This is a genomic window from Flavobacterium aquicola (assembly GCF_003385115.1).
Classification (GTDB): domain Bacteria; phylum Bacteroidota; class Bacteroidia; order Flavobacteriales; family Flavobacteriaceae; genus Flavobacterium; species Flavobacterium aquicola.
This window is the reverse complement of sequence record NZ_QUNI01000001.1, coordinates 576,715-632,649: the sequence shown is the minus strand read 5'-3', so window position 1 is coordinate 632,649 and position 55,935 is coordinate 576,715. Positions and strand designations below refer to the sequence as shown.

Sequence of the window (55,935 nt, the reverse complement as noted above, 5' to 3'; positions counted from 1 at the left end):
ATGATAATTCAAATTTCATTCTCGAATGAAAAAATGAGGGACTTTCAGTCCCTCGTAAAACAAACCTCTGCACTTTCAGTGCAGAGTGGTTTAGTTTGTAAATTAAAGATTGTTATTTTTGAGGTTCCGCCTTTTTCATTCCGAATTTTTCTGCGCTTGCTTTTCCTTGCTGGACTCCCGAGATAGATGCTACAAGGCTGTCTTTGTTTATTTGTGTATAAATGATTTTTTGCGGATAATCGTGTTTTGGATTTTCAAAAACCAGCTGTTTTTCGGTTTTATTTGTGAGTGTAAAAGTTACTGCTTTGTTTTCGTTTTGTCCTTTTACAATGGCATTATAGAAAAGTTCTTCTCCTTTTTGCTGTAATGTTATGGACTCAAAGTGTAAAGTATCCTTCCCTTTAATGAAAAATGATTCACCTTGAAAAGTGCTGTCATTGACCTGTTTCCAATTCTCCGAAAGATCCCCGTCGTCTATTTTCGATTCCCATTTTCCCAATAACCAATTGGCAGTTTTTATTTGATCTTTTTCAGTGGCTTCAGGGTTTTTACAGGAAATAATGGCTAACAGAAGCAGTATGAGAGTTGTTTTTTGAAACATGATAGGAGTTTTTGTTTTTAGATTACTGCTAAATTAAGAAAAAATTGTTTGCTAACTATAATCAAAGATAACCGCAAGGTTCGCTAAGAATTATGCAAAGTTCGCAAAGCGTTGCGTTCCTTGCTTTTCCTTTGTGGACTTTGCGGTAAATTTTAAGTAAGTTCAATATTATAAGTTATCAGTCAAAATTGCATAAACCAATTCCTTTGTAGGTTTTTGGTCTCCAAGTTTTGCCCTGATTTCATCGAAAGTTACTTTAAAATCACAGCCGGATTTGTATTCACCACAGCCATAAGCAGTTTTGCCTTTCAGAATTGTTCCTTTTTTACATTTCGGGCATATCAATGAATCCGAAGCTGTAGCAGTAGTGGCTTTGGTTTCAGTTTTCTTTGGTTCTAATTTCAGTTTGTAATTTTCTTCAAAGCGGATTAAGCCTTCGACTGTTTCAGAATCCATTTTAAAACCTTTTATATTTACAGTCGATCCTTTTTGAACCAATCGCAGGTATTGGCTTTCAGTAATCTTTTTGCCTGCAAAAACAAACGGCAGTACAAAATCACAGCCTGATTTGTATTCACTGCATCCGTAGGCCGATTTCCCTTTCAGGATATTTCCTTTTTGACATTTTGGGCAGGCTTCCGCCAAAATTCCGTCCACTTTCTTTTTCTCGGCTTTTATAATTGGTATCTGAATCGTTGCTGCGTGCGAAATATTGGCGTGACGGGTTTCGCTCCGCACTTCAAAAACCAAAGCTTCAACCATGCTTTTCATGTTTTTGATAAATGCACCAGCGGTAAATTCTCCTTTTTCGATATCTTTCAGCTGTTTTTCCCAAGAACCTGTAAGTTCTGCCGATTTGACCAATTCATTCTGAATGGTATCAATTAATTGAATTCCAGTTGGTGTTGGCAGAACCTGTTTTTTATTTCGAACAATATATTGCCGTTTGAAAAGCGTTTCGATAATATTCGCCCGCGTTGATGGACGACCAATACCGTTTTCTTTCATCAGTTCGCGCAGATCTTCATCATCAACCTGTTTACCGGCGGTTTCCATTGCGCGTAGCAAAGTCGCTTCGGTAAACTGATTGGGCGGTTTGGTTTCTTTCTGTAAAAAGGAAGGCTGGTGCGGACCTTTTTCGCCTACAACAAAACTCGGCAATATATCGGCTTCTTTTTCTTTAGCGTTTGGGTCTTCAAAGACAATTCTAAATCCTTTTTTTAAGATTTCTTTTCCAGTGGCTTTAAAAGTAACATCAGCCACTTTTCCAATGACTGTCGTATTGGCTACCAAACAATCATCGTAAAACACCGCAATAAATCGCTTTACAATAATATCATACACCTGCTGTTGATTGTACGGCAGATTATTCTGCACTCCCGTTGGAATAATTGCGTGGTGATCGGTTACTTTTTTGTCGTTGAAAACCTTCGGTGATTTTTTGATTTTTTTTTCTAAAACCGGCTGGGTTAATTCGCTGTAATTTGTCAGATTTTTTAAAATTCCAGGCACTTTCGGATAAATGTCATTTGGCAGAAAAGTGGTGTCAACTCTTGGATAGGTGATTACTTTTTGCTCGTATAAAGTCTGTGCAATTTTAAGTGTTTCTTCTGCTGAAAAACCAAATTTCTGATTGCAGTACACCTGTAAACCCGTTAAGTCAAAAAGCTTCGGGGCATATTCATTACCGTTCTTTTTTTCGACCGAAACAATTTCGAAATCACTTTCCTTGACTTTTTCGGCTAAGATTTCACCATCTTCCTTTTTTAGAAAACGGCCTTCCTCGTAACTGAAAAGTGTTTCTCTGTATAATGTCTGAAGTTCCCAGTAGGGCTGAGGTTTAAAGTTTTCAATTTCCTTAAAACGATCAACAACCATTGCTAGAGTAGGGGTTTGTACCCGACCGATGGACAAAACTTGTTTGTAACCACCGTGTTTTACGGTGTACAAGCGGGTTGCATTCATACCTAATAACCAGTCGCCAATGGCTCTGGAAAATCCGGCGTAGTATAAATTATCGTAGTTGGCAGATGGTTTCAGGTTTTCAAAACCTTCTTTGATAGCTTCGGTGGTTAAGGACGAAATCCATAAACGCTGTATCTCGCCTTTGTAATTTGCCTCGTTCATCACCCAGCGCTGAATGAGTTCTCCTTCCTGACCGGCATCCCCGCAGTTGATGACCACATCGGCTTTGTCGAAAAGACTTTTTATAATTTTGAACTGCTTTTGGATTCCCGAATTCTGTACCACTTTGGTTTCGAATTTTTCTGGAAGCATCGGCAGATTGTTTAAATCCCAGCTTTTCCAATGCGGTTTATAATCGTTGGGTTCCTTCAAGGTGCATAAATGCCCAAAAGTGTAGGTCACGGCATAACCGTTGCCTTCATAATAGCCATCGTGCTTGGTATTTGCACCCAAAACGGATGCGATTTCACGTGCTACACTTGGTTTCTCGGCAATACAGACCTTCATTTTTCTCTTTATAATTTGAAAGCGAAATTAGGAATTTAGAAATTGGTATTGAAATAAATCATTTGGAGTTATGTATTGCTGAAAATTTCTAACTAAGAAATTAACAATTAAAAGGACTTTATTTTAAATGAAATAAAAACATAATAGATTTATTTTTAATGTGTTATGATATTGATTAAATTTGATAGCCTAAATATAAAGTTATGCAGAAGATCTTTAAATTAACCGGACTTATTTGTGTTTTATTGTTTTCCTGTAAAAAAGCGCCAGAATTGGAAAAGAAAATACTAGCAGGTAAAAATAATTACAGCTGTGCACCAGAAACTACAGATGCTAAATGGTTTGAATCAGACAACAAAGCACCTTTTTTTGAAGGCATGGACGTTATTGAATATGTAATAACTACAAAAAATGCAGAAGCTCAAAAATATTTTAATCAAGGATTGGTTTTTGCTTTTGGTTTTAATCATGCCGAAGCAGCTCGTTCATTCTATTATGGCACAAAATTAGATCCTACATCTGCTATGTGTTTTTGGGGTTATGCATATGTTTTAGGACCAAATTATAATGCAGGAATGGATAAAGATAATTATCAAAGAGCTTACAGTGCCATTCAGCAGGCAATTAAATTAACTGCAAATTCTACAGAAAAAGAAAAAGCATTGATTTATGCACTATCAAAAAGGTATGTAGCGAAACCAGCTGAAGACAGATATTTATTGGATGTCGCATATTCTAAAGCTATGAAGGATGTCGCTGAAAAATTTCCTGAGGACAATACTATTGCTGTTTTATATGCTGAATCTATAATGAATTTACATCCCTGGGATTTGTATGATAAAAGCGGAATCCCAAAAAAGTGGACGCCTGAAATTGAATCTATCTTGGAAAAAGTGTTAAGAAGAGAGCCGAAACATATTGGAGCCAATCATTTTTATATTCATGCGGTAGAGGCTTCGGGTACTCCACAGAGAGGAAATGCCGCGGCTGATCTTTTTGATAAAGGACTTGTTTCAAATTCGGGTCATTTGGTTCATATGCCTTCCCATATCTATATTAGAACCGGCGAATACCATAAAGGTACTTTGGCTAATATTAATGCGGTTAAAAAAGACAGTATTTATGTAACGCAGTGTCACGCTCAAGGTGCATATCCGCTTGGATATTATCCGCATAACTATCATTTTATGGCTGCTTGTGCCACTTTGGAAGGGAATTATAAATGGACGATGCTGGCTGCTAATGAAACTTCAAAACTTGTGCATCCCAAAACAATGATAACACCTGGCTGGGAAGGTCTTCAGCACTATTATACTATACCTTATTTTGTTGCTGTTAAATTTGGTAAATGGGATGCTGTTTTAAAAATGAAATTGATTTCTGATACCCTAAAATATCCTGCAGCAATAGCTCATTATGGTAAAGGAATGGCTTATTTGCATAAAAAAGACAGCGAGAAAGCAAAGGCAGAATTGGCAGCACTTGAAATAACAGCTAATGATCCCTACATGAAAAAAATAACTATTTGGGAAATCAATTCTTTGGATAACATATTGCACATTGCCAGTAAAATATTAGATGGTGAAATTTTAGCCTCAGAAGGGAAATATGACCAAAGCATTATACTGCTAAAAGAAGCGGCAGCCATTGAAGATAACCTGAATTATAACGAACCGCCAGACTGGTTTTTCTCTGTAAGACATCATTTGGGTATTGTTCAGATTAAAGCAGGCAAATACAATGATGCAATAAAAACCTATCAAGATGACTTGAAAAAATTTCCGAATAACGGCTGGGCACAACACGGACTAAAATTAGCATATGAAAAACTAAACAATCAGGCAAAGGTGAAAGAAATGGATGTTTTAATTGCAAAAAGCTGGGCTTATGCAGATATAAAAATCACCAATCTTTGAGTATCTGACAATTTATTTGAGATAAATCCTAAAAATTGAATTTTATTATGTTTTCAAGATTTTTGGCAGCTCTATATTCAAGAAACTCTCAATCACTTTTTTAGAATGTAAGTAAAAAAAATGCTGGACAATGACTTATTTTGGTTATCCAACATCGGACCACCGAAATAAATCTGCACTGTCCGGCAGTGCATAAGAAACACTTTTTTCTACCACTTCGGCTATTTTTTCATCTAGCTGCTTACAGGAAGTGAAAAGATGTTCCAATAGCTCAGTACTTTCAGCCGAATTGAGATCCATTTCTTTTACGAGATTTAAAATGCCCATCATATTTGCAAGCGGTGCTCTTATTATATGTGAGTAGTTGAATGTAATTTCTTGTAATGTAGAGTTTTGGGTTTCAATTGCCTGGATGTAATTGAGACTTTCAGTTATATCATTTGCCATAACGAGACCATATTTAACCTTGTCAACATGAATAAAATTGCTTACCAGTTCGACATAAATTATAGAGCCGTCTTTTTTTTGATGCCTATAAATTCGATCCGAAAATAGTTTTTTGTGTTTCTTTACAAAATCAACGGCTTTTTCTAGTTTTATAACATCTTCAGGAGGCCGTATATCTTTAAGTGTCATTCTCATATATTCTGCTCTGCTGTAACCATATTTACTAATTGCGGCTTCATTGACTTGAAAAAATTGTAATAACTCTAAGTCATAAATCCACATAGGAAGAGGGTTCATGCGAAAAAGGTCCCGGTAGCTCTTTTGTAAAGTTTTATATTTAATGTGCTGCCTGTTTAGCTCCATTACATATAAGATGCTTTTAAATAATAACAGAGAATTTAATTCGTCTTTTGGCAAATAATCAATTATCTGATTTTTAGTATGTATGGCATTTTTACTTTGAAAATAGGAAAGAGATGTATCATCAGATATCAGGATGACAGGAATTACTTTTTTAGTGTTAGAAACCGTAATCAATGATTCAAGATTACTGTTTAAGCTTTTGGCAATCAATATTAATATATCAAATTTAAGAGTGATTATTTGAGTCTCAGCTTTTTCGGAATTGACCATGCTGATAGCAGGAGAAAGAATTCTTTGATGAATCAGCTCGCTGATTTGTTTCATTTCCTGAACGGTATCGCCAACTATAAGAATTTGATTTGGGAGTGATTCTTTTGACATTTCATTGTGTTTTTATAATTCCAAAAATAAATAAAAGGTAAGAACTGTGATAAAATGCTAAATGAAATAGAGCCGTTTATTTAAACAATAAACCAATTATTTGTTGCAGAATTTAGAATTTCGTCATTTCTATAAATTTCAATAATTTATTGAATTACTTTTTTATAGAATTTTATTTTTTAATTATATAATTTCACTGTCGTTATTTTGCATTTTTGATAAAATGAATTTGAACAAAGCAGTTTTTATGATATGAGAATCAAGGTTCTAAATTCTAAATAGAATAGAAACTCAGAAAAATTTATAGAGTATTAATTACTAACAGAAAATTTTGGGATTATATGTAAATAAAAACGCCTCCGATTGGAGACGTTTTAAATTTTTTATTTCTTTTTTACATTTTCGAGTTTATCATCAAAATCTGGTTTTTCGCCTTTGAATTTGTGGGTATCCTCATCGTAGTTTTCATCATTTGTCAACACCTCGTCATGCTCTTTGTATTGGTGTTTTCGCATATCACTTCTTTTATCGGCACCTTTGTGCTGATTGTTAACTGCTGTTTGATTACTTGCGCCCATAACTTTATATTTTAAATTTATTTAAAGATAGTTATGCAGCTCATTAAGCATGTTATAGAATTAATTTTGAAATTTGCAAAATTTTAGTATCTCGGAAAAATGTTAAACGCATGAGTAATTTTTACCGCAGAGTCGCAGATTTTTATTTCTCAATTTGATTTTTGCGGTTTTTTATAAGAGCATAAATTGAGAAGGCAAAAATTATAAAATATAATGCATCTAACAGCGGTTTTTCAAAACTCATATTTTTAAAATCAAAATGCTTGAATAACACAATTCCTAAAATGATTGCAACTATGGCAAACGTGAATGCTGGTATTTTTTTATTTTCCATGTTTTTAATGTTTTATCAGTAAGTCAATTGTTATTCCTATTGCTAATATAAAAAATAAAAATGTTATCATTCCTAATAAATAACTGATTAATGCCTTGAAATAGTTGGCAATCTTTTTTTCTTCAAAGAAACTGCCTGTTGCCCATACTAAATAAATGATGCCAATAATTCCTGCCAAGCCGAATAATTTAATATGAAAAACGCCTTGTATAATGGCAAAAAAAGCAAAAATAAGCATTGAAACTCCCATTGTAAAACATAACATAATAAGAAGTTCAAAGAAGTTATAACTGTATTTTTTAAAGAATACTTTTAGCCATATCGCTATGAATGTGCTTGTCAAAATATTCATATATCCATAATTTGCCTGCATCCAGCCTAAAATTTTGACAAATGCAGTTGTTTCTAGTCCTTCATATTTAAGATATTGATCTTCAATGTGAAAAAAATGGTTTATAATGGTGTAAATTAATGATGTAAGAATGATAAAAATTACTGGCTTCACAAGCCGGCTTCTGTTTTCGGAAATATAATTCCTAATGTTTTGTCCAGGATTTATAAAAAGCTCTCTGACAGTGAATAAAATACCTCGGTCAAAATGTAAAACGTGTTCTATTTCGTGGGATATATAATGTGCGTCAATCCTTTTTAGTTTTGAAGGCTGCCCGCAGTTTGGGCAAAAGTTATGAGTTACTTCGCTGTTGCAGTTTTTACAGATCATTTTTTTAATAATTTTTTAATTCATTCTTATAGTTAAAAACGATTCGTTTTTTATTATTCGGTATTTATTTCAAAGAGTATCTGATGCGATTTTGATTTCGAAATAAAAAATAAGTGTGCTGTACAAAAAAAGCGAATCGTTTTTATTTTTACTTTACACTTTTGTGTAGTTTTTACTACTTTTATAAAATGGAAAACGAAAAACATTCATTACTTAACAGAAACAAAATAAAAGCAGTAGCTGAAGAGGATAAGCTTCAGTTAAGTAATTATCTGGAGGTGGTAAAATCTTTTGCAAAAATAGCCTATCAGAGTGTTTATGTGATTGATTACGAAAAAATGAAGTTCGAATATGTTTCAGATAATCCTTTGTTTTTATGCGGTTATTCATCTGAAGAAGTGCTCGAAATGGGGTATGAATTCTATTTTAAAAATGTTTCCAAAGAGGATCTGCTGTTACTGAATGTAATTAACAATGCCGGATTTGATTTTTATGATAAGCTGCCGAACAATGAAGAGCGAAAATTATACAGCATTTCGTATGACTTTCATTTAAAAGGGAAATACAATAAGCCTATTCTCAGCAGTCATAAATTGACACCGCTTTTTCTTGACCAAAAAGGAGCTGTTTGGAAATCATTGTGTTTAGTATCGGTTTCACATAATAAAAATGCCGGGAATGTTATCATAAATAAAGAAGGTTCGACATTTTTTTGGGAATTGGATTTAGAAAATGAAGTTTGGGTTATCAAAGAAAAATCGAAACTCAAAGATAAAGAACAGGAGGTACTCCGATTGTATGCTCAAGGTTTGACAATAAATCAGATTGCCGAAAAAATGTTTGTTTCACCCGATACAATAAAATATTACAGAAGAAAAATTTTTCAAATTTTTGATGTTAAAAATTTTGCAGAAGCTCTTTCTTTTGCAATTGATAACAAGATTATCTAAAATTTTGGAATTTAGCTTTTATAATGTTTTATTTGCTGCACTCCGTTTTTGTCAGTGGCATTTTTGATGTAAATTGTATATTGCTAATGTCTTTAAATACTGTACCTTCACTGTTAAGCTCACCATATCCTTCAGTAAGCTTGTCTCCTTCGGCTTTAAAAGCAACTTGTCTGATCGATTCTTTTCCTTCTGACAGAAAAGTATAATCTGCTATCAAGATTCCCTCCTTAAATTTTCCGCTAAATTTTCCTGAATTTTTGTCTTTTTCATACAAAGCGTAACTAATATTTCCTTTGATTTCTTCTCCGTTTTCGGTAATTTCCAAGGACACGTTGTTTTTGCCGTCGTCAAAAACATAGCAGCCTAAATCTAGGGCTGCTATTTTTTCTGCAATAACTTCCTGCGGATCCGTGTTTACTGTTTCAGTTTTTTGTTCTTTATTTTTGCAGTTTAGCATCGTTAATCCTGCGAATGCTGCCACTATTAATTTTTTCATATTTCAGTACTAATTTGATTTTTTAAACCGCATCATTGGCACTTCATCAATATTAAGATTGAGTTTTCCTTCCTTGTCGATGGAGTAATTATTGACTTTTTTCATCATTTGTAAAAAAGCCTGTTCACCGCCGCCTTCACAGAACATCATTGTTGTTGGTCCAGGTTCTCCAAATGAGATTGATTTACCGTCAGCGGTATATTTTGCCATATATCCATTACAGCCATTAGTCCCGCTGACTTCATTTGCTGCTGTATTGAATGTAATTTGTGGTCTTTTGTCTGGATACAAACCCTCAAAAGCAATACGTGTTCCAGAAATATACTCCAATTCCCATTTTGCACCTGAGAGATTATCGGTTGTTTTGGAGCTTGAACATGCACTGATAAATACTGCTAAAAAGAAAATGAGTAATAATGTGTTGTTTTTCATAATTTGAATAACTGAGAGTTAGGATTTATTTGTTATATGTCCTAATAAAATTAAAATACGTTTTATGGTCATCAGTAATAGCCTAAGATAGCCAATTTTAAAACATTAATAAAGGGGTAACGATAAAAATTTATAAAATGACATGTTACAGATGTAAAATATAAAGGACAAAATCGTAGCCCGTTTTAAAATTGATATTATAAATAAATTTAAAAGTATACTACGCCTTACTATTATTAGAGCTTTTTTTTGACGTTATGCCACGCGTTCGAATTCCGTTTACAAAATTTTACAACGAGGTCTATCACGTCTTGGAAGCAGCATCCTTTTTCTTGCTCCTTTAGCAAGAAAAAGATACAGCGGACAGCAGGAATAAGCTCCAAAAAAGTATCCTGATTCCTGTAGAATGTATTGATAATATACAGTTGATAAACTGCAAAATTTTAAACTTGAAACTTTCAAAAAAAATATTGTAATTTTGCAGTCCAATAAAAGGAAATAGAAAATGTTAGATAGACTTCAATATGTAAAGCAGCGTTTTGATGAGATTTCGGATTTGATTATTCAGCCGGATGTTATTGCTGATCAAAAACGCTATGTGCTGCTTAACCAGGAATACAAAAGTATTAAAGCCCTGGTTGAAAAGCGTGAAGAATATATTTTGGTTTTGGCCAATATAGAGGAAGCCAATGAAATTATTGCTGACGGCAGTGATGCTGATATGGTGGAAATGGCCAAAATGCAATTGGACGAAGCTAAGGAAAGACTGCCTCAACTTGAGGAAGAGATTAAGTTCATGCTGATTCCGAAAGATCCTGAAGATGCCAAAAACGTGATGGTAGAGATTCGCGCAGGTACGGGTGGTGATGAAGCCAGTATTTTTGCAGGAGATTTATTCAGAATGTATACTAAATATTGCGAAAGCCAGGGCTGGAGAACTTCGGTTGTGGATATGAACGAAGGAACTTCGGGCGGTTTCAAAGAGGTGATCTTTGAAGTTACTGGAGAGGACGTTTACGGAACTTTGAAGTTTGAAGCAGGCGTACACCGTGTACAGCGTGTACCGCAAACGGAAACTCAGGGGCGCGTGCATACATCTGCAGCGACGGTTATGGTACTTCCGGAAGCTGAGGAATTTGATGTGCAGATTGATATGAATGATGTTCGTGTGGATTTCTTCTGTTCATCTGGGCCTGGAGGACAATCGGTAAATACTACGAAATCGGCGGTACGTTTAACGCATATTCCTACTGGATTGGTGGCGCAGTGTCAGGATCAGAAATCACAGCACAAGAATAAAGATAAAGCTTTGACGGTTTTGCGTTCCCGTTTATACGAACAGGAATTGGCTAAGAAAGAGGCTGAAGATGCTACAAAACGTACTTCTCAGGTGAGTTCTGGTGACCGTTCGGCTAAAATCCGTACTTATAACTATGCACAAGGGCGTGTGACTGATCACCGCGTTGGTTTGACATTGTATGATTTAGGAAATATCATGAATGGTGATATCCAGAAAATTGTTGCGGAACTGCAGTTGGTTAACAATATGGAGAAATTGAAAGAGGCAAGCGAGGTTTTCTAAATAAAACAAAACATTTAAAAAATAATTAGCACTTAACAAAGAATAGATTTGTTAAGTGCTTTTTTTTGTTAATTTTGTCTTAAAAATAAAAACCAATATTTACTAAAATCTAAATCACTGTTTATGAACAAAAGGATACTTCTTTTTATATTTTTAGTTTTAGCTGCAAAAGCAAACGCTCAATCCTACATGGGCTATATTCCAGATAATTACGCTGGAATCCAAGGGGTTCTTTTTAATCCCGCTTCGATTGCTGATTCTCGTTTTAAAACGGATATAAACCTATTTTCTACCAGCAGCTCATTAAACAATGATTATTATGGTGCGAGCTTATTTGATTTGACAAAGAGTTCATATGATTTTGATAAGGATGGAGTTAAAACTCCTACGAAAAATAATGGAGGAATTATCTATTCAGATATTATGGGACCTTCATTTATGTTCAATATAGCTCCAAAACATACTGTTGCTATTTATACAAGAGCGAGAGCTGTGGTAAACTTGGATAATATAAATGGAGAATTAATTACTAGATTTTCAGATGGTTTTAATGGGGCAGAGTCCTTTGCTCCAATTTCTTTAGGAAATCCACAAGCTGTTGGACAAACATGGGGCGAAATAGGTGTTTCATACGCTGCTGTGTTATGGCAGAATAAGCAGCATTTCTTAAAAGGAGGTTTGACTGCCAAATATTTGGTTGGAGGAATTAATTCTTATGTTGATGGAGATAATTTATCAGCCGCGTTTATTCAGACTGGGGATCTCTCAACAAGTCAGTTGGTAACTACAGGGTCAGTAACTATAGGAAGTAATCCAGATTTTATCGTAGGAAATGAGGATGTGAAATTTAATCCTGATTCAAATGGTTTTGGTGCTGATTTGGGTTTAATCTACGAATGGAGACCCGATTATGAGTCTTATGATTTGAGTAAAGCTAAAGCAAGTGATAATAATTTCAGAGATTTAAATAAATACAAATTACGTTTTGGTTTGTCTCTTACAGATATTGGATATATCAATTATAAGAACCTGAGACAAGATGTATATAATATCGCTGGAGCAGTTTCTGCGCAAGATATCGAAGATTCTGATTTTGATAATATAGGAGATTTTTTAGAAGATCATTATGGTGCTCCGGTTACAACATATAAAGATTCAAAATCTAATTTGCCAACAATGCTGCATGTTGATGCTGATTGGAATATGTACAAGAAGTTTTATCTGAACATGACTGGAAATTTAAGTTTAGTAGATAAACAGACTTTGAATCAAACATATACTCAAAACACATGGATGCTAACGCCGCGTTATGAAACGAGATGGTTTACTTTTTCGCTGCCAATAAATTATATGGAATACACTGGTATGCAGGTAGGGTCAGGATTGCGTTTTGGACCATTATTTGTTGGTTCCAGTTCTGTGATTACAAATTTAATTTCAAAAGAGTCAAAAGGAGCCGATGTTTATTTTGGTTTTAAAATTCCTGTATATGAAAAGAAATTTAAAGATACAGACGACGATAATATTTTAGATAAGGATGACAAGTGTCCAACTGCTGCGGGTCCGATTGAAAACAAGGGCTGTCCTTGGCCAGATAAAGATAAAGATGATGTTCTTGATAAAGACGATGCCTGCCCAACCGTTGCAGGCCCAGTTGAAAATAAAGGATGCCCATGGGGTGATGCTGATAAAGATACTGTTTTAGATAATGTGGATGATTGCGCTACAATTGCGGGACCAGTTGAAAATAAAGGCTGTCCTTGGCCAGATACTGATGGAGATTCTGTACTTGATAAAGATGACAAATGTCCTAATGAAAAAGGATTGGCCGCTAATGCTGGCTGTCCTGAATTAGATGCCGACAAAGACGGAGTTTTAGATAAAGAAGATTCTTGTCCTACTGTACCAGGTCCGGCAAGTAATAAAGGATGTCCAGAAGTGACTCAAGAAGCCTTAAAAGAACTTAAGGTTCAGGCGAGAGCAGTGTATTTTGTAACTGGAAAAGCAGTTTTACAAAATGCAGATAAAGGTCAAACTGATGGAAGGCTGGACGCTATTAAAGAAATTATCAAAAATTATCCTAACGCTAAATTCTCTATTGAAGGACATACTGATAATGTAGGTAAGGCTGCATCAAATCAAAAACTTTCGGAGGCAAGAGCTAAAGCAGTTATGGATGCATTGATTGAAAAAGGTGTTAATCCTGCCAACTTATCTTATGTAGGATATGGAGCGACTAAACCAGTTGCTAGTAATAAGACGCCGAAAGGAAGAGCTGAAAATAGAAGAACTGAAGTGATCCATGTAGGAAGTATTTATGAAGGGAAATTATAAATAAATTAATCAATAAAAAAAATGAGGTCTGTGAAGGCCTCATTTTTTTTGCTTTCTTTCAAGAAAAGACAATCATAAATTTACTGTATGCTTTTCTAAAGTCGATGCTGAATTATTTTTTAGCTTCTGCATTTTCTTCTGATTTTGCTCCCATTCTATTAACGGTATACATTGGAGCAAACTTAAGTTTAAGTCCCGCGATTTTATTATTATCATGACTGCTTAGACCTTCTTTCTCAACTGTGTTTTTGCGTGAATCTAATGCTTCATACACAATTTTGATTTCATCCCAGTCTTCACGAGAATACGAATCTTTATTTTTTTGAACTGTAGTTACAAAGTTATCATATACACTTAGTATATTGTCTTTATTGACCCAATTAAACTTCATGTCATCACTTACATAGTCAGGTCCAAATAATGTTTTGTATTTGCTTGTTTTTGAATCGTTCTCTGAAGCTTTTTCTTTTTCAGCTAAAACATCATTTTTAAATTCCTCAAATCTGATTGACGCAGTATTCAAGCTGTCCTGCAGTTTTGTTTTATCAGTTGCGTTAGCCAGTGAAATTTCAGCTTCAGATTTTAATCTGGCATAATCACTTTCAATCGCAGCCCAGTTTTCTACGGCTTTTTGATGTTCAACGCTGTTTATGGAATCTACATAATTGCTGTAAGCATGTAATGATTTTTCTGCTTTTTCCTGTTTTTCGTCTTTACAAGATGAAAAAGCTAATACTGATGCTGCTATAACGAATGTTAATTTTAAGTTTTTCATTTTTATAAATTTTAAGATTAGATTAATTTAATTTATTCTGAGCTCCGTATAATTTTATAAAGACTTTGCTCTGATTTAAGCTCTGACTTTGCCTTTCTCGTTTATGGCAAAATCTTCGCCTTGGCTTTTAAATGAGTTATATTTTTCAGAGAGAGAATTAGTTATATTATCTAGTTTTTCTCTTAAGTCATCTGTAATACCATTGCCTTTCTTGATAATTTTAGTTCTTGTATTGGAGCCTTTATCAGGAGCAAATACCACTCCCAATACTGCTCCGATTGCAATTCCTCCTAAGACCCCGATTATTGTTTTATCTGTTCCCATGTTTTCTTTTATTTAAATTTAAACTGCTCTACCGCCTATTAATCGTAGTAAAACAGCGATTATCGCTATGACTAATAAAAGGTGTATTAGTGATCCTGCACTATAAACAAAGAACCCTAATGCCCAGGATATAATCAAAATGACTGCTGCTAAATACAATAAATTTGACATGATTTCTATTTTTTAATAGTTACCCTTAATTTAATTTATATGACAGATATAAACTTATATTACTGTTTTTTCCATCAGGTATAGTATAAGTTTCTCCTGCAAAGTCTCTCTCTTTTCCTATTGTTGAGAAACCGTAATTATAGCGGGCTCCAAAACCTATTGAATTAAAATCGAATCCGATTCCTGCAGAGATTCCGATATCAAATTTGTTGAAATCATCGTTATCATAAGCATCTTCAAAGTCAAGTGCGTCTCCGCTTGCATCGTTATTTACTTCTGCATCAATCAGGTATGCGAAATAAGGACCAGCATGAAAACTTATATTATCTGTGGCGTTTACTTTTAGTAAAAGAGGAACTTCGATATAATTTAATTTAAATTGTGCTGTTCCTGTTGTGATTGCATTGTCATACTTTAATTCTCCTCCTTTTCGGCTGTACAGAATTTCGGGCTGAATGGAAAGAATATCTCCTACAGGAAATGTTCCATAGACACCAGCATTAAAACTCGTTAATACATTATTATCGTCGACTTCTGTAGAATATATATTGGAAAAATTTACTCCTCCTTTAATTCCAAAATGTGATCCATCTGTAGAATTTGTTTGTGCCTGAAGATTAGTGAATGATAATCCAGTAAAAGCAATGGCGGCTAAAAGTTTAATTTGGCTTTTCATAAGTTTTTATTTTATTAATTTCTATATTACAAAGTTGCATTACAAGAAATGTTTTTGTGTTATATTATATTTTTGTTGTTTTATATAATTTCCATTCAATTAAAATAGGGTAGATATGAAATAAAAAAAAATCCCTAAATAAGGGAAGTTTAATACTTGAATATTTTTGTAATTATTTAATTATGAGGATTTTGAAGTTTTATGGCTTGGAGTTCCCGATCTGCTTTCTGGACTGTATTTTCCTCAGAAACAATGTCTACCGAATGCACAAGATCAGCAAATTTTGATGGCACGATTGCACTCGAAAATTGAATCGCATAACTTTTGGCAAACTCTGCGCCAAAATAAAGTATCACTGATGAATAGTAAACCCAGATCATTAATACAACAAACGAACCCGCTGTTCCGTATACATTTTGAATATTAGAACTGGCAATATAAAATGATATTAGAAATTTCCCGATCATAAATAATATTGCAGTTGTAAAAGAAGCTAAGCGGACCTGTCTCCATTTTATTTCTGCATCTGGCAAAATGGTAAAGATGGCTCCGAATAATAATGAAATAACAACAAATGTCATTATACTGTTAATAATGTAAACCAGGTAAAACAAAGAGTCCGGAAACTGTGATAAAAATCGATTACTCAAAGTATCCATTATCGTAGAAATTCCTAACGAAACTAATAAGATAAAGCCAAAACTTCCTATTACTCCAAAAGACAGTAAACGCGATTTCAGATATAACCAAAATCCAGATTTTTTTTTCGGTTTAATGCCCCAAATTGTATTAATCGAATCTTGGATTTCTGCAAATACGGATGTTGCACCTATTAACAAGGTCACAATTCCAATTAATCCAGCGATATTTCCTTTATCGGATATGCTCAAATTTTCTATTATTGTCTGAATCTGGGATGCACCAGACGGTCCTACAAAACTCTTAATTTGATTATAGATTGTTCCCTCTGTCGCTTCTCTGCCCCAAAATAAATCTGATAAAAACAAAATTACCAGCAGTAGAGGTCCCATAGAAAACATGGTTGTGTAAGACAATGCGGCACTCATTTTTAATACTTTATGCTCCGAAAAACAGTTTACAGCATTTTTGATAACATTTATCAAGGAAATTATATATTGTTTTGACTTACTCATTTTAACTGCTTAATAGTGTTTTTAATGCCTCATTATTATCGTTCAATATTCTCTTTGATTGTATTGCAAATAGTTTAAAGTCATTATTTTTGGTCTTTTTTTCAATGATGTCAAATGATGTAATTTGATTTTTAATTTCAGTCTGTAATTTTTTTAAGATTACAAATTCAGGTTTTTGATGATGGATAGTATCATTGCTGACATCGATATTATAAATAGGTTTGGGAATGATAATTAAATTATCGTTTGTCAATCTTTTAAAATCTGAATTGATTTTTTTGTGGTCTCTTTTTATCTTCAGCAGAAGTTCAAGTGTTTTTAAATCAGTAGTCAATCTTAAAGATTTACTTGAGAGTTCTATAGCTTTTTGATTTGATTCATTTAAGCAGTCAATTGTACTAAAATCTATTATGGGTTCTTCTGGGGCAGATTCCATCTTATAAAAAAAATTAGTGTATTTATTTTCTTGATTACTGCAAGATGCCATACAAAAGATTATAGCAAATAAGAGTGAATTGCAGCGAATGGAGTGTAAATTATAATGCTTTTTCATCGCCTTGGTTTTGTTACAAAGTTCTGAATCAATGAATAATGAGTATTATAAAATTTTTATTTTGCCTTATATTATTTCCACAACAATATTATGAAACTATGATAGGAAAGGAAAATAAACTGTAAAGGTAGCGCCTTCATTAATTTTACTGCTGGCAAAGATGAAGCCTTTGTGATTTTCCATGATTTTTTCGCAAATGGCTAGGCCTACACCAGTCCCGTGATATTCTGTCTTGCCATGAAGGCGGTTAAATAGTAAGAATATTTTTTTTGAGTGTTCTTGATCAAATCCTATTCCGTTGTCAGTGAAAGTGATTTTGTAATATTTTTTTGTACTTTTTTCGTTTAAAAGAGTTTCTGTTTTTGCAGTTACTTCTGTGCAGTCTATCGTGATTATTGGAGGAGTATCTGCCTTAGAGTATTTTAAAGAATTACTTAATAGATTAGAAAATAACTGCTGCATTTGGAAAGCTATACCGTTAACCGCTGGTAAATTTGTATGATTAATTATAGCTTTTTTGTCTTCTATACTTTGCGACAATTCGGCTAGACTATCATTTAGTATTTCGTTTAAATCAGTTTTTACAAGATTTTTTTCGGATCGATTGGCTTTAGAATATTGTAATAAATCGTCGATTAATACACGCATTCTTTTGGCCGCCATTTCCATTCTTGATAAATATTCTTTACCAGTGTCTGTCAGGTTTTCTTTTTCTTTCTCATTGATTCGAGAAATAAAAGTTTGAATTTTTCGCAAAGGTTCCTGCAGGTCGTGACTGGCTACTTGATTAAATTCATCTAATTCTTTAATATGTTTTTCTAATTCTTTATTGCGCTGTTTTAATTGTAAACTCTTATTATAATCCTCGGTAACATCCCGGCTGGTTCCAATCATGCTTTGCGTACCGCTCAGATCAGTGAAGGATTTTGCGGTGGTCCTGAAATGTCTAATCTTGCCGTCTTTAGTAATTATCCTGTAGTTTATAGAAGGAAGAACCATTGTAGTTAAAGCCTTTTTGAATGCTCTGTCAACATTTTTTTTATCTTCTGGATGTACATATTCGAATAAATTGTCAATAGATGCTTCAAATGCCTGTGGTTCATATCCCAGTAATCTATACCTGTTGTCTGAGAATGTGATTTTTGAAGTATCGAAATTTAAAATCCAGCTGCCATATTTTCCAATAATTTCGGCCTGTTTGCTTGACTCTTCAAATATTTTTAACTGATTATTGATTTTAATTAAATCTTCGTAATTGCTTTTTAATAATTCATTTTTATTATGCTCATCGGTAATATCACCTGTTACTCCCAATACTGTCTTATTTCCAAGATTATCAATAAATAATTTACCCACCGATCTTAAAATACGGATTTCTCCATCTGGTTTGATAATTCTGAAAGAGGATTGAGGAACATCATCTTCGGTAGTAAATTTTTCAAATAAGGAGTCTACGACTGCTACGTCTTCAGGATGTATAAGGTTTGTTATTTTCTCCTGATCAGCTTCAGCAGAAATAGGCTCAATGCCAAATATTCGATAACAATTATCAGAATAAATTATTTTATTATTGCTTAAATTCCATTCCCAAGTGCCAAATTCAGAGAGAATTTCAGCTTGATTGCTTAAAAAATGAGATTTATTTAATTTGACATTTGCAGTCTGCAGTTTTTCTATGTCTTTTGTAGTTTGAGCGTAGGTGAAAATTAGAAGTAAAAGCGTGATAAACAGTATGCCCAATGTTATAATTGGAGTAAAATATATCTGCCTGTCATATATAGAATTTTGTATGGTCAAATTAGACTTTTCATTATGAACCATATCATTTAACTTGATTCTGATATCAATTAAAAGCCTGCTGCTTTCTCTGAAATCTTTTTTGAAATCATAGTCTTTTAATAAATCTACATTTTGATTTGAATTAGAATACTTTGATATATAGTCATATCTTTTGTTGATTGTTTTATATAGTGATTCTAACTTTTTCTGTTGTTCGGGATTGTTTTTGGTTAATCTTTTTAGAATTGAAAATGAGTTATTTATGCTTTTTATGTCGTTTTTATAAAGGATTAAATAAAGGTTGTCTTTTGAGATTATATAACCTCTCATATTATTTTCGGAATCCTTTATATCAGAAAATAAATGTTCTAATTCTAAATTCACTTCATACGTATGCATGAGCAGTTTTGTAGAATTCGAAATATTATTGATATGTTTTACAGTAAGCACACTAATAAAAAACAATATAAATAGGCTTACTGTAAAAATAATTTTATGATAAATTGAAGATTGATATCTATAGTATTTCATATGTTGGTAATAATTTTTTATTGGTCATATGTAATTCAAATATCTTCTTCGTTGTATGTTAAGCATTTTGTATCATGCTTCTATCATATAAGTTGTTAATTGGGATTATAATCGAAGCAAAAAGGTGTCTTTATTCAAACCACTGGTATGATACTGCCAGTTTATTGTAACAATCTCTGATAATACTTTTTTTAAACTATCAAAATTGCTCGGTTTTTTAATGTATATATTTGCGCCCAGAACAAACGTGTCTTCCACATCCTGATCTGATGACGAGGTAGAATATATGGCTATGACAATGTCTTTAAATCTTTCATTTTGCTTAATCTCTTTCAAAGATTCGATCCCGTTTAAAATAGGCATGTTTAAATCTAAAAAAATGATGTTTGGCAATATGGTTTCAGGATCATTTATATAGTTCAATAATTCTCTCCCGTTGTTGACTGTATTGACTACTGTATTGATTTTTAATTCTTCGAAAGCATCAATAAAAAATAATCTATCGTCTTCGTCGTCGTCTGCTAGTGTTATAAGTATAGAATCGTGCTGCATGTTTTTTTGTTTTTATTTTTTAGAGGCAATTTCCCTTCGTTTGTTGATAATTCTCTGGAAGGCTGAAGGTGTTATACCAGTAGTGTTTTTAAACTGTGAACTTAAATGTGCAACACTGGAATAATTTAGTTTAAAGGCTATCTCTGTTAATGACAGCTGATTGTTGATGATTAATTGCTTTGTATATTCTATTTTTTGGAGGATGATAAAATTTTCAATAGAAGTATAAGTTACTTCAGAAAAAATATTAGATAAATAACCATATGAATGATTAAGTTTTTCTGATAGATAAACCGAGCTTTTTACATTAACGGCACTATCTTCATTAAAAACCATATCTACTATCGCGTCTTTAATTTTTTGTATTAAAATTGTTTTTTGATTTTCAACAATCTCAATTCCATATCGATCCAATGATTTGCTAAACAAATCCATTTTTTCTGTCGAAACCTTTTCTAAAAATTCAACTTCTCCAAAACCAAGAATTCTATGTTTTATTTGGCATTCCTCCAGTTTTTCTTCAAGAATTTTTTTACAAGTATTATTGAAATCAAATTTAATAAATATTCTCATGATCAAAATTATTTGTTACTAAAGTAATTAAAAATATTGTAAAATATAGCAAAATATTGTTTGTTAACTTATGTTTTCATTCTCGTGTTCGAAATTTTCCTGATAATTGTTAATTATATTTTCCTGTAAAGGAACTTTTAACACGACCTAAATTTTCGAGTTTTGAAGCCTAATTCTTTTCCAGATTTTTAATCTGTTTTTTGCTTTATTGCTAAAGTATTTCTCCTTTGCTTCTCCCAGTAAAAAACCTATTGGCTTTAATTTTTCGGAATTATCAAATATAACTTTTAGTGAAGCTGTAACTGGTAAGGCTAATATCATTCCCGGAATTCCCCACAGCATCGAGAATAGAATAAGAGACAGGATTGATGCGAAAACATTTAGCGAAACTTTGGAGCCAGTGATTTTTGGAGTTATAAAGTTTCCTTCAAGGAACTGTATGAATCCAAATATACCGATTACTCCAATAGAATACCAATAAGAATCTTTTGTTGCCAAAGCTATTAATGCAGGCAAAAGAGAACCAATTACAATACCAATGTAAGGTATTAACAATAATAGGGATGCTAAGAACCCAAAGAAAAAAGCATGTTCAATTCCTAAAAGAAGCAATCCCAGGCTGTTTAGAATACCTACAATTGTCATCACAATAAGCAGACCTAATAAATAACTTCGCTGTACTTTATAAAGTTCGCTTAGAATGTTTCTCATTTTTGTTCTGTGACAAACTTTCTCAGTTGTTTTGTATAAAAAACTGACTAAGAAATTCCGATATAATAGAAACAGAAACATATAGAGCGGTGTCAAAATGAAATCGCCTAAAATACTTCCTGAAGTAGCAATGAAATTCATAATTCCAGTTGAATTTTGTTTTGCTATTTCTTTTATTTCTAATTGCTTATCTTCAATTACATCAGCCCTGTGTATACCAGTCGTTTTTTCGGTTTGTGTTACTAACGGGCTTATTTTTTGTTCTATTTCCTTATAATAGGTATCGCTTTTGTCGACTATTTCTTCAAATTGAAAACCTATTAAAATAAAAACAGTAAAAGCCAAAGAAACAAAAATTGTTATAGCAATTGTTATCGAAAGAATCCGGTTAAAACAAAGTGTTGATTCAAAATATTGTACGATTGGATAAATTAAAACACTTAGAATAATAGCGAAGAATAAGGGGATTAAAAAATCCTGTAACATGTATGCAATAAAAACAATCAAAACAGAGCCCAGCAGGTCTAATGCAAAGTGATTGTCTGTATTGTTTAGATTCATGGATAAGTTTTTTTAGAATAAAGAACTGCCTATAGGAAATTAATAACCTCTATAAAAAATAGAAATTAGTAAAAAGTATAGACAGTTCAATTTTGTTATTTGGAATAATCAATTACAAATCTGCAATCCATTTTGTAATTTCATCTTTCGATTTACCAATTCTTTTTTGGATTTTTCCATACATTTCATCCTCTTTTCCTTCTTCGTACAATAAATCGTCATCAGTAAGGTCGGCATATTGCTGTTTTAGTTTTCCTTTAATCTCGTTCCAGTTTCCTTTGATTTCTGTAGTGTTCATAATAGATGTATTTTAAAATTAGTCACATATTTTTATTTCTGTATCGAATATCTCTACAGGCTGTTTACAAAATTATTGCAGCAGTCTTCCAAAACCCTTACACAATTATTAAGGAATGTTGCAAAATTCCAAGTTTTATTAGATTCAAGTTTGTAAATTTGCCAACCACAATAAATTTTACATGACAACACAACAGCTTTGCGAACAGATCCAAATTAAAAAATCATTTCTATGCGTAGGTTTAGATGTAGATTTAAATAAAATTCCACAGCATTTATTAGAATTAGAAGATCCTATTTTCGAATTTAATAAAGCCATTATTGATGCGACGCATGATTTGACGGTGGCATATAAACCCAATATTGCTTTCTTTGAAGCTTACGGATTAAAAGGATGGACTTCACTGCAGAAGACTATTGAATATATCAATGAAAAATATCCTGAAATTTACACTATTGCTGATGCCAAAAGAGGAGATATTGGAAATACATCTTCTATGTATGCTAAAGCTTTTTTTGAGGATTTAAATTTTGACAGTGTGACTGTTGCTCCATATATGGGAAAAGATTCAGTAGAGCCTTTTCTTGCTTTCGAAAATAAACACACCATAATGCTTGCTTTGACGTCTAATGAAGGTGCTTTCGATTTCCAGACTTTGGAGGTAAATGGAAAGGAATTGTACAAACAGGTTTTGGAAACTTCTAAAACTTGGAAAAATTCTGAAAACCTGATGTATGTTGTAGGAGCTACAAAAGCAGAATATTTTACCGAAGTCCGTAAAATTGTTCCTGACAGTTTCCTGCTTGTGCCTGGCGTTGGCGCGCAAGGAGGAAGCCTTTCTGAAGTATGTAAATACGGAATGAATGATAATGTAGGATTACTGATTAATTCTTCCCGAGCGATTCTTTATGCCTCAAACGGAACAGATTTTGCCGATGCAGCCAGAGCCGAAGCTTTGAAAATGCAGCAGGAAATGGAGGAGGTTTTAAAAGCATAAAAAGTTAATGAGTTTAAAGCCCCCTTTGAATATAATTTAAACGCTAAGTTCGCTAAGTTTTTTCACAAGGTTCGTAAAGTAGATAGTTTTGCGTTCTTAGCGTAAATCTTAGCGAACTTTGCGTTTATATATACAATCCAACAAGTAAACAAAATGAAGCAGTTAAAAGATCAGGTCGGTTTTTCTCATTCTTTTGAAATAACTCCAAAACGAATCGTTTCTCTTGTACCTTCTCAAACCGAACTGCTTTATGATTTGGGTTTGGAAGAAAATATCGTTGGAATCACAAAATTTTGCGTGCATCCTTATCATTTAAAATCGACTAAAAAAACAGTTGGCGGAACCAAGAAAGTGAATTACGACAAGATCCGCGAGCTCAATCCCGATATTATTATCTGTAATAAAGAAGAGAATACTCAGGAAATAGTCGAAGAATTAAAAAAGATATGCTCAGTCTGGGTAACTGATATTTTCACTATCGAAGATAATTTTCAAATGATAACCGACTTTGGCCAGATTTTCAACCGAAGAACCGAAGCTAGAAAATGGAACGATAAATTAACTTTTGCTTTGAGCGGTTTTAAAGAGTTTGTAAAAGATATCCCGGTTAAGAAAGTGGCTTACTTCATTTGGAAGAATCCTTATATGGTGGCCGGTTCGGGAACTTTTATTGATGAATTGTTAAAGCTGAACCATTTTCAGAATCAGTATGCTTCCCGAGAAAGATACCCAGAAATTGATCTTGAAAAAATGGATCCTGACGGAAGTTTGGATTTGGCACTGCTTTCTTCAGAGCCTTTTCCTTTTAAAGCAGAGGATGGCTATGACATAGTGAAATTTACGAATAGTGCACAAGCTATTTTAGTGGACGGAGAAATGTTTTCATGGTACGGAAGCCGATTATTGAAGGCTTTCGATTACTTTAAATACCTGCATAATAGTATTTAAAAAGTTTAAAATCTAACAAATCAGAAGCGGAACAGTCTAATAATCTGAAAAACCAGCAATCCAAAAGTCTAAAAAAGAACTATATTTGTCCAGCAAAAAAAACATAAGTGATTAATTATACATTATATAGGAACGAAAACAGTGAGCAATGGGTCACATTTGTGCATGGCGCTGGAGGAAGTTCGTCTATTTGGTTCAAGCAGATTAGAGATTTCAAAAAGGACTATAATGTCTTACTTCTTGATTTAAGGGGACATGGCGAATCCAAAACTACTTTAAAAACGGCTTTCAAGCAAAAATATACTTTTTCGGCTTTAGCCAATGATATTCTCGAAGTTTTGGACCATCTGAAAATTGAAAAATCACATTTTGTAGGTATTTCATTGGGAACAATTCTTATTCGGCAGTTGGCTGAAATGTATCCTGACAGAGTTCAGACCATGATTCTTGGCGGAGCGATCTTAAAAATGAATTTTCGTTCCCAAATATTAATGCGGTTAGGAAACACTTTTAAGTATGTATTGCCTTATTTGGTTTTATATAAATTTTTTGCTTTTGTGATCATGCCTAAAAAAAGCCATAAGCAGTCACGATCTCTTTTTATTACTGAAGCTAAGAAGCTGTACCAAAAAGAATTTATAAAATGGTTTAAACTCACTGCCGAGATAAATCCTGTATTAAAGTGGTTCCGTCAGGTAGAATTGAATATTCCAACACTTTATGTTATGGGCGAAGAAGATTATATGTTTTTGCCGTCTGTTCGCAAGGTTGTAGAAAGTCATTATAAATCCTCTCAATTATTTGTAATCGAAAAATGCGGGCATGTGGTCAATGTAGAACAGCCAAATGCTTTCAATACCGCAGTTTTGTGTTTTATAAATAACACTAAATAAATCTAACAATATTAAATAAAAAATGCCTGCAACTTATAGCTGCAGGCAATTTTATAACTAACCAAAACCAAAATAATAAATAACCAGTTTATTACATTGCAAAGATCAGTATATTGTTTAATTATTGCTGTTAAGGAATTGTTATTAGTTAATCTTCAAAAGTTAAGTTTTTAAATGTAATTTTAACATATTAAAATTCTGATATTTTTCAGATATAACTATTTGATTTTTAAGGATATTATTTGTTGTCCTGTAAAGCGAATACTTTCTTCAAAACATCTGATGTTCTGTCATCAATATTACTTCTGATGTTTTTTTCTTCGATGGTAATCATTTTAAAAACACCATCCAGCGCTTTTAAGGTGACATAATCTGTAAGATCAGGATTTATCTTGGTTACAAATGGGATTGTATTGTACTGCGTTATTATTTTGGTCCAGATTACATCAGCTCCAACTTTGCCTATAGACTGCTGAACAACTGGGTTAAACTTAACATACAGCGAAGTTGTAGTTGCCGATTGTAAATAAACCGTTGCGGCATTTTCATTCCCCAGCAAAATGCCTTTAGCATCTGTTATAGTTATGTTTTTAATTGCTGATACAAAAATAGGTGTGGCTTCTTTTACAGCATCTTCGGCAGCTCTGTTTAAAACCAGAATACCTTCATCTGCCAATTTTGACATTCCCATTTTTCGCAGGGTTTTATCAACTTTTGCTAATTCTTCCGGCATTAAAATTTTTACAGCTTCGTTTTTATAGAAACCATCCATTGCTGTTAATTTAGACACTTGTTCAGTAACTCCTTTGTTGAGGGCTTCTTTTAATCCAGCAGCGATATCTAAACTGCTGTTTGTGTTCGTAACGGAATTTATTTTTTCTTTCGCTTTTGCTAAAATGTCTTTAAATTGGGCATTACTAATGGCAGGCAGGATTAAAAGTAGGAATAGAGCTTTTTTCATTTTTATTTTTATTTTTTTCAAATGTATATAAATCATGTGTCTCACCAATTTGAAATTTTCCTAAAAAAAATGTAAAGTTTTGCTCTGAGATTACTTTAAGAAAACACAACCGTTTTATTGTTATATACCATAGTTTTTCTCTCTGCATGCAGTTTTATTGCTCTTGCAAGTACTATACGTTCCAAATCCCGTCCTTTCATAATAAAATCTTCTATAGAGTGGCTGTGCGTTACTCTTGAAATGTCCTGTTCAATAATTGGGCCTTCGTCTAAACCTTCAGTAACATAATGACTAGTAGCACCAATAATTTTCACACCGCGCTTAAAGGCAGAATGATAAGGTTTTGCTCCTGGAAATGCCGGCAGGAAAGAATGATGTATATTAATGATTTTGTTTTTGTACAGCGCGATTAAATTTGGAGTGATAATCTGCATGTAGCGGGCCAGAACGATGAAATCAATATCAAATTGTTTTAATAATTCAATCTGGGCTTTTTCGCCCTCTTCTTTATTGTCTTTTGTAAAAGGAACATGATAAAACGGAATATTAAAACGTTCTGCCACACATTTTAAATCTTCATGGTTACTTATTATTAAAGGAATTTCAAGTGGTAATTCACCTGCGCAATAACGTCCCAATATGTCATACAGACAGTGATCGTATTTTGAAATAAACAAAGCCATTTTGGGCTTTTGATCTTGGGGATACATTTCCCAGGTCATATTGAAAGGCGTAGCAAGATTTTCTTGAAAGTGGCTTTTAATTGATTCAATATTCCAATCGAGTTTACTGAACTGACATTCTAACCGCATAAAAAAAACGTTTTCATCGGCATCAACATGCTGGTCTAAGTAGGTAATATTTCCATCGATTGAAGCGATATAATTAGTTACCGAGGCAATAATCGCTTTTTTATCTTCACAATGTATAAGTATGGTAATTCTTTGCATTTGTTTAAATTTTCTAAATAATTAGGAGCAATTCCTATGGATTTTTGAATGATGATGAACGATTTCTGATTTTAGATTTTTATACTGCTGAACGCAAAGATTATTGTTTTTATAAGTTTTAGAACTTCAAAAATCAAATATCGTTAGTCAAAAATCTTAAATCATTTTTATTGGGCTAGGCCTCGAAAATACCAATTTTTTGTGAAAACAGCCCTGTTTTCTTAGGAAAAAACAACGTTGCCATATTTTGTGTTTTATATTGATTTTATTGATTTTTATTTTAAAATTTATGTAAATTGCACCGTTAAATTATCATATTCATAAAATGGAATTAGTTAAACCGTACGTACCCATAAATAAAGTCCGAATCGTAACTGCTGCATCACTCTTTGATGGCCATGATGCTGCAATAAACATAATGAGAAGGATTATTCAGTCCACAGGAGTCGAAGTAATTCATCTTGGTCATGACCGAAGTGTAGAGGAAGTGGTGAACACCGCGATTCAGGAAGATGCTAATGCCATAGCGATGACTTCTTACCAAGGAGGGCACAATGAATATTTTAAATACATGTACGATTTGCTTCAGGAAAAAGGAGCGGGTCACATCAAGATTTTTGGCGGAGGCGGCGGTGTAATCCTTCCTTCTGAAATTGAAGAATTACAAGCTTACGGAATCACCAGAATTTATGCTCCAGACGATGGGCGCGCTATGGGACTTCAGGGAATGATTAATGATTTGGTAGAACGTTCTGATTTTCCGATCGGCGATAAGCTGACAAATGAACTGGATTTAATAGAATCTAAAACACCAACGGCTATTGCACGTTTAATTTCGGCAGCCGAGAATTTTCCAGAAATTGCGAAACCTTTCTTTGATATAATTCACGAAAAAAATAAAACTTCAAAAATTCCGGTACTTGGAATCACAGGAACTGGAGGCGCAGGAAAATCATCATTGGTAGACGAATTAGTTCGCCGTTTTTTAATTGATTTTCCAGAAAAAACGATTGGATTAATTTCTGTTGATCCATCCAAAAGAAAAACTGGAGGTGCATTGTTAGGTGACAGAATCCGAATGAATGCGATTAACAATCCTCGAGTATATATGCGTTCATTGGCGACGCGTCAATCCAATCTGGCATTATCAAAATATGTAGCCGAAGCTATTGAAGTTTTGAAAGCGGCAAAATACGATATTATAATTCTGGAAACTTCAGGAATCGGGCAATCGGATACTGAGATTATGGACCATTCCGATGTTTCACTATATGTTATGACTCCAGAATTTGGCGCAGCAACTCAATTAGAAAAAATCGACATGCTCGATTTTGCTGATTTGGTAGCTTTAAATAAATTTGACAAACGTGGTGCTTTGGATGCTATTAGAGATGTGAAAAAGCAGTATCAGCGCAACCATAATCTTTGGGATGTAAATCCAGATGCGATGCCGGTTTATGGAACGATTGCTTCGCAGTTCAATGATCCAGGGATGAATACTTTGTATAAATCCATCATGGATAAAATAGTAGAAAAAACCGATTCTGATTTGAAATCGACTTTTGAAATTACCCGTGAAATGAGCGAGAAAATCTTTGTAATTCCGCCTCATAGAACCCGTTATTTATCTGAAATTGCCGAAAATAACAGAAAATATGATACTACAGCTTTGAGTCAAGAACAAGTGGCTCAAAAATTATACGGAATTTTCAAAACGCTGGAAAGTGTTTCTGGAAAAGTTCCTTTGATTAACAAAGCAGGAATTGATGACAGTTCAGTTCTTCCAAATGCATTGGCAGAACACGATGAGAACAGAATTTTTATCAATCTTTTGCTGAATCAATTTGATAAAGTAAAAATGGATTTGGATCCCTACAATTGGGAAATGATTCTCAATTGGGATGAAAAAATCAGCCTGTATAAAAATCCTGTTTATACTTTTAAAGTTCGTGACAAAGAAATAAAAATGGCTACGCATACAGAGTCGCTGTCACATTCTCAGATTCCAAAAGTATCTATGCCAAAGTACAAAGCCTGGGGCGATATTTTGCGCTGGTGTCTGCAAGAGAATGTTCCTGGGGAATTTCCTTTTACATCAGGTTTGTATCCGTTTAAACGTGATGGTGAAGATCCGTCAAGAATGTTTGCGGGCGAAGGCGGGCCTGAAAGAACAAACAAACGTTTTCATTATGTAAGTGCAGGACTGCCGGCTAAGAGGCTTTCGACTGCTTTTGACAGTGTTACTTTATATGGAAATGATCCGCATCTGCGTCCGGATATTTACGGAAAAATTGGAAATGCTGGGGTTTCAATCTGCTGTCTGGATGATGCTAAAAAACTGTATTCAGGATTCGATTTGGTTCATGCCATGACATCAGTGAGTATGACAATTAATGGACCGGCGCCTATGCTGCTTGGTTTTTTTATGAATGCAGCCATTGATCAGCAGTGCGAACATTATATTCAAGAAAACAACCTTGAAGATGAGGTTACTGCAATAATCAGTAAAATATATAAAGAAAAAGGAGTAGAGCGCCCGCATTATCAAGGTGATCTGCCTGAAGGAAATAATGGTTTGGGATTGTTTCTTCTTGGAGTGACAGGAGATCAGGTACTTCCCGCAGATGTATATGATAAAATAAAAGCCAAAACGCTCAAAAAAGTTAGGGGAACCGTTCAGGCAGATATTCTCAAGGAAGATCAAGCCCAAAATACCTGTATTTTCTCAACAGAATTTGCATTGCGATTGATGGGAGATGTTCAGGAATATTTTATTGCCCAAAATGTCAGAAACTTTTATTCGGTATCTATTTCGGGTTATCATATTGCCGAGGCTGGTGCCAATCCAATTACGCAATTGGCTTTCACGCTTTCAAATGGTTTTACTTATGTAGAATATTATTTGAGTCGTGGCATGGATATTAATGATTTCGGACCAAATTTATCGTTCTTTTTCTCCAATGGTGTCGATCCGGAATATGCTGTAATTGGCCGTGTAGCTCGAAAAATTTGGGCGAAAGCCATGAAAAATAGATACGGGGCCAATGAAAGAGCCCAAATGCTGAAGTATCACATTCAGACTTCGGGACGCTCACTGCATGCACAGGAAATTGATTTCAATGATATTCGTACGACGTTGCAGGCATTGTATGCAATATATGATAACTGTAATTCATTGCATACGAATGCTTATGATGAAGCGATTACAACACCAACTGAGGAATCAGTGCGAAGAGCAATGGCAATTCAGCTGATTATTAATAAAGAATTGGGTCTTGCCAAAAATGAAAATCCTATTCAAGGCTCATTCATAATTGAAGAATTGACCGATTTAGTTGAAGAAGCAGTTCTTCAAGAATTTGACCGAATTACAGAACGCGGCGGAGTGCTTGGCGCAATGGAAACGATGTATCAGCGTTCTAAAATTCAAGAGGAAAGTTTGTATTATGAAACTTTGAAACATACTGGCGAATTTCCAATTGTGGGTGTAAATACATTCTTGAGTTCCAAAGGTTCTCCAACGGTTATTCCTGCAGAAGTAATTCGTGCAGCAGAAGAAGAAAAACAATATCAAATTGCAATGCTGGACAATCTGCATCAGTGTCATGCCGTTTTGGTAAAAGAACATTTAGCGACACTGCAGGAAGCTGCAATAAAAGGAGATAATTTATTTGAACACCTGATGGAAGCAACAAAGGTGTGTTCTTTAGGGCAGATTACCGAAGCTTTGTTTGAAGTAGGAGGACAGTATAGAAGAAATATGTAGTCTGGTGGTTTTATTTTATACAAAAACAGCTCCATTTCAGGAGCTGTTTTTGTTTTTTTTGAATCAGTAAGTCTAAAAGAGATCTACTAGATATTAGCTGAAGCTAATGATTTACTTGATAAAGTTGAAGTTTCTCTTGAAACAACAATTTCGTGAGTTACTTTTTTAGAATTTGTTTCTACTTCCAAAAAGTAAGTTCCTACTGGAAATTCTTCTAAGCTGTAAGTTTTTAATATACCTTGTTTTCCAGTTACTACTTCAGAATAAATTACATTGTGAAATTTATCTGTAATAGTTACATTAACTTTTTGAATTTGATTTACAGCAAAACTAATTTCTTTCCCATTACCGCTCATTACTTTTAAAGCAAAATCACCATTCGTTGCATAAGTACTCATTGTTGTCATTGCAACTAATACTACTAGACTAATTTTTAAGATCGTTTTCATATGTTTTGTTTTTTAAATTTAGTATTAAAAATTTCTATTACAAATGTATAGAGATAATCGATTGCACTACACAACAGTTTTTTCCAATATCTATGCTATTTTAACCTCACGAAAACGTTGTATGTTAAAATTGGATAATATAGAACTCTTTTTTGGTAAATTTGAGTAGTTTTTAAACAAAAGCTCATGAAAAAAATAAATCCAACACTAGAAGTTATTGCACCGACTTTTGGAAGTTCTTTTACATTTTCAAAATATGTAGAAAATAGCAATTGTAAATCGGATTTATGGCATTATCATCCAGAGATTGAATTGGTATATGTAAACGGGGGGTCTGGAAAAAGACAGATAGGAAGTCATATATCGTATTATTCGGATGGAGATTTAGTTCTCATAGGCAGTAATCTGCCACATTGCGGATTTACCAACGAGGAAACAGGTAATAAGAATGAAACCGTAATTCAGATGCGCCCTGATTTTTTAGGTAATGATTTTCTGGAAATTCCGGAATTGAAAAATATTCAGCGGCTTTTGAATAAAGCAAAAGCAGGTATTGCTTTTGGTCCCGAAACCAAGAAGTTAGTTGCGGGCTTGATGGAAGATATGGAAAATCAATCCGTTTTTGACCGCTTGTTAAGAATGATCCGTGTTTTGAATACTTTGGAAACCAATAATGAATACACGATTTTGAATGCCGACGGGTTTACGTTGGAAATGCAGGTTCAGGACAATGATCGTATCAATGTAGTTTTTAATTATGTAAAAGATAATTTTCAGGAATCTATTCAGCTTGATACTGTTTCCAGTTTGGTGAGTATGACGACTCCTTCATTCTGCAGGTATTTTAAAAAAATAACTAACAAAACATTTACCACTTTTGTAAATGATTACCGTTTGGTTCATGCGTCAAAACTTTTGTCTGAAAATAACAAAAGTATTTCTGAAATTAGTTTCGAAAGCGGATTTAATAATTTTAGTCATTTTAATAAATCATTTAAAGCCTTTACAGGCAAAAGTGCTTCGCAGTACAGACATGAATTAAAGTCTCTCATTGAGTAATTTATCTAAAAGTTAGCTTATTTTTTTATTTTAGGAAATTGTATATTTACAATTCAACATTATAAAAAAAATAATATGAAAAAGTTACTTATAGTATGTATTGCATTTTTATTTGGCAATACCATTTTGTCTTTCGCTTCAACAGTAGATACTTTGCAGATTCCTAGTGCAGCAATGAATAAGACTTATAAAGCTGCAGTCGTATTGCCAAATTCTTACGCTAAAGGAAAAACAGCGTATCCTGTATTATATCTTTTGCATGGAGCATATGGACATTTTTCTGATTGGCTGTCTAGTACTCCAAATAAAATGACAGTAAAGAATTTGGCCGATCAATATAATATTATAATTGTAATGCCAGAGGGAGAAACTTTTAGTTTTTATCTGGACAGTCCTGTAAATAAAGGCAGTCAGTTTGAAACCTATATAACGTCTGAAGTAATTCAAAAAATTGATAAAACTTATAGAACCATTAATGATAAAAAAGGACGTGTAATAGCAGGACTTTCTATGGGTGGTCATGGTGCTTTGTCCCTTTCGGCAAAACATCCTGAATTATTTTGTGCGGCAGGAAGCATGAGCGGTGCTGTAGATATGGGAGGAATGTTGGGCAGAGAACCAAATGACCAGGTTATAAAATTAATGCAGCCTGTTTTTGGGGATCAAAGCACTAATCAGGATTTGTACACACAAAACGCAGTATTAGGTATGGTTGATAAAATTAAAGCGAATAAACTAGCATTAATTATCGATTGTGGTGTTGATGATTTTCTTATTGAGTCTAATAGAGAATTACACAGGAGACTTGTATATAGTAAAGTTTCTCATGATTATACAGAGCGGCCAGGAGCTCATACTTGGGAATATTGGGAAAATGCATTACCGTATCAGGTACTGTTTTTTAGCAAAGTTTTTAAAAGTAATGGAGTTTTAACCAATTAAAAATACTGCTTCCAATTTGGTTTTATTAATCAATTTATACTTTATAAGTTTTTTTTGAGTTATAATATATATGGAAGCGTTCGTGTTGAAACGAAAACGATTAAGTTTTTTTGAATAAAATTAAAATATAGAGGTTTTTGGCTTGATTTTTGAAATACCTTTATCGAACTTTAAAATAATAAATAAGATGAAAAAAATAATTACACTTTTGACGATTGTTGGACTAATGGTATTTTCTAGTTGCGAAGGACCAGAAGGGCCTCCAGGTATGCCTGGGCAAGATGGGTTAGATGGGGCAGTTCCTGTTGCATTCGAAATAAAAAAAAGCTTTTTTAAGGATGCGGTTGATGGATATATAATTTCAGAAGATTTTAGTACATATATAGAAGGAGATTTATTTGATAATGAAACTGTTTTGGTTTATAGATTAGAAGGAATTAACAACTCGGGATCTAATGTGTGGCAGTTAATACCAACAACAGTATTTTTTTCTAATGGAGACTCAATTACCTACGATTACAATTTTAGTAAAGAAGCATTTACCATTTTTGTAGGTGGTGATAATGTGGCAGGAAAACCAGTATATATAAATAATCAGGTTTTTAGATTTGTTATTATACCTGCTGATTTTGGTATAGCAGTAAATAAAAGTAATTATTTAGAAGTTATGAAAGCTTTGAATTTGGATGAAAGTAAAATACAGCAAATTCAATTTTAAAAATTTAATTTTAGATGTATAAAAAAAAAGGAAATCCAAAGATTTCCTTTTTTTTGTCTTTTTTTTAAATATTTCAGTTAGATTTTTTTTGCTAACAAAAGCTAAGAAACAAATTTAATCAGTTAAATTCCTCGAGGCTCTGCCTCGGGGTTGAAGAGGAAAGTTTGAAAACCTAAGGTTTTCATAAAACTAAAAATTTACTCTCTTCCGCTTGATACCTCGATGGCTCTGCCTCGGGGTAATTCATTTGAACAAAACAAACTCATTTTTAAAAAGTGTCAGTTTTAATATGGTAAAAAAATTAACCAAAAAAAAGTGCCTTCGGTTAGGAAGGCACTTTTGGTTTACTTTGGTTTATGATTACAAAGCTGAATTTACAGTTTTGATAATTCTAGCAGCAATTTTGTATGGGTCACCGTTAGAAGCTGGTCTTCTGTCTTCTAACCATCCTTTCCATCCTTTTTGAACAGTCATTAAAGGAATACGGATTGAACATCCTCTATCAGATACTCCATAAGAGAAATCGTGGATAGATGCAGTTTCGTGTTTGCCAGTCAAACGTTGGTCATTGTAAGCTCCGTAAACAGCAATATGCTCAGCAGTTACAGGACGGAAAGCCTCACAGATTTTCTCGTAAATTTCTTGAGAACCACATGTTCTTAATACATTGTTAGAGAAGTTAGCGTGCATTCCAGAACCATTCCAGTCAGTATCTCCTAGTGGTTTTGGGTGGTACTCAATATAGTAACCATATTTTTCAGTTAAACGATCCAATAAATATCTAGCAACCCAGATTTCATCACCCGCTTTTTTAGCTCCTTGAGCAAACAATTGGAATTCCCATTGTCCACAAGCAACCTCTTGATTTATTCCTTCAAAGTTGATACCTGCAGCGATACAAAGATCAGCATGCTCTTCAACTAATTTTCTTCCGTGTGTGTTTTTTCCACCTACTGAACAGTAGTACATTCCTTGTGGAGCAGGGTAACCGCCAATAGGGAAACCTAATGGTAATAATGTTTTAGTATCCATGATGAAATACTCTTGTTCGAAACCAAACCAGAAATCTCCATCATCTTCGATAGTTGCTCTACCATTTGATGAGTGAGCAGTACCATCAGCATTCATAACTTCAGTCATTACTAAATAACCGTTGATACGAGTTGGATCTGGATAAATCGCAACAGGTACTAATAAACAGTCAGATGAACCACCTTCAGCTTGTCTTGTAGATGAACCATCAAAAGACCAGTTTCCGATTTCTGCTAAAGTTCCTTGAAAGTTTTCGTGCTCTTCAACTTTAGTTTTACTTCTTAAGTTTTGTGTTGGTTCATAACCATCTAACCAAAGGTATTCTAATTTAATTTTAGCCATAATATTGATAATTTATTTTTTTTTGTTTTTCTGAATGCAAATATAAAATAAATTGCTCATGTCGTAAAATTGGGGGGTGCTTTTTATTTCGGTCTTTTAAATTTTTGATATTACTTCATTTTAGGAGGGGTATATTTGAAAAATTATAATTTTAGAGGGGTATAATGAATAAATTCGTAATTCATATTTTTTTGATATTAAATTTAAATTAAGAATTTTATTACTGTAACTAAAAAATCAAGGTGTTAGAGTTTTTTTTGTGTCGTATCTAGGTGAATTTTAGAATATAATTTATTCACTAATTATTTGTAAAGCAGAATATTTTACATTTGTATGTGTTTATTCAATGGATGTTAATTTTTAATATATAGGTATGTCATCAATTCGTTTTCAAGCTTTAAGAGAAGCTTCTAATAGAAAGTTAATAGATTTTCAGGAATCTGGAAGAAAATCAGAACTTTTTGGATCTAATGTATTTAATGATAAAGCGATGAAGCAATATTTGACTTCAGATGCTTTTAAAGCCGTGCAGGGAGCAGTTCAATTTGGAACTAAAATAGATAGAAAACTGGCAGATTATATTGCCATGGGAATGAAGGAATGGGCTTTAAATAAAGGAGTTACGCATTATACACACTGGTTTCAGCCGCTTACAGGAACTACGGCAGAGAAGCATGATGCTTTTTTTGAAACTTCGTATGACGGAAGCGACCCGCTGGAAAAATTTGGAGGCGCACAATTGGTGCAGCAGGAGCCGGATGCATCGAGTTTTCCGCACGGAGGAATTAGAAACACATTCGAGGCAAGAGGATATACCGCTTGGGATCCTACCTCTCCAGCTTTTATATTTGGTACGACTTTATGTATTCCAACTATTTTTATCTCCTATACAGGTGAAGCTTTAGATAATAAAATTCCATTATTGCGTGCTTTATCGGCAATGGATGAAGCAGCTACCGAAATTTGTAAATACTTTGATAAAAACGTAAAAAAAGTAACTGCTACGTTAGGCTGGGAGCAGGAGTATTTTTTGATAGACAAATCGCTGGCAAATTCCCGTCCCGATCTTATTATGACTGGCAGGACTTTATTGGGGCATACTTCAGCTAAAGGACAGCAGCTGGATGACCATTACTTTGGCTCTATTCCAACGAGAGCTTTAACCTATATGAGAGATTTGGAACAGGAATGCATTTTATTGGGGATACCAGTAAAAACACGTCATAACGAAGTGGCACCAAATCAATTTGAATTTGCTCCTATTTTTGAAGAAGCGAATCTTGCAGTCGATCATAACTGTTTATTGATGGATGTGATGCAGAAAGTGGCAGAACGTCATGATTTTAAAGTGTTGTTCCATGAAAAACCATTCAAAGGGGTCAATGGTTCCGGTAAACACAATAACTGGTCATTATCTACAGATACAGGTGTTAACTTACTGAGTCCTAGTAAAACACCTATGACTAATCTGCAATTTTTAACTTTCTTTATTAATACGATCAAAGCTGTTAATGATTATGAAGCGCTGCTAAGAGCTTCTATTGCTACGGCAAGCAACGATCATAGATTGGGTGCCAATGAAGCGCCTCCTGCAATTATCTCAGTTTTTATCGGAGGGCAGTTAACTAAAGTTTTAGCAGAATTAGAAGGGGTTTCTACCGGAAAATTATCTCCAGAAGAAAAAACAGATCTTAAACTTAATGTTGTGGGTAAAATTCCAGATGTACTTTTGGATAATACTGATAGAAACAGAACTTCTCCATTTGCTTTTACGGGTAATAAATTTGAATTCAGAGCTGTGGGTTCGTCTGCAAACTGTTCTAATGCAATGACTACATTGAATACCATTGTGGCCAAGCAGCTTAAAGATTTTAAAAATGAAGTAGATGTTTTAATCGAGTCAAAAGACATGAAGAAAGATGATGCTATTTTTAATGTGCTGAGAGAATATATCAAACAGTCCAAAAAAATACTTTTTGAAGGAGACGGCTATAGTGAAGCTTGGCAAAATGAAGCAGCAAAAAGAGGTTTGAGTAATTTTAAAACCACTCCAGAAGCTCTGAAAGCGAGAGCGTCTAAACAAGCTGTTGAATTATTTGGCGAAATGGGTATTATGAATCAGGTTGAACTGCATGCCCGTTATGAAATTGAATTGGAGGAATATACTAAGAAAATTCAAATTGAAGGCAGAGTTTTAGGTGATATTTCTAAAAATCATGTGATTCCTATCGCTATCAAATATCAAAATACTTTGATCGAAAATGTGAAAGGTTTAAAAAACATCTTTGGCTCTGAATTTGAATCGATTGCAAAAGAACAGATTATTTTGATAAAAGAGATTTCAGGACATATTGAAGGTATCAATTCCAAAGTAGAAGAAATGACCGAAGAAAGAAAAAAAGCCAATACTTTGACAGATGCGCAGGCTATGGCCGAAGCATACTGCAATAATGTAAAACCGTATTTTGAAATCATTAGGAATCATTGTGATAAATTGGAGTTACTAGTCGATAATGAATTATGGACTTTAACTAAGTACAGAGAATTGCTTTTAACGAAGTAATTTAGTAGTATAAAATCAAAAAGGCTTTCTTCGGGAAGCTTTTTTTTTACTCTTTCATTCCTTATTTTAACTTAAATATTTGTTCTAAGATTGGTGTTATTTGGGCAAAACCCCCACTAGAAAAAAGGGCAGTCGATCTTTGTATTTATTTGCTCTTTTCTCTAGCGGCGGTCGGGCTATTCGCGCTGCTTCGGCAGCTTGCTGCTATCCCTTTTGCAAACGCACGATAGATGATGTCTGATTATTGCTGTATCATTTAATATATTCCAAGTTGTCATAAACAGACGGTGTTTTATCGTAAATTTGACGATATAAAACCCCAAATTATGAAGTTTTTTATCACCTTATTATTGAGTTTTACAGCTTCTTGTGCTTTTGCGCAAGAGCAGGTCTCTTTCTTTTTTGACAGTAATAAATTTGTATTAAATAAAACAGAATTATTAAAGTTAAACCAATGGATATCTGTAAATAAAGATAGTAAAGTGGTGGGCGTTTTCGGTTTTTGCGATGAGGAAGGATCTGTTGGTTATAATGATACGTTGGCTAAGAAACGTATCGATAATGTGTTTAATATCATAAAGAATAAAGTAAAAATCAGAGAGGATTTTAAAACAAGAAATTTTGGCAAATTACATTTTTTGTCTCCGGTTAAATCCGAAAACAGAAAAGTTACTTTGTATTATATTCTCCCAAAAGACTTTGTAAATGAGGAAAAAATAATAGCCGAGAAGAAAGAAGCTGTTCCAGAGAAAAAAAAGCCAAACATTAAATTCTCGGATATTTATGTTTATGAAAACCCAGATGGCTCATCGGTTAATATAAAAGTAGACACTGTTTTTATGAGAAAAATGAGCCTTGCCAATGTTGGTGAAAAGCTCAAATTAGAAAACATGAATTTTTTTGTAGACACTTTTGCGATAATGCCTCAATCAAGATCGGTAATGTATGAATTGCTTACTGTAATGAAAAATGTACCGGATTTAAAAATACAGATTCAAGGCCACATCTGCTGTGTGCAAAAGGATTTCAGGGATTTAAGTACTCAAAGAGCCAAAGCTATCTACAAATTTTTGGAATTTAACGGAATTGAAAAAAGCAGAATGACTTTTGTCGGTTTCGCCAGTACTAAACCTTTGTATCCATTACCTGAAAAAAACGAAGCAGAGAGAGAAGCAAACCGCCGTGTAGAAATTGAAATCATTGCCAATTAAGAGTACTTAAGAATTAAAATTAAAAAGATAAAATTTTAATAAAAGACTTAGAAACTTAGAGTCTTAAGTACTTAGAAACTTTAAAATTTTAAAATTGTATAATTGTCACATTAAAATTATCTTTGCCCCTCATACACACAACTAGAAAATGAGTTCAGATACTTCAAAAAGATATGCACAGCGTGGTGTTTCGGCATCAAAGGAAGATGTGCATAACGCGATTAAAAATATTGACAAAGGTTTATTTCCGCAGGCATTTTGTAAAATTGTTCCAGATTATTTAACTCAGGATGATGATTACTGCCTTATAATGCATGCTGACGGTGCAGGAACAAAATCCTCATTGGCATATATGTATTGGAAAGAAACTGGAGATATTTCGGTTTGGAAAGGTATCGCTCAGGATGCTTTAATCATGAATATTGACGATTTATTGTGTGTAGGTGCTACCGATAATATTTTGCTTTCTTCCACTATCGGAAGAAATAAAAATGTTATTCCGGCGGAGGTTTTATCAGCTATCATCAATGGAACCGAAGAATTGATAAAAGAATTGGATTCATTTGGAGTAACTATTCATTCAACTGGAGGTGAAACTGCTGATGTTGGTGATTTGGTAAGAACGATAATAGTTGATTCTACCGTGACGGCAAGAATGAAACGTTCCAAAGTTATCGATAATGCTAATATAAAAGCGGGTGATGTTATCGTTGGATTAGCTTCATTCGGTCAGGCAACTTATGAAAAAGACTATAATGGCGGAATGGGAAGCAATGGTTTAACTTCTGCTCGTCATGACGTTTTTGGAAAGTATTTGGCAGACAAATATCCGGAAAGCTACGATTCTGCAGTTCCTAGCGATCTTATTTATTCAGGGCAGGTACAATTGACAGATGCTGTTGAAAATTCACCAATCGATGCCGGACAGTTAGTGCTTTCGCCAACAAGAACGTATGCCCCAATCATCAAGAAAATTTTAGATAAATATACTTCTGCAGAGGTTCATGGAATGGTACACTGCAGTGGAGGAGCTCAGACAAAAATTTTACATTTTGTACAGAATCTGCATATTATAAAAGATAATTTATTTCCGGTTCCGCCTTTGTTTCAATTGATACAGGAACAGTCAAAAACCGATTGGAAAGAAATGTACCAAGTGTTCAACTGCGGTCACAGAATGGAAATTTACGTTCCCGAAGCTATTGCTCAGGATATTATTGCTATTTCTAAATCGTTCAATGTTGATGCTCAGATTGTCGGTAGGGTAGAAGCTTCTGATGCTAAGAAATTAACAATTACAAGCGAATACGGGACTTTCGAGTACTAACGATTAAACTTTTTCAAAATGTACGAACTACTTTTTTGGCAATATCAGGACGGAATCTATCTTAATCATCATTTGGTTTATGAAGCTTTGGCAGAACAGCAGGAAGTAGAAGGTCTTGAAATACTTCCAGTTCAGGTGATTTTGAACCGTATTAATTCGGTGTTTTCGAGCTGGGAAAAAGTAGATGAAAATAGCTGGAAAAATACCAAAGGAAAAGGTGCTTTTCATGTAAAAACAACTCCGCAAAGTATACAGATTGACTGTTATGGAACCGAAGGCAAAACAATGAATCTTCTGGCAGATACTTTGGAAGAATTTAAATGTCCGCTGTACGATCCACAAGTTCCAGTACGTTATGATGAAATGAATGAATAGTCTTTCGAGAACTATTTTGTTTAAAATATTTGAAACCCGAAGTATAAATTTTATACTTCGGGTTTTTACTTTTATGACTTTCGTAACTAAATATAGCCACAGATTAAAAAGATTTCCACAGATTTTTTTCAAAAACAGAAGCGAAATCTGTGAGAATCTGTGTAATCAGTGGCAAAAAACATACATGTTGCTCTTTGCGACGATTATGTTTATTTTTATAAAAGCGATAAAATTAATGCTATTAAAATTTTAAAAGAAAAGCTGTTGTTGTAAATTAGCTCAAAAAAAATAATGACCGTTTCACAATTCCCTCAAAATACAATTCTGGAAGATGATTTCGTTTTGCTTAGACCTTTAGAATTAACAGATATTGATAATCTTTTGGACATTTCTCTTAATGAACCTGAAACTTGGAAATATTCCTTAGTCCCTGCTGATGGAAAAGATAACCTGATAAACTATATTCAATTAGCAATAAAAGCAAGAGAAAATAAAACCGAATTCCCTTTTGCAGTTATTGATAAGAAATCAGGTAAATATGCCGGAAGTACTCGTTTTTATGATATTAATTTTCCTTTCAGAACAGTACAGCTAGGGTATACATGGTATGGAAAAGATTTTAGAGGAACTGGTCTTAACAAGCACTGCAAATTTCTTTTACTGCAGTTTGCTTTTGAAACTCTTGGGATGGAACGCGTAGAATTTCGTGCCGATAATAATAATGAGCGAAGTATTGCAGCAATGAAAAGCATCGGGTGTAAAGTAGAAGGCGTACTGCGCAGCAATATGCCAACATATGAAAGTGAAATACGCCGTGACAGTATTATATTGAGTATTCTAAAGGAAGAATGGTTTAACGGAGTTAAAGAGAACCTAAGCAAAAAACTTTAAACAGGGTTTAAAAGGTTCTTATTCCATTTGCTTTTTAGGGAAACTGATGTGAAATGCACTTCCGTTTCCTTCTTCGCTTTCTACCCAGATTTTACCTTTGTGTTTCTCAACAAATTCTTTACACAAAATAAGTCCTAAACCTGTGCTTGGCTCATTTTCTGTTCCGATTCGGTTATTTTTTGTGTCAACTTTGAATAAGTCATTAACCAAATTCTGATGCATTCCAATCCCTGAATCTTTAATCGTGATTATAATATCTCCATGATTATCTAGTGCAGAAATATGAATTTCTCCTTTTTTTGGTGTAAACTTTATTGCGTTTAGAACTATGTTTCGAATTACCGCTTGAAACATATTCTTATCTGAGAACACAAGGAGAGTACTTGGAATTTGAGTATGTATTCTTATTTCTTTTTTTTTGGCAATGTTATATAATGTGACGATGCTTTCTAAAGTAGTAGATTCTAACAGATATTCCATAGGTTCAAATGGAACTAAATTCTGTTCCATGCGGGTCCATTCCAATAGATTTTCTAAAAGTTCAAAAAGATTTTTTGCCGAGCTTCTCATATTTGCAGCCGCAAATTTTATTTCCTCATTACTCATGTCATCAATATCTTCGGCCATTAATTCTGTTAGTCCTAGAAAACCATTGAATGGTCCTCTTAAGTCATGTGCGATGATTGAATAAAATTTGTCCTTTTGTAAATTGATATTAGAAATTATGGTGTTTTTCTCTTTGAGTAATTTATTATTTCGAATGTTAGAAATATATAAAAATAAAAATAAACCCAATAGTGTAGCCACAGCGGCGGCGGTTGCAATTAAAAGATATACTTTTCGGGAGTCACTATAGATCCTAAGATTTTGAATCTCGATCTGCTTATCTCTGAGGTCGATTTCTCTTTGAAATTCAAGATTTGCCATTTTTTTTTCGCTCTCTTCAGAAAATATAGAATCTTTAATTTTGGCATATTTTTCAAAGAAATCCAATGAAGTTTCAAAGTTTCCTTTTATCTTATTTCCTTTAGATAAATAATAATAGGTTTCCTGGATGTCTTTTAAAGAATTATATTTTATAAAATTTTGCAGAGCATTTTCAAGAAGCCCGATGGACTTGTCTAAATATTCTTCTTTATTATTTATATACTTTTCATCTTGAGACATTAAGTAATAGGCACGGCCAAGTTCATAATAATTGTAATTGTTGTATAGGTTTGAATTGTCATTATAAGCAATTATTGACTTATTTAACATTTCGATGCCTTTTTCGTAATTCTTGATGTTTATGTAGCAGATTCCAATATTGGTCAGATTTATGCCAATGCCCAGATTCTCATCATTCTTTTTGTTGATGATTAGCGCTTTATAAAAGTAGGTTAGGGCTTTTTTGAATTCTTTTTTTTGAAGATAAACATCTCCAATATTATTCAAGAGAAGAGAAATGTTTCTTTCTTTATTAGTTTGATAGCTTGTTTGTAATGCTTTTTTGTAAAAAATAAGACCTTGTTTATAATTTTTGAGATCGATGTAGATTAGTCCAATATTATTATATAAACTGGTAAGTGTTTTTGTGTCATTGTTTTTTTCACTGATTTCAAGGGCATTGTAGAAATTTTTTAGTGCATGAGGATAGTCGGATTTTATTTCATAGGCGATGCCTATATTTGTGTAAGCTAATCCAATTTGTTCAGTGTCATTTATTTTTTGGGCATGAAGTAATCCTTTTTTAGCGTAGTTAATAGCTTTGTCAGGACCAATATAATCTGAAAACGAAGATAAACTTATTAGTATTTCAGATTGTTGAGTTTTGTTTTTCGTCTGTTTTAGCGCGGTTTTTAATGAGTCAATAGTTTTATTATCATTGTTTTGCGCCTGTACAGGACAGGTGCATAAAGTAAAAAAAAGTAATAAAAGAAAAGCGCTCTTTTTAAACATTTATAACGTATTTTTTTTCAAAAATACATTATTTTATGTAATGGCATGTGGAAAACAAAAATAAAAAACGGCACCTGTATTTACTTCAGTCTATGTCTAAATTTTGTGTATATGTTTTCCTATGAATTCTCTGTAAATAATTAAGCATGACGCTGGTTATGACTGTTTTTATTTCCTTTTCTGTTATTTAATATTTTTGTTCAAAGCAAAAATACTTTGGCTTAAAAATGGATACCTTTGCAATCAAAAGAAATAAAAAATAAATCATGAAAATAAATCTTAAAAACGGAATTGATAAACTCATTTTCGGAATGAAGCAAAATGATGTTATTGCCATTTATGGTAAACCAACTAAAAATTATAATGATGAAGATGATAATGTGATTTTTGTTTATAATAATCTAAAGATCCGGATGACTTTTTATAAAGATGAAGAGCTGCGATTAGGATATTTAGTTGCTTCCAGTCCAAATCTGGAATTATTTGGGATTAAAATAATTGCAAAAAAAATAACAGAAATAAAAAAAGATTTGGCTCAAAAAGGAATAGTTAAATTTACTCAAGAGGAGTTCGACACTTTCGAAAATTACTTTAATGAGGAGAACTGGATTATTTTTCAAACTGAATTCGATGAGGTTGTTAAGTTTGAAATTGGAGCAATAATCAATAATAAAGATGAATTTGAATGGAAGTTCAAAAAATAATACAGAGGTTTCTCGATTAAAGATAAAAGCCACGATAATTATAATTTTATCGTGGCTTTTTTTTATGCGGTTCTTTTTATATTATTGTTGTTTCTCAAATATTTCCAATTCAAAAATTAAATTTGTATTTGGTGGAATTACACCTCTGCCAGCACCTCTTTCTCCATAAGCTAGATTTGATGGAATAAATACAATAATTTTTTCCCCATATGACATAGTTGCTAAGCCTTCTATGAAACCAGGAATCATACCATCTTTGCTTCCTGCTACAAATGGAAATGATTTGTAACCATTTTGAGCAGCTCTATTTGCATCAAATTTCCCATAAGCTTTGCTTACCTCTTCATAACTGCTGTCAAATAATGTTCCGTCTTCAAAATAGCCGGCATAATGAAAATAAAAAGTAGCTCCATCTGCTGGTTTAACACCAGTTCCTTTTGTTATTACACTGTAAGCTAATCCAGACGGAGTAGTTGTGGCTTTTGCTTTTTCGGCTGTTAAATAAGCTTTTTTTGCTTTTATAACCTGATCGTACTTTTCTAGATAAGCTTTTTTTGCTTCAGCTTCAGCTTCAATTTGTTTTTTCTTATTTTCAGCGTCAATAGCTGCTTGCTTTTTTTGATCTTCGGATTTGTTATTAAAGTAATCTGAGAAGACTTTTACAGCATCAAATTTTTTAGCTAAATCACCTTTTCTTGTTATGGTGATTTTTGTAATCACATCATCCTGAGCAATTGCGTTCACTATACTCATCCCTTGTGTTACCTGCCCAAAAATGGTGTGTTTGCCAGTTAACCACGGAGTGTCTTTATGTGTAATGAAAAATTGGCTTCCATTAGTAGCAGGTCCGGAATTTGCCATGGCTAATATTCCCGCTTTGTCAAATTTAGAATCTGTAAATTCATCTTTAAAATCATAACCAGGTCCGCCAGAACCATTGCCATCTGGATCTCCGCCTTGAATCATGAAATCTTTGATGACTCTATGGAATTTTAAACCGTCATAAAAAGGTTTTCCTTTTAATTTTTCAACCGTTACAAATGGGTTTTTACCTTCGGCAAGACTTATAAAATTCGCTGCGGTGACAGGTGTCTTTTTATAAAATAATTGAACCGTTATGTTTCCTTTATTGGTTGCGATAGTTGCAAAGATGCCTTCGATAACAGGGGCTGGTTTTGCAGCTGTAGCTACGAGCTTTTTTGGAGCAGTTATTTTTTTTGTGTTTTGTGCTTGTAAATTGAATACTCCGAAAAAGAGCAGTAATACGATTTTATATTTCATTTTTTTTTAGTTTAAGTGTGATAATTTAAAAATTAATTAGGCATTTTATCCGTTAATTCTATCTCAAAAATAATATTAGTATTTGGTGGAATTACATCACCTGCCCCAGCTTCACCGTAAGCAAGATGTGATGGGATAAACAGTACAGCTTTATCTCCAATAGCCATTTTTTCTATGCCCTCAATAAAACCAGGGATTAATCCGTCTTTTTTTCCTGCTTGAAAAGGAATTGGAATATATTGATTAGCTGCGGCTCTCGCTGGATCAAATTTTCCAAAAGTTTTAGCAACCTCTTCAATACTTGAGTCAAATAATGTGCCGTTTTCTAAAAATCCAGCATAATGGATATAAATGGTAGATCCTATGGCAGGTTTTTTACCATTGCCTTTTTTTGTAATTATGTATTGAAGTCCTGTTGCTGTTTTGGCAGCCTTACTTTTTAGTACTGTAAACGAAGCTGATTTTTCTTCGCAGACTGCTTTATATTTTATTTCGTATTCCTTTTTTGCTGCAGCTTCGGCAGCTACTTTTTGTTTTTGACTTTCTGATTCTATTTGGAAATAATCATGAAAAGTTTTACTGGCGTTGAATTTTTTTGCGTCCTCACCATTTCTAATAATTGTTACGCTTTTTATAAAATCATCCTGCTCTATTTTATTTACAACTTCCAGATTATAGTCTACTACATGTCCAAAGATGGTATGCTTTCCGTCAAGCCATGGAGTTTCTAAATGTGTGATGAAAAATTGACTGCTGTTGGTTCCCGGACCGTTATTAGCCATTGCTAAAATCCCGCCTTTATCAAATCTAGAGTCTGAAAATTCATCTTTGAATTTATAACCAGTATCCCCGGATCCAGTTCCTAGAGGATCTCCGGTTTGTATCATAAAATCTTTTATTACTCTATGGAATTTTAATCCATTATAAAAGGGTTTTCCTTTTAGAGTATCGTTTATTACAAATTCGTTTTCACCTTCAGCCAGCGTGATGAAGTTAGCAACAGTTACAGGGGCTTTTTTATAATCTAATTCTAATATAATACTTCCTTTGTTAGTCTCAATTTCTGCATATAAACCATCAGGTAAATTATCATGTTCTTTTTTACAGGAAATTAAGGCTGTAATAAATACTAAGGCAAATAAAACATTTTTTTTCATTCTCAATTCTTTTAATTTGTTAGAGTATCTTTTGTTATGACTTTAGGATTTACAGTTGTATTTGATTTTACGACAGCAGCCGGCTGATTTTGTCTATTGTATTCTGTTTCGGGCATAAAATCATAAAGTGTTACAGTACAGAACAATGGCTGATTCGTTCCGATTTTGTTATTGTCTCCATGATACCCGTATCCCATGTGAGAAGTAAATAAGAAACATACTTTTTCTTTTTTACGCATTAATTTTATTCCGTCTCTCAATCCCATCATGATGTCCTGTTTATCGACTTTGTAGATTTGTCTTTCCAATTCTTCTTGTGAATAAATGATTTTTCCATCTAAATTTTTTATTTCATAATCAAAAAGTGCAATATCTCCTTTTTTCGGAGTCAGGCTGTCGGTTAGGTTTCTGGATTCGTAATAGTACCAATATCCTTTTTTGGAAGCGATAAATTTTTTGTTAGAATTACTTTTAATGACAGCTTTGATTTGATCCTCTTCTCCACGTATCATTTTTTTATTTCGTGCAATAGACTGTTTCATAAAACTGCCTGATGAATGTGAAATGGGTTTTCTTGCTTCTTGAGGCTGTTTACAGCTCGATACCAAAATAGCAGCGAAAAATGCAATTAGTAATATTTTAAAATAATTCATTGGTAATTATATTTTAAGATTTTGAACTAAGTTTTCAAATTTATTAATGGTTTCTTCCATAGAAAGTTCTGATTTTCCTCCAGCGGCATTACTGTGTCCTCCACCATGGAAATGATCACGGGCAAATTGGTTTACATCAAAAGTACCTTGAGAACGGAAAGAAATTTTTATAATTCCTTCTTCCTTATTTTCGATAAAAATAGCTGTGAAAACTATGCCTTTTATGCTTAGTCCATAATTAACGATGCCTTCAGTATCTCCTTTTATGTAATCAAAACTGTTTAATTCCTCTTGTGTTAACTTAGTGTAGGATGTTTTGTGATCCATCATAACTTTCATGTTCTGCAGAGCACGGCCCAATAATTGAAGGCGGTTATAAGAACTGTTGTCAAATAATAGGGCTGGAATTAATGTGTTTTCTACTCCAAGATCGATCAAATCAGCTACAATTCTGTGTGTGGTGCCGGTTGTTTTAGGAAAACGGAAGGAACCAGAATCTGTTAATATTCCAGTGTAGATACAAGTTGCGATTGTTTTGTCTAAATCTTCTTTTTTGTCTAAAAACGAAATGAAGTTATAAATCATTTCGCAGGTTGATCCAAAAGCAACATCAGAATATGTATATGTAGCATAATCATCTGGTTTTTGATGATGATCGATCATAATAAACGGCGCAGTAAGTTTTTCTAAAACCTGTTCCATCTCACCAGTTCTATGCAGTGCATTAAAGTCTAAAGTAAAAATCAGTTCTGCTTGCTCAAGGACTGCAGTACAGTTTTCTTTATCTTTTTCATATATTTTTACTGTTTCAGAACCTGGCATCCAAGCTAGAAAATCTGGAAATTCATTTGGAGAAATTACCGTTGGAAAGTGATTGTTTTTTAGCAGAAAATGGTATAATGCTAATGTTGAACCCATGGCGTCTCCGTCTGGACCTCTATGCGGAATTATGGCTATCTTTTTTGACGTTGATAATAATAACTGAATCGCTTGTATGTCTTGTATATTCATAGTCTGCGAAATTACATTTTTTTAATTTAATGCTGAAATCATTTAGCTAATAAACATGTTTTGCACTTTCAATATTCCGTTTTATTGAGATTGTTTTTCGGAATTGTTTTTTATCAAGATAATAAGTTTTTCAATTTGTGAATTTATATCATCGATATCATTATCATAATCATTATTGTTTTCATTTATTTTTTTATACGAAAGATTATATGATTTTATACGTAAATTACAATATTCTATTAAGTTTTTATTCTGGTCATGCAATGTTTCAGGAAGACTTAAACGTTCTAAATTTTTTAATAAAACAATGTTTTCCTCCCAATAATAAATACCTCTTTCTTTTATCATATATAAAATATGTTCTTTGCTGTCGCTATAATCACGATAGGACTCTAAAGCTAATTTTTCCATTTCGGTAAAATCCTTCATTCCAGTTTCATATTCAGCTATCTGATAGATGTAAATTTTCTTGTCTTTGCAGACAGTGATAAAAATAGCACTGAGAAGAATGGCAAATGTAGTGACTGCCGCCAATGCTATTTTTCTTTTTTCGCTTAAAACGACAAGTGTTAAACCGCCTATTATCCCAAAGCTAAGTCCTCCAATATGAGCTGCTCCATCAATGCCTTCTTTAAAACTGCCCATAATATTTATGACTATGAAGAGAACTAAGGATGATAGCAGATTTGTATTTATTTTTTTGTCAATAATTTTAAATAAAAGGAGTGGTAATAAAATACCATACATGCCAAAAATTGCCCCAGACGCTCCTGCACTTACCAAGTCGTTGTTCCAATATAAACTGCTTAAACTGGCTATTACACCGGCTAAAAGATAAGTTGTAAGAAATCCCCATTTTTTCAGATAAGGTTCTAAGAGTAAACCAGCATAACCCAATGCAAAACAATTCATCAGAAGGTGAAGTATGCCAATATGGACAAAGCAGGCAGAAATTATGCGCCACCAATTGTTTTCGATGGTCAAAGGGCCATAATTTCCGCCCCAATCTATAATGTCATTGATTTCTGGATAAAAAGGATTTACACCAGAAAAACACATAATAAGGAAATAAAGAATATTTATATTAATTAGTATTGGCGTAATTATGTAATCTTTCGCAGGTATAAATATGGAAAAGAAAGAATAGAATGAAATTATTTTTTTTTCTTCCAAGGTGTTTAGCTGCACTGCTTTTTTTTCAGATGTAATGCATTCTTGAAAATAATTTTCACTTTCATCTGCAACAGATTTTTCTTTTTTTACATCATAGAATAAATCTAAAAAGAAATCTACATTTTTTTTATTCCGGCCATGATCATAAATTTGATTTCCATTGCTAATGCTTGTTATCAAAGCATCTTCACTTTTTAAATCAATATGAATCTGTTCATTCCAAGTGTTAGAATTATTTTGTGACTCCGCTATTAATTCCGTTTCATTTATTTCAATTAATTTCCAATTTAATTTTTTTATCGTTTCAACTGCAATGAAAAAATAGTGCAGTTTGGTTATTTTATTAAGAGATTGGTATTGTGAATAAGACGAGGGGAATCCAAAAGCCATTTTCTAGTGATTAAATTTATAATGTAACAATACTACAAAAAAAATCATAAAAAGTATTTTTTTTATTAAAGGTATTTCAACCCTTTTTTTCTAATACTTTGATATAAAATGGATTTAGGACCTTTTACAATTTGCGATTTATAAATCCCGACAGATCCAGAAAAAAAGTAAGCGACGATACAGGCAGTTCCAATATATATTCCACAATTAATTCCGAAAAGCTCCATTCCCATAATAGTGCAAGCGAAAGGAGTGTGAGTTGCTCCCGAAAAAACGGCCACAAATCCCATTCCAGCCAGTAAAGCTATTGGAAGCGGAACAATAACGGATAATGCACTGCCTAAAGTCGCACCCACAAAAAAAAGCGGTGTAACTTCCCCTCCTTTAAATCCAGCTCCAAGTGTAAAACCTGTAAAAAGTATTTTTAAAAGAAAATCATATGGTGCATTCTGTATTGAAAAAGCATCCACAATCATTGGAACTCCCAATCCGATATATTTTGTGGTGCCGATAAAATAAATTGCAAGTGCTAGAATGATTCCGCCAATGAAAGGTCTTAATGGAGGGTATTTAATATTCGCCGAAAATAATTTTCCCCAAAAATGGGTGCTTCTGGAAAAAAGCAAAGCGGTAAATCCAAATAAAACGCTGACAATAATTATCCAAAAGAAAGCAGTGAAATTCATGTCGGGAATTTCAGGAATACTGTAATGAGTATGTTTTATTTCCCAGAATTCAACTGTGAAATAAGCTATATAGGCTGTTAGAAAAGACAATACAATGCTTTTGAAATTAATTCTGCTGAAAAAAACAATTTCCAAGGCGAAAATTGCTCCTGCTAAAGGTGTTCCAAAAACAGATGCAAAACCAGCACTGATTCCCAAAATGATCAGAATTCTCCTTTCGGAATTATTTAGTTTGAAAATCGAGGAGCATACATCTGCAATTGCACCGCCCATTTGTACTGCAGTTCCTTCTCTTCCTGCTGATCCTCCAAAAAGATGAGTTATTAAAGTCCCTAAAAGAACTAAAGGAGCCATAAGAAATGGAATCTTTTTTTCGGGTTTATTGTATTCTTCTAGAAGAAGATTGTTTCCTTTTGTAATTCTGGAGTCGGATAGAAAGTAGCCGTATCCAATAAGTAATCCTCCAATGGGTAAGAGCCAAATAATCCCAGTATTTTGAATTCGGATTTGGGTAACAAATTCTAATGAAACTAAAAACAAAGCTGATGCTGTTCCAGAAAAAATGCCTATCAGACAGCAAATGAAAACCCATTTGAGCATGATAAGCATTATTTGTTTTATTTTTTGAAAATCCATTAAGTGTACTACTTTTTTAAAAATAAATTTTATGCTAAAGTATTACAAATTGTAATGTTTTTCGAATTATTCTGATACAACGGCAGTAAATTCAATTTCAACCAAATATTCTGGTGCTACCAGTTGGTTGATACCGTAAAATCCTGTTGTTGGTTTAATGTCTTTAAAGAAGGCAGCATGTGCAGTTGCAACAGCTTCAAAAGTACTAACGTCTGTTGTGAAAATTCGGGTACGAATCACATCTTTCATTCCTACATTAAGATCTTCTAACACTTTTTCTACTCGTTCAAGAATATTTAATGTTTGTGCATGAGCATCATCAGCTTTTACTTTTTCACCATCAACTATGGCTACAGTTCCAGATACTTCTATGATGTTTCCGATTCGAACCGCGCGGCAATATCCCATTTTGTCTTCCCAAGGTGATCCAGTTAAGATGTTTTCTCTTTTCATTATTTAAATTTTTAAGTTTATTGATTGTTATTTAATACAGATTCAAAACGGTGTTGAATTTTATTGAAGTGCGAATTTATAAAAATTAGAATTAAAAAAAGAGCCGCTTTTTAAAGAGCTCTCTTATTGTGATTGAATTAGGATTATTATCACAAAATCGTTTAGATATTTTAATTTCTTCGTATTACTTGCAGTTAAAAAACTTAGTATGTATTGTGTTGATTAAGACCTAATATTTTAAGTAAATCCTAATGTCTTAATGGTTTAAAAACAGATTAAGATTGTGTAAATCTAAATATGAGGAATTAGGTGTTTAGAATTTCTTAACAGGTATGTAAAAATAAATTATGTTAGTTTTGTGATTCTATAAGTATTGTTTTTTTATTTTTGAAATATATTTTAAGGCAAAAAACCTACTTTTTAATATGATGAAGCAGATATTTTTATTTATTTTTCTAATAGGTTTTATAACTTGTTCACAGGCTCAGGTTGAGTTTAATAATAAGTTTAAAGGGATTCCTCCTATAAATAGTAAACCCAAACCAGAGAAAAAAGAGATTCCTCCAGCTGATCCAAATGCTCCTGTAATTATTCCTCCAAATATTTACAAGAATCCAAATGCAATTCAATCACCTCCAAATCCTGTTGACGATTATAAAGTCAAAACTAAAAGCGAAATATCGATGATTCCTAAAAATGAGTTTATCAATCCTGGTGACGAAGTGAGGGATCGATTAAATAAAAGACCGGACCGCCAAGAAGGATTAGCTTATCGTCGTAATCAAAACTTAGGCACATTCAAATCTACTGCTGATTCCGCAACTGTTATGTACAGAGATGCACAATATGTCGATGGTGATTTAATTCGGGTGTATTTGAATGGTGTCATTATACAATCGCAAGTGTATTTGGACAGTAATTTTAAAGGTTTTGAAATTACGCTCAAAAAAGGATTTAATAAAATTGATTTCGAAGCATTAAATCAAGGAGATTCTGGTCCAAATACTGCCGAATTCAAAGTTTATGATGACAAAAAACAATTGATTTCGGCTAGCGAATGGAACCTAGCCACAGGTTTTAAAGCTACTATTATTATTGTTAAGGACTAGTTTGATGCTTTTTAATTAAAAGGATCAGCTGTTACTTTAAAACTTATATTAGCTTTTACCTCTATATCCTGACTATAAGTTTCTTTGGTTGTTATAGCTGTTCTTAATTTATAACTCGAAGCTTTGATATATTTGTCGAGATTTTTAGTAGTACATGTTAGATTAATTGTATTTACTGCTGTATTGATATTGTCAAGATACGCTAATTCGATTTCATCATCCGCAGTCGTGGATATATAGATATGAACTGATTTTAGGAAGCTAAATGTTTTATCGGCCGGATTTAAAATACTTAGTTTAATCTCTCGCAAAGTCGCATCTTTAACCAAATTTGCATCGGTATTATTATTGTTGAATTCAGTGGAAGAGTTGGTAGTAACATCTGGAGTTGCTACTTCAAAAGGTGTGTTGATTGAAAGTCCGCTGTTTATTTTAAATGTGACTTCATCAGAAACAGTGAAAGTTAATAATTTATCCAGCTCATTACATGAAATTACTGTTATTAACGATAAAATTATAATTGATATAGCTGCTGTTTTTTTTGTTTGCATTGCTGTGAAATTAAGATTTGGATTTTTATAAATAGGTTAAGAAATAGAAATGCTCCTTATTCTTTTAACGATGTTATAATTAAATTAGTATTTATTCAGAAAGAGAAAACAGCTGTTGAAATATATTTTAAAACTGCAGAATGAAATCTGCTGAAATAATATAATCTTTATTTCCTGGTTGTTTTTTAATTTATTGTTTAAAAATAAACGGAAGTTTTTCCGAAAAAATAAATTAAAAAATTTTTCAAAATACAATTTTTCAATTCCGAATATATAAAGTATTTTTGCGCATGCAACACAACGTACTTATTTTAGATTTCGGATCGCAATACACTCAGCTTATTGCGCGTAGAGTTCGCGAATTAAATATATTCTGCGAAATTTTTCCTTACAATCATTTTCCGAGTGATTTATCAAGTTATAAAGCCGTAATTCTTGGAGGAAGCCCTTTTTCTGTTAGAGGAGAAGATGCGCCGCATCCAGATTTATCACAAATCAGAGGGAAGCTTCCTATGCTTGCCGTTTGTTACGGAGCGCAATATCTAGCCCATTTCAGCGGCGGAGAAGTTGCAGCTTCAAACACAAGAGAATACGGAAGAGCGAATTTATCCTATATCAAAGAAAATGAAACTTTCTTTGAGGGCGTTTCTGAGAACAGCCAGGTTTGGATGAGCCACAGTGATAGTATTAAAGCATTGCCTGCAAATGGAGTAAAGTTAGCAAGTACACACGACGTGGAATATGCAGCTTACAAAATTGAAGGAGAAACTACATATGCGATTCAATATCATCCTGAAGTTTTTCACTCTACGGATGGATCAAAAATGCTAGAGAATTTCTTGGTGAAAATTGCCGAAGTTCCTCAAAATTTCACTCCAAATGCTTTCGTTGAAGAAATCGTAGCCGAAATGAAAGAGAAAATCGGAAACGACAAAGTTGTTTTGGGTCTTTCGGGAGGTGTAGATTCAACTGTAGCAGCAGTTTTATTAAATAAAGCAATTGGTAAAAACCTGTATTGTATTTTCGTAAATAACGGATTGCTTCGTAAAAATGAGTTCCAAAGCGTTTTAGATCAATACGAAGGAATGGGACTAAACGTAAAAGGAGTAGATGCTTCGCAGCGTTTTTACGATGCTTTGGCTGGAGTTACTGATCCGGAATTAAAAAGAAAAGCTATTGGTAATGCTTTCATCGAAGTTTTTGATGATGAATCACATAAAATTGAAGATGTAACTTGGCTAGCCCAAGGAACAATATATCCTGACGTAATCGAATCAGTTTCGGTAAAAGGACCATCGGCAACTATCAAATCACACCATAACGTGGGAGGATTGCCAGATTATATGAAATTGAAAATTGTTGAGCCTTTGCGTATGCTTTTCAAAGATGAAGTACGCAGAGTAGGAGCAACTTTAGGAATCGATCCAGAATTATTAGGAAGACATCCTTTCCCAGGGCCAGGATTGTCAATCCGTATTTTAGGAGATATTACCCTTGAGAAAGTTCAAATTTTACAGGATGTAGATAAAGTATTTATCGACGGATTAAAATCTTGGGGATTATATGATAAAGTTTGGCAGGCTGGAGCAATCTTACTTCCTGTAAACAGCGTAGGTGTAATGGGCGATGAGCGTACTTACGAAAAAGTAGTAGCCCTTCGTGCAGTGGAATCTACTGATGGTATGACTGCTGACTGGGTACATTTGCCTTATGAGTTCTTAATGAAAGTGTCAAATGACATTATTAATAAAGTAAAAGGTGTGAATCGTGTCGTTTACGATATTAGTTCAAAACCGCCTGCAACAATTGAGTGGGAATAGTAATTTTTTTAACATTAAGTCGTTACATTTGTAACGACTTAATTGTTTAAACCTACTTATTTATGAAAGAATTTTCAAGATTTTTATTGTTTGTTGCTTTTGTATCAAATGTCTCTTTTGGACAGCAATCGACAGCTAAGCATACAGTTTTAAAAGGCGAAACAATCCCTCAAATCGCTCAAAACTACAAAACTACACCTTCTGAAATTTATAGATTGAATCCAGAAGCACAAAAAGGAATTTCGGAAAATCAAATCCTTTCTCTCCCAGAATTATCCCAAAACCAAAATTCAATTACTCATACCGTTGCTCCAAAGGAAACTTTGTTTGGATTGGCAACCAAGTATAATGTAAAAGTAGAGGCTATTCAAAATGCGAATACTGCTGTTCTTGCAAATGGATTACAGGTTGGCCAGGAGCTGGTTATTCCACAAGAACCAAAAACAGCAACTGTTAGTTCAAAAAACACACATTTAGTTCAGGCAAAAGAATCGTTATTCAGCATTGCCCGACTTTATAATGTGTCTGTCGAAGATTTGGATAAAGCCAATACAGCTCTTTTGAAAAACGGATTGCAAATTGGTCAGGAAATTGTTATTCCAAATAAAAAGAAAACTTTAGACGGAAGAGTTAGAGTTATTAATGCTGAAACTGTTTTTTATGTGGTTAAAGCAAAAGAAACGA

At 33.3% G+C, this 55,935-nt stretch carries 52 protein-coding genes (1 of these 52 only partly in view); 20 read left to right on the top strand and 32 right to left on the bottom strand.

The features are described 5' to 3' along the window. Positions 1–112: 112 nt before the first annotated feature. Together C8P67_RS02575 and C8P67_RS02570 are read right to left on the bottom strand one after the other, a co-directional pair. Positions 113–601, bottom strand: a complete 489-nt coding sequence (locus C8P67_RS02575; protein WP_115810049.1) for a DUF6265 family protein — start codon at positions 599–601, stop codon at positions 113–115. Between the two features lie 168 nt (positions 602–769). Then, on the bottom strand, positions 770–3,073 hold the full coding sequence (locus tag C8P67_RS02570) for a type IA DNA topoisomerase (protein WP_115810047.1): 2,304 nt from the start codon (positions 3,071–3,073) through the stop codon (positions 770–772). A 203-nt stretch (positions 3,074–3,276) separates the two neighbouring features. Between C8P67_RS02570 and C8P67_RS02565 the strand changes: the two genes are divergently transcribed. Beyond that, positions 3,277–4,989, top strand: coding sequence for a tetratricopeptide repeat protein (locus C8P67_RS02565; RefSeq protein WP_115810045.1), 1,713 nt, complete (start codon positions 3,277–3,279; stop codon positions 4,987–4,989). Positions 4,990–5,133: 144 nt separating this feature from the next. Here the strand turns inward: C8P67_RS02565 and C8P67_RS02560 are convergent, their stop codons facing one another. The 4 genes from C8P67_RS02560 to C8P67_RS02545 form a co-directional block, all read right to left on the bottom strand. Further along, a complete protein-coding gene (locus C8P67_RS02560; protein WP_115810043.1) occupies positions 5,134–6,180 on the bottom strand; it encodes a PAS domain S-box protein in 1,047 nt (348 codons plus the stop codon). A gap of 383 nt (positions 6,181–6,563) precedes the next feature. Continuing rightward, positions 6,564–6,758 (bottom strand): hypothetical protein, encoded by a 195-nt coding sequence (locus C8P67_RS02555; protein WP_115810041.1) that lies wholly within the window; start codon positions 6,756–6,758, stop codon positions 6,564–6,566. A 142-nt stretch (positions 6,759–6,900) separates the two neighbouring features. Continuing rightward, complete coding sequence (locus C8P67_RS02550) at positions 6,901–7,092, bottom strand: hypothetical protein (RefSeq protein WP_115810039.1); 192 nt, start codon at positions 7,090–7,092, stop codon at positions 6,901–6,903. Positions 7,093–7,096: 4 nt separating this feature from the next. Then, positions 7,097–7,813 (bottom strand): DUF3667 domain-containing protein, encoded by a 717-nt coding sequence (locus tag C8P67_RS02545; RefSeq protein WP_115810037.1) that lies wholly within the window; start codon positions 7,811–7,813, stop codon positions 7,097–7,099. Between the two features lie 188 nt (positions 7,814–8,001). Between C8P67_RS02545 and C8P67_RS02540 the strand changes: the two genes are divergently transcribed. After that, a complete protein-coding gene (locus tag C8P67_RS02540) occupies positions 8,002–8,763 on the top strand; it encodes a response regulator transcription factor (RefSeq protein WP_115810036.1) in 762 nt (253 codons plus the stop codon). A gap of 28 nt (positions 8,764–8,791) precedes the next feature. Here C8P67_RS02540 and C8P67_RS02535 read toward each other — a convergent pair whose 3' ends face one another. Both C8P67_RS02535 and C8P67_RS02530 read right to left on the bottom strand, forming a co-directional pair. Beyond that, positions 8,792–9,259 carry a hypothetical protein gene (locus tag C8P67_RS02535; RefSeq protein WP_115810034.1) on the bottom strand — a complete coding sequence of 156 codons (468 nt, stop codon included), beginning with the start codon at positions 9,257–9,259 and terminating at the stop codon, positions 8,792–8,794. 9 nt (positions 9,260–9,268) lie between these two features. Further along, on the bottom strand, positions 9,269–9,691 hold the full coding sequence (locus C8P67_RS02530; RefSeq protein ID WP_115810032.1) for an META domain-containing protein: 423 nt from the start codon (positions 9,689–9,691) through the stop codon (positions 9,269–9,271). 505 nt (positions 9,692–10,196) lie between these two features. On the opposite strand from C8P67_RS02530, the gene prfA reads away from it, so the two are divergent. Beyond that, complete coding sequence (prfA, locus tag C8P67_RS02525; protein WP_115810030.1) at positions 10,197–11,273, top strand: peptide chain release factor 1; 1,077 nt, start codon at positions 10,197–10,199, stop codon at positions 11,271–11,273. Positions 11,274–11,396: 123 nt separating this feature from the next. Beyond that, entirely contained in the window at positions 11,397–13,607 is a 2,211-nt protein-coding gene (locus C8P67_RS02520; RefSeq protein ID WP_115810028.1) for a DUF5723 family protein, read from the top strand. Positions 13,608–13,719: 112 nt separating this feature from the next. On the opposite strand, the gene C8P67_RS02515 is transcribed toward C8P67_RS02520, so the two are convergent. The 11 genes from C8P67_RS02515 to C8P67_RS02465 form a co-directional block, all read right to left on the bottom strand. Continuing rightward, positions 13,720–14,382 (bottom strand): hypothetical protein, encoded by a 663-nt coding sequence (locus C8P67_RS02515; protein ID WP_115810026.1) that lies wholly within the window; start codon positions 14,380–14,382, stop codon positions 13,720–13,722. Positions 14,383–14,457: 75 nt separating this feature from the next. Then, entirely contained in the window at positions 14,458–14,706 is a 249-nt protein-coding gene (locus C8P67_RS02510; RefSeq protein WP_115810024.1) for a YtxH domain-containing protein, read from the bottom strand. A gap of 18 nt (positions 14,707–14,724) precedes the next feature. Continuing rightward, positions 14,725–14,877, bottom strand: coding sequence for a lmo0937 family membrane protein (locus C8P67_RS02505; RefSeq protein WP_115810022.1), 153 nt, complete (start codon positions 14,875–14,877; stop codon positions 14,725–14,727). A 25-nt stretch (positions 14,878–14,902) separates the two neighbouring features. Next, positions 14,903–15,553 carry a porin family protein gene (locus C8P67_RS02500; protein WP_115810020.1) on the bottom strand — a complete coding sequence of 217 codons (651 nt, stop codon included), beginning with the start codon at positions 15,551–15,553 and terminating at the stop codon, positions 14,903–14,905. Positions 15,554–15,729: 176 nt separating this feature from the next. Beyond that, positions 15,730–16,707, bottom strand: a complete 978-nt coding sequence (locus tag C8P67_RS02495) for a YihY/virulence factor BrkB family protein (RefSeq protein ID WP_115810018.1) — start codon at positions 16,705–16,707, stop codon at positions 15,730–15,732. A 1-nt stretch (position 16,708) separates the two neighbouring features. Continuing rightward, the gene (locus C8P67_RS02490) at positions 16,709–17,143 is read right to left on the bottom strand and encodes a hypothetical protein (RefSeq protein ID WP_147298186.1); all 435 of its coding nucleotides are present in this window, start codon (positions 17,141–17,143) and stop codon (positions 16,709–16,711) included. Between the two features lie 213 nt (positions 17,144–17,356). Next, positions 17,357–19,570 carry a PAS domain-containing protein gene (locus C8P67_RS02485; RefSeq protein ID WP_115810014.1) on the bottom strand — a complete coding sequence of 738 codons (2,214 nt, stop codon included), beginning with the start codon at positions 19,568–19,570 and terminating at the stop codon, positions 17,357–17,359. A 105-nt stretch (positions 19,571–19,675) separates the two neighbouring features. Next, positions 19,676–20,122, bottom strand: a complete 447-nt coding sequence (locus C8P67_RS02480) for a response regulator (RefSeq protein WP_115810012.1) — start codon at positions 20,120–20,122, stop codon at positions 19,676–19,678. Between the two features lie 12 nt (positions 20,123–20,134). After that, positions 20,135–20,695 carry a helix-turn-helix domain-containing protein gene (locus C8P67_RS02475; RefSeq protein ID WP_115810010.1) on the bottom strand — a complete coding sequence of 187 codons (561 nt, stop codon included), beginning with the start codon at positions 20,693–20,695 and terminating at the stop codon, positions 20,135–20,137. A gap of 147 nt (positions 20,696–20,842) precedes the next feature. Beyond that, positions 20,843–21,967 carry an AI-2E family transporter gene (locus tag C8P67_RS02470; RefSeq protein ID WP_115810008.1) on the bottom strand — a complete coding sequence of 375 codons (1,125 nt, stop codon included), beginning with the start codon at positions 21,965–21,967 and terminating at the stop codon, positions 20,843–20,845. A 112-nt stretch (positions 21,968–22,079) separates the two neighbouring features. Then, positions 22,080–22,265 (bottom strand): CsbD family protein, encoded by a 186-nt coding sequence (locus tag C8P67_RS02465; protein ID WP_115810006.1) that lies wholly within the window; start codon positions 22,263–22,265, stop codon positions 22,080–22,082. 181 nt (positions 22,266–22,446) lie between these two features. Between C8P67_RS02465 and pyrF the strand changes: the two genes are divergently transcribed. The 3 genes from pyrF to C8P67_RS02450 all read left to right on the top strand — a co-directional run bounded on the left by pyrF (position 22,447) and on the right by C8P67_RS02450 (position 25,103). Next, complete coding sequence (gene pyrF, locus C8P67_RS02460; protein ID WP_115810004.1) at positions 22,447–23,262, top strand: orotidine-5'-phosphate decarboxylase; 816 nt, start codon at positions 22,447–22,449, stop codon at positions 23,260–23,262. A 153-nt stretch (positions 23,263–23,415) separates the two neighbouring features. Next, positions 23,416–24,210 (top strand): ABC transporter substrate-binding protein, encoded by a 795-nt coding sequence (locus C8P67_RS02455; RefSeq protein WP_115810002.1) that lies wholly within the window; start codon positions 23,416–23,418, stop codon positions 24,208–24,210. Between the two features lie 107 nt (positions 24,211–24,317). Then, entirely contained in the window at positions 24,318–25,103 is a 786-nt protein-coding gene (locus C8P67_RS02450; protein WP_115810000.1) for an alpha/beta fold hydrolase, read from the top strand. Positions 25,104–25,341: 238 nt separating this feature from the next. On the opposite strand, the gene C8P67_RS02445 is transcribed toward C8P67_RS02450, so the two are convergent. Both C8P67_RS02445 and purU read right to left on the bottom strand, forming a co-directional pair. Continuing rightward, positions 25,342–26,064 (bottom strand): DUF4197 domain-containing protein, encoded by a 723-nt coding sequence (locus C8P67_RS02445; RefSeq protein WP_115810115.1) that lies wholly within the window; start codon positions 26,062–26,064, stop codon positions 25,342–25,344. A gap of 95 nt (positions 26,065–26,159) precedes the next feature. Further along, positions 26,160–27,014, bottom strand: coding sequence for a formyltetrahydrofolate deformylase (gene purU / locus C8P67_RS02440; protein WP_115809998.1), 855 nt, complete (start codon positions 27,012–27,014; stop codon positions 26,160–26,162). Between the two features lie 325 nt (positions 27,015–27,339). On the opposite strand from purU, the gene C8P67_RS02435 reads away from it, so the two are divergent. Next, entirely contained in the window at positions 27,340–30,780 is a 3,441-nt protein-coding gene (locus C8P67_RS02435) for a methylmalonyl-CoA mutase family protein (RefSeq protein ID WP_115809996.1), read from the top strand. Between the two features lie 86 nt (positions 30,781–30,866). Here the strand turns inward: C8P67_RS02435 and C8P67_RS02430 are convergent, their stop codons facing one another. Then, the gene (locus tag C8P67_RS02430) at positions 30,867–31,229 is read right to left on the bottom strand and encodes a DUF3244 domain-containing protein (RefSeq protein WP_115809994.1); all 363 of its coding nucleotides are present in this window, start codon (positions 31,227–31,229) and stop codon (positions 30,867–30,869) included. A gap of 186 nt (positions 31,230–31,415) precedes the next feature. Here C8P67_RS02430 and C8P67_RS02425 point away from each other — a divergent pair, with 186 nt between their 5' ends. From C8P67_RS02425 to C8P67_RS02415, 3 genes are all read left to right on the top strand, one after another. Then, the gene (locus C8P67_RS02425; RefSeq protein WP_115809992.1) at positions 31,416–32,288 is read left to right on the top strand and encodes an AraC family transcriptional regulator; all 873 of its coding nucleotides are present in this window, start codon (positions 31,416–31,418) and stop codon (positions 32,286–32,288) included. Positions 32,289–32,363: 75 nt separating this feature from the next. Beyond that, positions 32,364–33,230, top strand: a complete 867-nt coding sequence (locus C8P67_RS02420; protein ID WP_115809990.1) for an alpha/beta hydrolase — start codon at positions 32,364–32,366, stop codon at positions 33,228–33,230. Positions 33,231–33,417: 187 nt separating this feature from the next. Beyond that, complete coding sequence (locus C8P67_RS02415; protein ID WP_115809988.1) at positions 33,418–33,948, top strand: hypothetical protein; 531 nt, start codon at positions 33,418–33,420, stop codon at positions 33,946–33,948. 360 nt (positions 33,949–34,308) lie between these two features. Here the strand turns inward: C8P67_RS02415 and C8P67_RS02410 are convergent, their stop codons facing one another. Then, positions 34,309–35,322, bottom strand: a complete 1,014-nt coding sequence (locus tag C8P67_RS02410) for a glutamine synthetase beta-grasp domain-containing protein (protein WP_115809986.1) — start codon at positions 35,320–35,322, stop codon at positions 34,309–34,311. A 373-nt stretch (positions 35,323–35,695) separates the two neighbouring features. On the opposite strand from C8P67_RS02410, the gene C8P67_RS02405 reads away from it, so the two are divergent. From C8P67_RS02405 to C8P67_RS02385, 5 genes are all read left to right on the top strand, one after another. Beyond that, positions 35,696–37,885 carry a glutamine synthetase III family protein gene (locus C8P67_RS02405; RefSeq protein ID WP_115809984.1) on the top strand — a complete coding sequence of 730 codons (2,190 nt, stop codon included), beginning with the start codon at positions 35,696–35,698 and terminating at the stop codon, positions 37,883–37,885. Positions 37,886–38,211: 326 nt separating this feature from the next. Further along, positions 38,212–39,096: an OmpA family protein gene (locus C8P67_RS02400; RefSeq protein WP_115809982.1), complete on the top strand. Its 885-nt coding sequence runs from the start codon at positions 38,212–38,214 to the stop codon at positions 39,094–39,096. A gap of 148 nt (positions 39,097–39,244) precedes the next feature. Then, a complete protein-coding gene (locus C8P67_RS02395) occupies positions 39,245–40,423 on the top strand; it encodes an AIR synthase related protein (RefSeq protein WP_115809980.1) in 1,179 nt (392 codons plus the stop codon). An 18-nt stretch (positions 40,424–40,441) separates the two neighbouring features. Next, positions 40,442–40,798: a hypothetical protein gene (locus C8P67_RS02390; RefSeq protein ID WP_115809978.1), complete on the top strand. Its 357-nt coding sequence runs from the start codon at positions 40,442–40,444 to the stop codon at positions 40,796–40,798. 291 nt (positions 40,799–41,089) lie between these two features. Further along, positions 41,090–41,689: a GNAT family N-acetyltransferase gene (locus C8P67_RS02385; protein WP_115809976.1), complete on the top strand. Its 600-nt coding sequence runs from the start codon at positions 41,090–41,092 to the stop codon at positions 41,687–41,689. 18 nt (positions 41,690–41,707) lie between these two features. Here the strand turns inward: C8P67_RS02385 and C8P67_RS02380 are convergent, their stop codons facing one another. After that, a complete protein-coding gene (locus C8P67_RS02380; protein WP_115809974.1) occupies positions 41,708–43,627 on the bottom strand; it encodes a tetratricopeptide repeat-containing sensor histidine kinase in 1,920 nt (639 codons plus the stop codon). A gap of 266 nt (positions 43,628–43,893) precedes the next feature. Between C8P67_RS02380 and C8P67_RS02375 the strand changes: the two genes are divergently transcribed. Beyond that, entirely contained in the window at positions 43,894–44,331 is a 438-nt protein-coding gene (locus C8P67_RS02375; RefSeq protein ID WP_115809972.1) for a hypothetical protein, read from the top strand. Between the two features lie 81 nt (positions 44,332–44,412). Here C8P67_RS02375 and C8P67_RS02370 read toward each other — a convergent pair whose 3' ends face one another. From C8P67_RS02370 to C8P67_RS02340, 7 genes are all read right to left on the bottom strand, one after another. Beyond that, entirely contained in the window at positions 44,413–45,612 is a 1,200-nt protein-coding gene (locus tag C8P67_RS02370; RefSeq protein ID WP_115809970.1) for a peptidylprolyl isomerase, read from the bottom strand. Between the two features lie 32 nt (positions 45,613–45,644). Continuing rightward, complete coding sequence (locus tag C8P67_RS02365; RefSeq protein ID WP_115809968.1) at positions 45,645–46,769, bottom strand: peptidylprolyl isomerase; 1,125 nt, start codon at positions 46,767–46,769, stop codon at positions 45,645–45,647. An 11-nt stretch (positions 46,770–46,780) separates the two neighbouring features. Beyond that, positions 46,781–47,422 carry a gliding motility-associated peptidyl-prolyl isomerase GldI gene (gene gldI, locus C8P67_RS02360; protein WP_115809966.1) on the bottom strand — a complete coding sequence of 214 codons (642 nt, stop codon included), beginning with the start codon at positions 47,420–47,422 and terminating at the stop codon, positions 46,781–46,783. A 6-nt stretch (positions 47,423–47,428) separates the two neighbouring features. Then, positions 47,429–48,433, bottom strand: coding sequence for a DHH family phosphoesterase (locus tag C8P67_RS02355; protein WP_115809964.1), 1,005 nt, complete (start codon positions 48,431–48,433; stop codon positions 47,429–47,431). An 81-nt stretch (positions 48,434–48,514) separates the two neighbouring features. Further along, positions 48,515–49,996: a rhomboid family intramembrane serine protease gene (locus C8P67_RS02350; RefSeq protein ID WP_115809962.1), complete on the bottom strand. Its 1,482-nt coding sequence runs from the start codon at positions 49,994–49,996 to the stop codon at positions 48,515–48,517. Positions 49,997–50,061: 65 nt separating this feature from the next. Further along, entirely contained in the window at positions 50,062–51,318 is a 1,257-nt protein-coding gene (locus C8P67_RS02345; protein ID WP_115809960.1) for a voltage-gated chloride channel family protein, read from the bottom strand. Positions 51,319–51,384: 66 nt separating this feature from the next. Continuing rightward, the gene (locus tag C8P67_RS02340; RefSeq protein ID WP_115809958.1) at positions 51,385–51,771 is read right to left on the bottom strand and encodes a RidA family protein; all 387 of its coding nucleotides are present in this window, start codon (positions 51,769–51,771) and stop codon (positions 51,385–51,387) included. A gap of 425 nt (positions 51,772–52,196) precedes the next feature. Here C8P67_RS02340 and C8P67_RS02335 point away from each other — a divergent pair, with 425 nt between their 5' ends. Continuing rightward, a complete protein-coding gene (locus C8P67_RS02335; protein ID WP_245980360.1) occupies positions 52,197–52,880 on the top strand; it encodes a hypothetical protein in 684 nt (227 codons plus the stop codon). 11 nt (positions 52,881–52,891) lie between these two features. Here C8P67_RS02335 and C8P67_RS02330 read toward each other — a convergent pair whose 3' ends face one another. Further along, complete coding sequence (locus C8P67_RS02330; RefSeq protein ID WP_115809956.1) at positions 52,892–53,431, bottom strand: hypothetical protein; 540 nt, start codon at positions 53,429–53,431, stop codon at positions 52,892–52,894. A 290-nt stretch (positions 53,432–53,721) separates the two neighbouring features. Here C8P67_RS02330 and guaA point away from each other — a divergent pair, with 290 nt between their 5' ends. Continuing rightward, the gene (gene guaA, locus C8P67_RS02325; protein ID WP_115809954.1) at positions 53,722–55,251 is read left to right on the top strand and encodes a glutamine-hydrolyzing GMP synthase; all 1,530 of its coding nucleotides are present in this window, start codon (positions 53,722–53,724) and stop codon (positions 55,249–55,251) included. A gap of 62 nt (positions 55,252–55,313) precedes the next feature. After that, positions 55,314–55,935, top strand: the beginning of a protein-coding gene (locus tag C8P67_RS02320) for a LysM peptidoglycan-binding domain-containing protein (RefSeq protein ID WP_115809952.1). It continues 1,259 nt past the right edge of the window; only the first 622 of its 1,881 coding nucleotides appear in the window; the start codon lies at positions 55,314–55,316; the stop codon falls past the right edge of the window.

What these genes read in the sequence shown, in the direction of transcription:
- C8P67_RS02575 (WP_115810049.1), bottom strand. Translation starts at nt 601, where the DNA reads ATGTTTCAAAAAACAACTCTCATACTGCTTCTGTTAGCCATTATTTCC.
- C8P67_RS02570 (WP_115810047.1), bottom strand. Translation starts at nt 3,073, where the DNA reads ATGAAGGTCTGTATTGCCGAGAAACCAAGTGTAGCACGTGAAATCGCA.
- C8P67_RS02565 (WP_115810045.1), top strand. Translation starts at nt 3,277, where the DNA reads ATGCAGAAGATCTTTAAATTAACCGGACTTATTTGTGTTTTATTGTTT.
- C8P67_RS02560 (WP_115810043.1), bottom strand. Translation starts at nt 6,180, where the DNA reads ATGTCAAAAGAATCACTCCCAAATCAAATTCTTATAGTTGGCGATACC.
- C8P67_RS02555 (WP_115810041.1), bottom strand. Translation starts at nt 6,758, where the DNA reads ATGGGCGCAAGTAATCAAACAGCAGTTAACAATCAGCACAAAGGTGCC.
- C8P67_RS02550 (WP_115810039.1), bottom strand. Translation starts at nt 7,092, where the DNA reads ATGGAAAATAAAAAAATACCAGCATTCACGTTTGCCATAGTTGCAATC.
- C8P67_RS02545 (WP_115810037.1), bottom strand. Translation starts at nt 7,813, where the DNA reads ATGATCTGTAAAAACTGCAACAGCGAAGTAACTCATAACTTTTGCCCA.
- C8P67_RS02540 (WP_115810036.1), top strand. Translation starts at nt 8,002, where the DNA reads ATGGAAAACGAAAAACATTCATTACTTAACAGAAACAAAATAAAAGCA.
- C8P67_RS02535 (WP_115810034.1), bottom strand. Translation starts at nt 9,259, where the DNA reads ATGAAAAAATTAATAGTGGCAGCATTCGCAGGATTAACGATGCTAAAC.
- C8P67_RS02530 (WP_115810032.1), bottom strand. Translation starts at nt 9,691, where the DNA reads ATGAAAAACAACACATTATTACTCATTTTCTTTTTAGCAGTATTTATC.
- prfA (WP_115810030.1), top strand. Translation starts at nt 10,197, where the DNA reads ATGTTAGATAGACTTCAATATGTAAAGCAGCGTTTTGATGAGATTTCG.
- C8P67_RS02520 (WP_115810028.1), top strand. Translation starts at nt 11,397, where the DNA reads ATGAACAAAAGGATACTTCTTTTTATATTTTTAGTTTTAGCTGCAAAA.
- C8P67_RS02515 (WP_115810026.1), bottom strand. Translation starts at nt 14,382, where the DNA reads ATGAAAAACTTAAAATTAACATTCGTTATAGCAGCATCAGTATTAGCT.
- C8P67_RS02510 (WP_115810024.1), bottom strand. Translation starts at nt 14,706, where the DNA reads ATGGGAACAGATAAAACAATAATCGGGGTCTTAGGAGGAATTGCAATC.
- C8P67_RS02505 (WP_115810022.1), bottom strand. Translation starts at nt 14,877, where the DNA reads ATGTCAAATTTATTGTATTTAGCAGCAGTCATTTTGATTATATCCTGG.
- C8P67_RS02500 (WP_115810020.1), bottom strand. Translation starts at nt 15,553, where the DNA reads ATGAAAAGCCAAATTAAACTTTTAGCCGCCATTGCTTTTACTGGATTA.
- C8P67_RS02495 (WP_115810018.1), bottom strand. Translation starts at nt 16,707, where the DNA reads ATGAGTAAGTCAAAACAATATATAATTTCCTTGATAAATGTTATCAAA.
- C8P67_RS02490 (WP_147298186.1), bottom strand. Translation starts at nt 17,143, where the DNA reads ATGGAATCTGCCCCAGAAGAACCCATAATAGATTTTAGTACAATTGAC.
- C8P67_RS02485 (WP_115810014.1), bottom strand. Translation starts at nt 19,570, where the DNA reads ATGAAATACTATAGATATCAATCTTCAATTTATCATAAAATTATTTTT.
- C8P67_RS02480 (WP_115810012.1), bottom strand. Translation starts at nt 20,122, where the DNA reads ATGCAGCACGATTCTATACTTATAACACTAGCAGACGACGACGAAGAC.
- C8P67_RS02475 (WP_115810010.1), bottom strand. Translation starts at nt 20,695, where the DNA reads ATGAGAATATTTATTAAATTTGATTTCAATAATACTTGTAAAAAAATT.
- C8P67_RS02470 (WP_115810008.1), bottom strand. Translation starts at nt 21,967, where the DNA reads ATGAATCTAAACAATACAGACAATCACTTTGCATTAGACCTGCTGGGC.
- C8P67_RS02465 (WP_115810006.1), bottom strand. Translation starts at nt 22,265, where the DNA reads ATGAACACTACAGAAATCAAAGGAAACTGGAACGAGATTAAAGGAAAA.
- pyrF (WP_115810004.1), top strand. Translation starts at nt 22,447, where the DNA reads ATGACAACACAACAGCTTTGCGAACAGATCCAAATTAAAAAATCATTT.
- C8P67_RS02455 (WP_115810002.1), top strand. Translation starts at nt 23,416, where the DNA reads ATGAAGCAGTTAAAAGATCAGGTCGGTTTTTCTCATTCTTTTGAAATA.
- C8P67_RS02445 (WP_115810115.1), bottom strand. Translation starts at nt 26,064, where the DNA reads ATGAAAAAAGCTCTATTCCTACTTTTAATCCTGCCTGCCATTAGTAAT.
- purU (WP_115809998.1), bottom strand. Translation starts at nt 27,014, where the DNA reads ATGCAAAGAATTACCATACTTATACATTGTGAAGATAAAAAAGCGATT.
- C8P67_RS02435 (WP_115809996.1), top strand. Translation starts at nt 27,340, where the DNA reads ATGGAATTAGTTAAACCGTACGTACCCATAAATAAAGTCCGAATCGTA.
- C8P67_RS02430 (WP_115809994.1), bottom strand. Translation starts at nt 31,229, where the DNA reads ATGAAAACGATCTTAAAAATTAGTCTAGTAGTATTAGTTGCAATGACA.
- C8P67_RS02425 (WP_115809992.1), top strand. Translation starts at nt 31,416, where the DNA reads ATGAAAAAAATAAATCCAACACTAGAAGTTATTGCACCGACTTTTGGA.
- C8P67_RS02420 (WP_115809990.1), top strand. Translation starts at nt 32,364, where the DNA reads ATGAAAAAGTTACTTATAGTATGTATTGCATTTTTATTTGGCAATACC.
- C8P67_RS02415 (WP_115809988.1), top strand. Translation starts at nt 33,418, where the DNA reads ATGAAAAAAATAATTACACTTTTGACGATTGTTGGACTAATGGTATTT.
- C8P67_RS02410 (WP_115809986.1), bottom strand. Translation starts at nt 35,322, where the DNA reads ATGGCTAAAATTAAATTAGAATACCTTTGGTTAGATGGTTATGAACCA.
- C8P67_RS02405 (WP_115809984.1), top strand. Translation starts at nt 35,696, where the DNA reads ATGTCATCAATTCGTTTTCAAGCTTTAAGAGAAGCTTCTAATAGAAAG.
- C8P67_RS02400 (WP_115809982.1), top strand. Translation starts at nt 38,212, where the DNA reads ATGAAGTTTTTTATCACCTTATTATTGAGTTTTACAGCTTCTTGTGCT.
- C8P67_RS02395 (WP_115809980.1), top strand. Translation starts at nt 39,245, where the DNA reads ATGAGTTCAGATACTTCAAAAAGATATGCACAGCGTGGTGTTTCGGCA.
- C8P67_RS02390 (WP_115809978.1), top strand. Translation starts at nt 40,442, where the DNA reads ATGTACGAACTACTTTTTTGGCAATATCAGGACGGAATCTATCTTAAT.
- C8P67_RS02385 (WP_115809976.1), top strand. Translation starts at nt 41,090, where the DNA reads ATGACCGTTTCACAATTCCCTCAAAATACAATTCTGGAAGATGATTTC.
- C8P67_RS02380 (WP_115809974.1), bottom strand. Translation starts at nt 43,627, where the DNA reads ATGTTTAAAAAGAGCGCTTTTCTTTTATTACTTTTTTTTACTTTATGC.
- C8P67_RS02375 (WP_115809972.1), top strand. Translation starts at nt 43,894, where the DNA reads ATGAAAATAAATCTTAAAAACGGAATTGATAAACTCATTTTCGGAATG.
- C8P67_RS02370 (WP_115809970.1), bottom strand. Translation starts at nt 45,612, where the DNA reads ATGAAATATAAAATCGTATTACTGCTCTTTTTCGGAGTATTCAATTTA.
- C8P67_RS02365 (WP_115809968.1), bottom strand. Translation starts at nt 46,769, where the DNA reads ATGAAAAAAAATGTTTTATTTGCCTTAGTATTTATTACAGCCTTAATT.
- gldI (WP_115809966.1), bottom strand. Translation starts at nt 47,422, where the DNA reads ATGAATTATTTTAAAATATTACTAATTGCATTTTTCGCTGCTATTTTG.
- C8P67_RS02355 (WP_115809964.1), bottom strand. Translation starts at nt 48,433, where the DNA reads ATGAATATACAAGACATACAAGCGATTCAGTTATTATTATCAACGTCA.
- C8P67_RS02350 (WP_115809962.1), bottom strand. Translation starts at nt 49,996, where the DNA reads ATGGCTTTTGGATTCCCCTCGTCTTATTCACAATACCAATCTCTTAAT.
- C8P67_RS02345 (WP_115809960.1), bottom strand. Translation starts at nt 51,318, where the DNA reads ATGGATTTTCAAAAAATAAAACAAATAATGCTTATCATGCTCAAATGG.
- C8P67_RS02340 (WP_115809958.1), bottom strand. Translation starts at nt 51,771, where the DNA reads ATGAAAAGAGAAAACATCTTAACTGGATCACCTTGGGAAGACAAAATG.
- C8P67_RS02335 (WP_245980360.1), top strand. Translation starts at nt 52,197, where the DNA reads ATGATGAAGCAGATATTTTTATTTATTTTTCTAATAGGTTTTATAACT.
- C8P67_RS02330 (WP_115809956.1), bottom strand. Translation starts at nt 53,431, where the DNA reads ATGCAAACAAAAAAAACAGCAGCTATATCAATTATAATTTTATCGTTA.
- guaA (WP_115809954.1), top strand. Translation starts at nt 53,722, where the DNA reads ATGCAACACAACGTACTTATTTTAGATTTCGGATCGCAATACACTCAG.